General features: G+C 61.2%; 44 protein-coding genes (2 of these 44 running past the window's edge). 32 read left to right on the top strand and 12 right to left on the bottom strand.

The window, feature by feature from the left end:
• Positions 1 to 411, bottom strand: partial view of a FecR domain-containing protein gene (locus EJ070_RS04310; RefSeq protein WP_126090207.1) — the beginning only. 468 nt of this gene lie to the left of the window's left edge; 411 of the gene's 879 nt are visible here — the first part of the coding sequence; the start codon lies at positions 409 to 411; its stop codon lies beyond the left edge, outside the window.
• A gap of 328 nt (positions 412 to 739) precedes the next feature.
• Here EJ070_RS04310 and EJ070_RS04305 point away from each other — a divergent pair, with 328 nt between their 5' ends.
• From EJ070_RS04305 to EJ070_RS04295, 3 genes are read left to right on the top strand one after another with little or no spacing between them, the layout of a single operon-like run.
• On the top strand, positions 740 to 1954 hold the full coding sequence (locus EJ070_RS04305) for a glycosyltransferase family protein (RefSeq protein WP_126090206.1): 1215 nt from the start codon (positions 740 to 742) through the stop codon (positions 1952 to 1954).
• A 1-nt stretch (position 1955) separates the two neighbouring features.
• Complete coding sequence (locus EJ070_RS04300; protein WP_126090205.1) at positions 1956 to 3200, top strand: glycosyltransferase; 1245 nt, start codon at positions 1956 to 1958, stop codon at positions 3198 to 3200.
• A complete protein-coding gene (locus tag EJ070_RS04295) occupies positions 3197 to 4372 on the top strand; it encodes a glycosyltransferase family protein (protein ID WP_126090204.1) in 1176 nt (391 codons plus the stop codon). Before EJ070_RS04300 ends, EJ070_RS04295 begins: the two co-directional genes overlap by 4 nt.
• Positions 4373 to 4491: 119 nt before the next feature.
• Here EJ070_RS04295 and EJ070_RS04290 read toward each other — a convergent pair whose 3' ends face one another.
• Positions 4492 to 5163, bottom strand: coding sequence for a class I SAM-dependent methyltransferase (locus EJ070_RS04290; RefSeq protein ID WP_126090203.1), 672 nt, complete (start codon positions 5161 to 5163; stop codon positions 4492 to 4494).
• 162 nt (positions 5164 to 5325) lie between these two features.
• On the opposite strand from EJ070_RS04290, the gene EJ070_RS04285 reads away from it, so the two are divergent.
• The 3 genes from EJ070_RS04285 to EJ070_RS04275 all read left to right on the top strand — a co-directional run bounded on the left by EJ070_RS04285 (position 5326) and on the right by EJ070_RS04275 (position 9611).
• The gene (locus tag EJ070_RS04285) at positions 5326 to 8040 is read left to right on the top strand and encodes an ABC transporter ATP-binding protein (RefSeq protein WP_126090202.1); all 2715 of its coding nucleotides are present in this window, start codon (positions 5326 to 5328) and stop codon (positions 8038 to 8040) included.
• A 191-nt stretch (positions 8041 to 8231) separates the two neighbouring features.
• A complete protein-coding gene (locus EJ070_RS04280) occupies positions 8232 to 8681 on the top strand; it encodes a cyclic nucleotide-binding domain-containing protein (RefSeq protein WP_126090201.1) in 450 nt (149 codons plus the stop codon).
• 75 nt (positions 8682 to 8756) lie between these two features.
• A complete protein-coding gene (locus tag EJ070_RS04275) occupies positions 8757 to 9611 on the top strand; it encodes an MBL fold metallo-hydrolase (RefSeq protein WP_126090200.1) in 855 nt (284 codons plus the stop codon).
• A gap of 51 nt (positions 9612 to 9662) precedes the next feature.
• Here EJ070_RS04275 and EJ070_RS04270 read toward each other — a convergent pair whose 3' ends face one another.
• On the bottom strand, positions 9663 to 10439 hold the full coding sequence (locus EJ070_RS04270) for a polysaccharide deacetylase family protein (RefSeq protein ID WP_126090199.1): 777 nt from the start codon (positions 10437 to 10439) through the stop codon (positions 9663 to 9665).
• Positions 10436 to 11524 carry a glycosyltransferase family 4 protein gene (locus EJ070_RS04265; RefSeq protein ID WP_126090198.1) on the bottom strand — a complete coding sequence of 363 codons (1089 nt, stop codon included), beginning with the start codon at positions 11522 to 11524 and terminating at the stop codon, positions 10436 to 10438. Before EJ070_RS04265 ends, EJ070_RS04270 begins: the two co-directional genes overlap by 4 nt.
• 93 nt (positions 11525 to 11617) lie before the next feature.
• On the opposite strand from EJ070_RS04265, the gene EJ070_RS04260 reads away from it, so the two are divergent.
• From EJ070_RS04260 to EJ070_RS04225, 8 genes are all read left to right on the top strand, one after another.
• Positions 11618 to 12778 (top strand): DUF3095 domain-containing protein, encoded by a 1161-nt coding sequence (locus tag EJ070_RS04260; RefSeq protein ID WP_126095634.1) that lies wholly within the window; start codon positions 11618 to 11620, stop codon positions 12776 to 12778.
• A gap of 106 nt (positions 12779 to 12884) precedes the next feature.
• Positions 12885 to 14228, top strand: a complete 1344-nt coding sequence (locus EJ070_RS04255) for a nucleotide sugar dehydrogenase (RefSeq protein WP_126090197.1) — start codon at positions 12885 to 12887, stop codon at positions 14226 to 14228.
• Between the two features lie 265 nt (positions 14229 to 14493).
• Complete coding sequence (locus EJ070_RS04250; protein ID WP_126090196.1) at positions 14494 to 15834, top strand: adenylate/guanylate cyclase domain-containing protein; 1341 nt, start codon at positions 14494 to 14496, stop codon at positions 15832 to 15834.
• A gap of 150 nt (positions 15835 to 15984) precedes the next feature.
• Positions 15985 to 17880, top strand: coding sequence for an ABC transporter ATP-binding protein (locus EJ070_RS04245; protein WP_126090195.1), 1896 nt, complete (start codon positions 15985 to 15987; stop codon positions 17878 to 17880).
• Positions 17877 to 19775 carry an ABC transporter substrate-binding protein gene (locus EJ070_RS04240; protein ID WP_126090194.1) on the top strand — a complete coding sequence of 633 codons (1899 nt, stop codon included), beginning with the start codon at positions 17877 to 17879 and terminating at the stop codon, positions 19773 to 19775. Before EJ070_RS04245 ends, EJ070_RS04240 begins: the two co-directional genes overlap by 4 nt.
• A gap of 2 nt (positions 19776 to 19777) precedes the next feature.
• Positions 19778 to 20776 carry an ABC transporter permease gene (locus tag EJ070_RS04235; protein ID WP_126090193.1) on the top strand — a complete coding sequence of 333 codons (999 nt, stop codon included), beginning with the start codon at positions 19778 to 19780 and terminating at the stop codon, positions 20774 to 20776.
• A complete protein-coding gene (locus tag EJ070_RS04230) occupies positions 20773 to 21954 on the top strand; it encodes an ABC transporter permease (RefSeq protein ID WP_126090192.1) in 1182 nt (393 codons plus the stop codon). The genes EJ070_RS04235 and EJ070_RS04230 overlap by 4 nt, the downstream gene beginning before the upstream one ends.
• Positions 21955 to 22170: 216 nt before the next feature.
• Positions 22171 to 22650 (top strand): class I SAM-dependent methyltransferase, encoded by a 480-nt coding sequence (locus EJ070_RS04225; RefSeq protein WP_126090191.1) that lies wholly within the window; start codon positions 22171 to 22173, stop codon positions 22648 to 22650.
• Between the two features lie 15 nt (positions 22651 to 22665).
• Here EJ070_RS04225 and EJ070_RS04220 read toward each other — a convergent pair whose 3' ends face one another.
• Positions 22666 to 24081, bottom strand: a complete 1416-nt coding sequence (locus EJ070_RS04220; RefSeq protein WP_126090190.1) for an adenylate/guanylate cyclase domain-containing protein — start codon at positions 24079 to 24081, stop codon at positions 22666 to 22668.
• A gap of 202 nt (positions 24082 to 24283) precedes the next feature.
• Here EJ070_RS04220 and EJ070_RS04215 point away from each other — a divergent pair, with 202 nt between their 5' ends.
• The 5 genes from EJ070_RS04215 to EJ070_RS04195 all read left to right on the top strand — a co-directional run bounded on the left by EJ070_RS04215 (position 24284) and on the right by EJ070_RS04195 (position 31437).
• Positions 24284 to 25108, top strand: coding sequence for a hypothetical protein (locus EJ070_RS04215; RefSeq protein WP_126090189.1), 825 nt, complete (start codon positions 24284 to 24286; stop codon positions 25106 to 25108).
• Between the two features lie 74 nt (positions 25109 to 25182).
• Positions 25183 to 25707, top strand: coding sequence for a GNAT family N-acetyltransferase (locus EJ070_RS04210; RefSeq protein ID WP_126090188.1), 525 nt, complete (start codon positions 25183 to 25185; stop codon positions 25705 to 25707).
• Positions 25708 to 25903: 196 nt separating this feature from the next.
• A complete protein-coding gene (locus EJ070_RS04205) occupies positions 25904 to 27316 on the top strand; it encodes a hypothetical protein (protein ID WP_126090187.1) in 1413 nt (470 codons plus the stop codon).
• Between the two features lie 125 nt (positions 27317 to 27441).
• Complete coding sequence (locus EJ070_RS04200; protein ID WP_126090186.1) at positions 27442 to 30738, top strand: adenylate/guanylate cyclase domain-containing protein; 3297 nt, start codon at positions 27442 to 27444, stop codon at positions 30736 to 30738.
• 18 nt (positions 30739 to 30756) lie between these two features.
• The gene (locus EJ070_RS04195; RefSeq protein WP_126090185.1) at positions 30757 to 31437 is read left to right on the top strand and encodes a redoxin family protein; all 681 of its coding nucleotides are present in this window, start codon (positions 30757 to 30759) and stop codon (positions 31435 to 31437) included.
• A 129-nt stretch (positions 31438 to 31566) separates the two neighbouring features.
• Here EJ070_RS04195 and EJ070_RS04190 read toward each other — a convergent pair whose 3' ends face one another.
• Complete coding sequence (locus EJ070_RS04190) at positions 31567 to 34464, bottom strand: trifunctional glycosyltransferase/class I SAM-dependent methyltransferase/polysaccharide deacetylase (protein ID WP_126090184.1); 2898 nt, start codon at positions 34462 to 34464, stop codon at positions 31567 to 31569.
• A gap of 365 nt (positions 34465 to 34829) precedes the next feature.
• Here EJ070_RS04190 and EJ070_RS04180 point away from each other — a divergent pair, with 365 nt between their 5' ends.
• From EJ070_RS04180 to EJ070_RS04140, 9 genes are all read left to right on the top strand, one after another.
• Complete coding sequence (locus EJ070_RS04180) at positions 34830 to 36275, top strand: adenylate/guanylate cyclase domain-containing protein (RefSeq protein ID WP_126090182.1); 1446 nt, start codon at positions 34830 to 34832, stop codon at positions 36273 to 36275.
• Positions 36276 to 36957: 682 nt separating this feature from the next.
• Complete coding sequence (locus tag EJ070_RS04175; RefSeq protein WP_189350365.1) at positions 36958 to 38274, top strand: adenylate/guanylate cyclase domain-containing protein; 1317 nt, start codon at positions 36958 to 36960, stop codon at positions 38272 to 38274.
• Between the two features lie 462 nt (positions 38275 to 38736).
• Positions 38737 to 39594, top strand: coding sequence for a MurR/RpiR family transcriptional regulator (locus EJ070_RS04170; protein ID WP_126090180.1), 858 nt, complete (start codon positions 38737 to 38739; stop codon positions 39592 to 39594).
• Between the two features lie 44 nt (positions 39595 to 39638).
• A complete protein-coding gene (locus EJ070_RS04165) occupies positions 39639 to 40619 on the top strand; it encodes an amino acid ABC transporter substrate-binding protein (RefSeq protein ID WP_245464811.1) in 981 nt (326 codons plus the stop codon).
• 4 nt (positions 40620 to 40623) lie between these two features.
• Complete coding sequence (locus EJ070_RS04160) at positions 40624 to 41784, top strand: ABC transporter permease subunit (protein WP_126090178.1); 1161 nt, start codon at positions 40624 to 40626, stop codon at positions 41782 to 41784.
• A gap of 5 nt (positions 41785 to 41789) precedes the next feature.
• Positions 41790 to 42854, top strand: coding sequence for an amino acid ABC transporter permease (locus EJ070_RS04155; RefSeq protein ID WP_126090177.1), 1065 nt, complete (start codon positions 41790 to 41792; stop codon positions 42852 to 42854).
• Positions 42841 to 43596, top strand: a complete 756-nt coding sequence (locus EJ070_RS04150; protein ID WP_281059640.1) for an amino acid ABC transporter ATP-binding protein — start codon at positions 42841 to 42843, stop codon at positions 43594 to 43596. The genes EJ070_RS04155 and EJ070_RS04150 overlap by 14 nt, the downstream gene beginning before the upstream one ends.
• A 6-nt stretch (positions 43597 to 43602) precedes the next feature.
• Positions 43603 to 44532 (top strand): isoaspartyl peptidase/L-asparaginase, encoded by a 930-nt coding sequence (locus EJ070_RS04145; RefSeq protein WP_126090175.1) that lies wholly within the window; start codon positions 43603 to 43605, stop codon positions 44530 to 44532.
• Between the two features lie 15 nt (positions 44533 to 44547).
• Complete coding sequence (locus EJ070_RS04140) at positions 44548 to 46200, top strand: amidase (RefSeq protein ID WP_126090174.1); 1653 nt, start codon at positions 44548 to 44550, stop codon at positions 46198 to 46200.
• A 310-nt stretch (positions 46201 to 46510) separates the two neighbouring features.
• On the opposite strand, the gene EJ070_RS04135 is transcribed toward EJ070_RS04140, so the two are convergent.
• Positions 46511 to 47707 carry an IS256 family transposase gene (locus tag EJ070_RS04135; RefSeq protein ID WP_126090173.1) on the bottom strand — a complete coding sequence of 399 codons (1197 nt, stop codon included), beginning with the start codon at positions 47705 to 47707 and terminating at the stop codon, positions 46511 to 46513.
• A gap of 535 nt (positions 47708 to 48242) precedes the next feature.
• Positions 48243 to 49214 (bottom strand): LysR substrate-binding domain-containing protein, encoded by a 972-nt coding sequence (locus EJ070_RS04130; RefSeq protein ID WP_126090172.1) that lies wholly within the window; start codon positions 49212 to 49214, stop codon positions 48243 to 48245.
• Between the two features lie 138 nt (positions 49215 to 49352).
• On the opposite strand from EJ070_RS04130, the gene EJ070_RS04125 reads away from it, so the two are divergent.
• The 4 genes from EJ070_RS04125 (at position 49353) to EJ070_RS04110 (ending at position 53989) form a co-directional block, all read left to right on the top strand.
• On the top strand, positions 49353 to 50324 hold the full coding sequence (locus EJ070_RS04125) for an ABC transporter substrate-binding protein (protein WP_126090171.1): 972 nt from the start codon (positions 49353 to 49355) through the stop codon (positions 50322 to 50324).
• 115 nt (positions 50325 to 50439) lie between these two features.
• Positions 50440 to 51489, top strand: a complete 1050-nt coding sequence (locus EJ070_RS04120) for an ABC transporter permease subunit (RefSeq protein WP_126090170.1) — start codon at positions 50440 to 50442, stop codon at positions 51487 to 51489.
• The gene (locus EJ070_RS04115; protein WP_126090169.1) at positions 51486 to 52562 is read left to right on the top strand and encodes an ATP-binding cassette domain-containing protein; all 1077 of its coding nucleotides are present in this window, start codon (positions 51486 to 51488) and stop codon (positions 52560 to 52562) included. Before EJ070_RS04120 ends, EJ070_RS04115 begins: the two co-directional genes overlap by 4 nt.
• Positions 52559 to 53989 (top strand): aldehyde dehydrogenase family protein, encoded by a 1431-nt coding sequence (locus EJ070_RS04110; protein ID WP_126090168.1) that lies wholly within the window; start codon positions 52559 to 52561, stop codon positions 53987 to 53989. The genes EJ070_RS04115 and EJ070_RS04110 overlap by 4 nt, the downstream gene beginning before the upstream one ends.
• Positions 53990 to 54013: 24 nt before the next feature.
• Here the strand turns inward: EJ070_RS04110 and EJ070_RS04105 are convergent, their stop codons facing one another.
• The 4 genes from EJ070_RS04105 to EJ070_RS04090 form a co-directional block, all read right to left on the bottom strand.
• The gene (locus EJ070_RS04105) at positions 54014 to 54538 is read right to left on the bottom strand and encodes an NAD(P)H-dependent oxidoreductase (RefSeq protein ID WP_189350363.1); all 525 of its coding nucleotides are present in this window, start codon (positions 54536 to 54538) and stop codon (positions 54014 to 54016) included.
• Between the two features lie 159 nt (positions 54539 to 54697).
• Positions 54698 to 55735: a GlxA family transcriptional regulator gene (locus tag EJ070_RS04100; RefSeq protein ID WP_126090166.1), complete on the bottom strand. Its 1038-nt coding sequence runs from the start codon at positions 55733 to 55735 to the stop codon at positions 54698 to 54700.
• Positions 55736 to 55796: 61 nt separating this feature from the next.
• Positions 55797 to 57401, bottom strand: a complete 1605-nt coding sequence (locus EJ070_RS04095) for a GMC family oxidoreductase N-terminal domain-containing protein (protein WP_126090165.1) — start codon at positions 57399 to 57401, stop codon at positions 55797 to 55799.
• A protein-coding gene (locus tag EJ070_RS04090; RefSeq protein ID WP_126090164.1) for a flavin reductase crosses the window boundary here: on the bottom strand, positions 57401 to 57671 show its 3' end. The gene runs 731 nt beyond the window's last position; 271 of the gene's 1002 nt are visible here — the last part of the coding sequence; its start codon lies off the right edge, out of view — the gene reads right to left on this strand; it ends in the stop codon at positions 57401 to 57403. The genes EJ070_RS04095 and EJ070_RS04090 overlap by 1 nt, the downstream gene beginning before the upstream one ends.

Genomic DNA, 57671 nt, shown 5'->3' with positions numbered 1-57671 from the left:
ATCGAATGCTGTTCCCCGCACGCCTATCGTGCCCGCAGGCGTCACGATCTGGTAGGCGGATGAAGGCGAGCTTCCGCTTATCCAGCGAAACGTTCCCTTGGCAGCGCGGATGGTAAGCTTCTTCACCGAATTATCATCGTTGAAGACATACTTGTCGATGACGACTGAAGAACCCCATCCCACCGCCAGCTTGGTGCCATCCAGGAACACGAACTGGCCAAGCCCGGAATTGGATGTACTGATCCGTTCGTCCCGATGAACGGGTGACTTGACTTCCAGCGGTCCGCTTGCGCCGGTAACGGCAGTTTTGATCACGACTGCCTGGCCCACTGCTTCGGCGGCTATGGTCGGTGTCGCATTGTTGAGCGTCGCGGCAAGAGCGACAATAGCAGCCCACCTCAAGGACGGCATAGCATCCTCCTGCAAATGCCTTTATTAGCATATGCTTGAAGAGGAGGCATACATCAATTGAAGTAGGACATAGCTCTTTCGCTCAGGCAAAGCTCGAAAGCACAATCGTCGACGCCAGGCTCTGTGCCGCGCACGGCGCAACAAGACCGACGAGGCTGATGCGCTGGGGATTGCATCTGATGCGCATGGCAGCTGGGCAGACGTTGAGTAATACAATTGAAAAAATTGCGTCCTCATGTTCAAAGCAGGTCGGTAGACCCGCGAGGATGGTTTCGAATTCCGGGTCGCCCACGGTCCTCAAAACGAGAATTCTAAAAGACGTTCAACAATGACCCAGCACGCACAAGACGCTCGAATTCTCATGTACAGCCACGACACGTTCGGGCTCGGCCACCTGCAGCGCTGTCGGACGATCGCGCATTCGCTGGTCGAGGATTTCCGCGGACTTCAGGTGCTGATCATTTCAGGCGCGCCTATCGCCGGTGCCTTCGACTATCGCGCCCGCGTCGACTTCGTGAAGATCCCCAGCGTCATCAAATTGCGCAACGGCGAGTACACCTCGCTGGAAAAGGATATCGATCTGCATGAGACGCTGAGGATGCGGCAGTCGATCATCCGCCACACGGCCGAGACCTTCCGGCCGGATATCTTCATCGTCGACAAGGAACCGCTCGGCCTGCGCGGTGAGATCGAGGATACTTTGTCCTACCTCAAGACGCGGGGTACCACGCTCGTGCTTGGTCTGCGCGAGGTCATGGATGCGCCGCATCTGCTCGAAGCAGAGTGGGCACGCAGGGATGTGATGCGCAAGATAGGCCTGTTCTACGACAAGGTCTGGGCCTATGGCCCGCCGGATTTCTACGATCCGTTGACCGGCCTGGATGTGCCGCCGGCTGTCAGGGCAAAGATGAGGTTCGTCGGTTTCCTGCAACGGAGCCTGCAGCGGATCGAGTTGCCCGGCCACCGGCCCGAGGGCGAGTATATCCTCGTTACCACCGGGGGCGGCGGTGACGGCGCGGAACTGATCCACGACGTCATCGATGCCTATCAGCAGGACCCGCAATTGCAGCATAGGGCGCTGATCGTGCTTGGGCCTTACATGCCGGCACGCAAGCGCAACAAGCTGCTCAAGAAGGGGGCCAAGATCCCCTATATCAAGATCATCGAGTTCGACAACCGCATGGAAGACCTGATTGCAGGGGCCAAGGCGGTAGTGGCGATGGGCGGTTACAACACCTATTGCGAGATACTGTCTTTCGACAAGCCGGCGCTGATCGTGCCGCGCACCGAGCCTCGGGAGGAGCAATTGATCCGCGCTCGGCGCGCAGCCGAACTCGGCCTCATCGAGATGCTTTTGCCGGAAGAAGCCAAGGATTCCCAGCGGTTTGCCGATGCGCTGGTGATGCTGCCGGACCGGCCCCGCCCATCCCAGAGCAATCCGCATCTGAGGCTGGAAGGGCTGCCCCATATTTCCGAAATCGTCGCGGAACTGCTCGACCGGCGGGCCAGTCCTCACCTTTCGGTCATTGAAGGAATGAACTGAGTTGCGACGCCGCAAGATCGTCGTGGTTCTAAAGGGCTATCCACGGCTGTCGGAAACCTTCATCGCGCAGGAACTGCTCGGTCTGGAGCGCGCGGGGTTCGACCTGATACTCGTCGCGCTCAGGCGGCCGACCGACGCAAAACGCCACCCCGTGCATGACGAGATCAAAGCGCCCGTCCATTATCTGCCGGAATATCTGCATGAAGAGCCGCTGCGCGTGGTTCGCTCGCTGTTCGCCTATCTGCTGCGGCCGGGCCTCTGGCGCGCGCTCGGATCGCTGGCTGCCGATCTCCCCCGCGACTTTACGCGCAATCGCGTGCGCCGCTTCGGGCAAGCGCTCGTGCTGGCGGCCGAATGGCCGGAAGACGCGGGATGGTTGCATGCACATTTCGCGCACACGCCGGCATCGGTGACGCGCTATGCCAGCCAGCTTCGCAGCCTGCCGTGGAGCTGCTCGGCCCATGCCAAGGACATCTGGACTTCGGCGGACTGGGATCTGGCCGGCAAGCTCTCCTCCGCGCGCTGGACGGTCACCTGCACGAAAACCGGTTTCGACCGTCTGAAAGAACTCGCCAACGGCAAGTCGTCCGTGCATCTGAGCTATCATGGGCTCGACCTTGATCGCTTCGGCAGTTTCGGCGAGGCGCGAAAGCAGCATGACGGCTCGGCGCCGGACGAACCGGTCATCATTCTCAGCGTCGGGCGCGCCGTTGAAAAGAAAGGTTACGATACCTTGCTGCAGGCCCTTGCCCTCTTGCCTGGCGATTTGGCGTGGCGTTTCGAGCATATCGGCGGCGGCGAGCACCTGGAACGGCTCAAGGCGCTGGCGCAAAAGCTCGGACTGGATGGCCGCGTCTCCTGGAAGGGCGCGCTTGCTCAGGAGGAGGTGCTTGAGCACTACCGCCGCGCCGACATCTTCGCCCTGGCCTGCAGGATCACCGCGAATGGCGACCGGGACGGTCTGCCGAATGTTCTGGTGGAGGCGGCCAGCCAGCGGCTTGCCTGCGTGTCGACCGATATTTCCGGCGTGCCGGAGCTTTTATCGCCGGATGAAACCGGGCTGCTGGTTCCGACGGAAAACCCAATTGCCCTGGCACAGGCGCTGGAGCGCCTGATCCGTGATCCCATGCTGCGCGCCCGTCTCGGCGACGCCGCGGAGCGGCGCGTGCGCGGCAATTTCGATCATATGGCAAGCATTGGACAGCTCAAGGAACTGTTCGAGCGCGAGTGGCGGGCCGCCGATTGAAGCAGCTGCGCGCTTTCCTCTATGTCCAGCACCTGCTCGGCATCGGCCATCTCGCGCGCTCCAGCCGCATCGCAGCGGCCCTGGTCGATGACGGGTTTGACGTAACCGTCGTGACCGGCGGCGCGCCGATCGCGGGGTTTCCGGGACCAGGGGTAAAAACTGTAACCCTGCCACCTGTCACCTCCGGCGATGAAGGATTTTCCGGACTTGTCGACCTGCAGGGCAAACCCATCGACGACGATTTCAAGAAGCGGCGTTCAGAGATGCTGCTGCAGGCATTCCGGGATTGCAGGCCCGATATCGTGATCGTCGAGGCGTTTCCATTTGGACGCCGGCAGATGCGTTTCGAACTCTTGCCGCTGATCGAGGCCATCGACGCGACGTCGCCCAGACCGCTGCTGGCGACCTCCGTCCGTGATATCCTTCAGGAACGCGTCAAGCCGGGCCGAAACGAGGAAACGGTCGATCTCATCAACAGGCATTTCGACCTTGTCATGGTCCACGGCGATCCGGCTTTCGCAACCATCGACAAGACATTTCCACTGGCTGGGGCGATCAGGGCCGAGGTTGCCTATACAGGCCTCGTTGCTGCGCCGCCACCGCCCGCGGCCTCCGAGCGCTTCGATGTGCTGGTGTCGGTTGGCGGCGGAGCTGCCGGAAAGAGCCTTGTCAGCTCCACCGTCGCAGCGGCGCGGAATGCCAACAACGGCTGGAAATGGTGTTTGATCACCGGCCCAAACCTGCCGAAAGACGAGTTTGACGCGATCGCACGCGATGCCACGCCGGGTCTGTCCATCTTCCGGTTCCGCGAGGATTTCGCCAGCCTGCTGACGGGCGCCCGCCTGTCGGTCTCGCAGGCGGGTTACAACACGGTCTGCGATGTCCTGCGCGCGGGTTGTCGCTCCCTGCTTGTTCCATTTGCAGCCGGCGGGGAAACCGAACAGACGGTTCGCGCCCTGATGCTCGAACAACTCGGTCTTGCAACGGTGCTGATGGAAAAGGACCTGACGCCCGAAGGTTTGGCGCAGGCGATCGAACAGGCGCTTGTGGCACCGACGCCATCCGCGCATCGTCTCGATCTGGAAGGGGCGCGTCACTCGGCGCAAATCCTGCGCGAGCGGCATCGAACATGGTCCCTAAAAATGGGGTCCGGTCTCGGAAAAAGGACATGATCAAGCAGACGGCGGAGCCTAAAGCGCGTCGCGCTGAAACGGATTCAGTCGACGCGCTTTAAGTCTTTGTTTTGATGCATGTCGTTGTCCAAACCGCTACGCGCTTTTGGGCGAAATGCTTAAACAGTTCCAATCAGCATGAAGCGCGTATAATTTTTTGTCGGCAGTTCGCCGGAGAACCGCATCTCCCGTAGCGCCGCCATTGCTTCGAAGGCTGCGAGTGAAGCCACGCAGTTGATGTGTGTCGGCTCGCTGAAATAATCGTTGGATTGCAGCAGTACATTCGTACCCCGCGGAAGCAGGGTAAGCCAGGCGCGCAGATCTGCGATGTGTTCGCAGCTCGTATTGACTATCAGGTCGGACGGCCCGGCCGCATAGTCGACTGCGTACATATCTGCCGTCAGCGCCCGGAACCGGTCGCCGGCTTCCCGGTTGAGGGTCCGGGCGACCGGCGCGACTTCGGGGTCGATGTCGATGCTGTCAACCGCCGCGACGTCGAAGCGGGCGTCGTTGAAAAGCATTGCCGGCAATATACCGTACCATCCACCCACAACCCATATGCGCCCGAACCGGCCGCCGCAGCTTTCGAACAGTTTGTTGAGCGCCCACATCTTGCAGGCGACCTGCTTGTGGTTAAAGGCGTTGGCGATGTCGGCCTTCGGATGCTTGGCGATGACACGCGCCAGCCCTGCCACGAGAGGGTGTTTGACATAGGCAGCAATCCCCCGCGTGAGGTCCAAGGCCTGCTCGTGCCCGTCCATGCCGGCATTGCGCGGTTGCGTAACATCCATCATATTCGCCTTGTACGTTGGGATTTCGGGCGACACAACGCAATCTTGCCCCGCCAAGCCGCCTCGCAGGCTTCGAACGTGTCGCCGGCGATGATTGCCGATGCGCCGTTCACCGGCTGGTACTTTTACTTTGTTCCTTAAACTGAAGGTCCGCAGTCGCATATGGAAGCCAGCCTAGCCCGCTATATCTGGACGCACACCAAGAAGCAGCAGCTCTGGATATTGATTATCGTCTTGCTTTCGATGATCCCGTATTTCATGTCCTTTGATCTGCCGAAGCTGATCGTCAACGGCCCGATCCAAGGTAGAGGCTTCGAGCAACCGGGCGCGACCCAGTCATTCATGAGGCTCCACTATAACTTGCCGTTCATTGGAGAGGTCCAGTTCTTCTCCGGTTTTCAGCTCGACCGCACGGCGACGCTGTTTGCCCTGAGCCTTGTCTTCCTCTTGCTGGTCGTCATCAACGGCCTGTTCAAACTCTACATCAACACCTACAAGGGCCGGCTCGGCGAACGCATGCTGCGGCGTATCCGCTTCGATCTGGTCGATCGTGTGCTGCGATTTCCGCCCCGTTACTTCACGCGTGTGAAATCCGCCGAAGTGGCAACCATGGTGAAGGACGAGGTCGAGCCGCTGGGCGGCTTCATCGGCGATGCCTTCCTGCAGCCGGTGCTGCTCGGTGGCCAGGCGCTGACGGCCATGCTGTTCATCCTGGTCCAGAACTTCTGGCTCGGAATGATAGCGGCCGTGATCGTGGCGATCCAGATCGTGCTCATCCCGCGAATGCGGCGGCGGCTGATCGTGCTCGGGCGCAAACGGCAGTTGACGGCGCGCGCGCTTTCGGGCCGCGTTGGCGAAATCGTCGACGGCATCGGCGCGGTTCACGTCCACGATACATCAAACTACGAGCGCGCCGACATAGCTGCCCGGCTCGGGCTCATCTTCAAGATCCGCTTCGATCTTTACCAATGGAAATTCATGGTGAAGTTCCTGAACAATTTCCTCGCGCAGGTCACGCCGTTTCTGTTCTACATGGTCGGCGGGTATCTGGTTATCCAGGGGCGGCTGGATGTCGGCCAGCTCGTGGCCGTGATCGGCGCCTACAAGGACCTGCCTGGACCGATGAAGGAACTGATCGACTGGGATCAGGACCGGCAGGATGTCCAGGTCAAATATCAGCAGGTCGTTGAACAGTTCACGGTCGAGGGTCTCATTGCGCCGAGAATCGGGGCATTGACGATCGACGATCCCGGTCCGATGACCAACCCGCTGTCGGCGATCAGCCTGTCCATGGCAGACGATGGCGGTGCAATGCTCCTCGACCGTGTCTCCCTCCAGGTCAAGCCGGGCGAGACGGTGGCGCTGGTCAGCACCGCAACAGGTGGCGCGGAGGCGCTTGCGGAGGCCTTCGCGCGACTGAACTGGCCGAACAGCGGAAGGGTCGCTTCGGGCGCCGACGACCTGCTTGAACTCCCCGAGGCAGTGACCGGCCGGCGCATGTCCTATGCCTCGTCGGATGTTTTCCTGTTCCAGGCAAGCCTCCGCGACAACCTGCTCTACGGGTTGAAGCATGCGCCGCTGACATCGGTGACTTATGACGGTGTCGCCGCAGACCAGCGCCGCTGGAACATCAGCGAGGCGAGCCGGTCGGGCAATCCGGATCTCGATATCCACAGCGACTGGATCAACTATGCTTCCGCCGGCGCTACCGGCCCGCACGACCTCTTTGAAGCCGTGCGCCGCGTGCTCGACGCGGTTGTTCTGTCACGCGACATTCTGGATCTTGGCTTGCGCTCTTCGGCCGACCTCACGCGTCACACGGAGCTTGCCAGGCGTATCGTCGAACTGCGCGCGGCGCTGCGAGCCCGGCTGGAACACGAAGGGCTGAGCGGACTGGTGGTTCCTTTCGAACCGGGCGCCTACAACAAGGAAGCAACGATCGGCCAGAACCTGCTCTTCGGCGCTGCCGCCGGCCCGGATCTGGCCGACAGGGCTCTGGCGGCAAATCCCTATTTTGCTTCCGTGCTGAGGCAAGCCGGCCTCGATCGCACGCTCTACGAAATGGGCATGGAGATCGCCGAACAGGCGATCGAGCTGTTTGCCGACCTGCCGCCCGATCACCCGTTCTTCCAGCAACTCACCTTCATGAGCGCCGAGGAGATACCCGCCTACGAAACCTTGCTGCAACGGCTCAAGAACCGTCCCTACGAGACGGTTTCGGAGAGCGACCGCGCCATGATCGTCACCTTGAGCTTTGCCTATATCGAGCCCCGGCATCGCTTCGGCCTGCTGAGCGACGAATTGATGAACAACATCGTCGCCGCACGCAACCGGTTCTATGAAGACCTGCCGCCCGAGCTGCAAAACGCGGTCGAACGGTACGATCCTGCCAAATACATTGCCGCGGCTACCGTCATGGACAATGTCCTGTTCGGGCGTCTGGGCAGCAACCACCCCGACGCACCGGACCGAATACGCTCCATCGTCTATGACATTCTTGATGAACTGGGGCTTTATGCCGAACTGCTGGATGTCGGTTTGGACTTCAACGTCGGCGCCGGCGGCAGGCGGCTGACCGGTGGACAGCGACAGAAGCTCGATGTTGCCCGGGCCCTGCTCAAGCGTCCCGATTTTCTCATCCTCAACCGGCCGCTGTCTGCGCTCGACCAGCGCGTACAGGACAAGGTGCTGCAAAACGTGCTCGAGGAAGCCAGACGCGACGGGCATTCGCCGGCAATTGTGTGGGTCGTGACGAATCCGGCAATGGCAATGATGTTCGATCGCGTTGTCGTCTTCGACTCGGGTCGTTTGGTGGAAGACGGAACACACGAGGGACTTTTGGCAGGGAACGGTATTTTCAAGGAACTGCTGTCATAGAGCATTGGACATTCAGAGAGGATCATTCTGCCGGTGGGAACTTACCGCAAGGTCAAGGGATTATGGTTTTCGGCTGATCGGGCTCGCCACGTTTCGCGTGGTTCGTCCCGCTATCCGCAAGCAGAATTGATTCCATCTGGGCGTCGGTTGTTCTAGTCTCGCAGACGTGAATGTTGGGAAGGTTTGCGACAATGCTGCTCAAGGATGAGGTTGGAATGCTGCAACGCGTTCCCTTGTTCTCCGGCATAGAGCCGGCAAAGCTCAAGCTGCTTGCGTTCACATCCGATCGCGTAAGCTACAGCGCCGGCCAGATTCTTTTCCGGCAGGGCGATGAGGGAGACGCCGCCTATGTCATCCTTTCAGGTAAGGCGGATATTTTGGTCGATTCCGACAGCGGACCGATAAAAGTTGCCGAACTGGTGCCAAATTCGATCGTTGGCGAGATCGCCATATTGTGCAACAGCAATCGCACTGCCACCGTCAAAGCCGCAAGTCCGCTGGAAGCCTTGAGAATCCGCAAGGATCATTTCCTGAGGCTTATGAGGGAGTTCCCTGACATGACCATCGAGATGGTGCGGGTCCTCGCCGATCGACTGAGCCATACGACCGCGGATCTAATCGACGCACGGAGCGCCAAGTAACGAGTGACGCGCGCTTGATCCTTGCCGTCGTGACGACACCGGCTACCATGGGCGACTGGACTGTGAAGGGCTAGCATGGACGACGACGTTTTCCTGGTCAGGTTTTGGGGCGTCCGCGGCAGCATTTCGGTATCGGGGCCAGAATTCTCCCGCTATGGCGGCAACACGATCTGCATCGAGATGCGATGCGGCAGGCATACGCTTCTGTTCGACGCGGGCTCTGGCCTGCGGCCTGCCGGCAGGGCGCTTCAGGCCTCGGGCGTGACCGATTTCGACCTGTTTTTCACCCATTGCCATTACGATCACATCATTGGGCTGCCGGCTTTCAAGCCGATCTATGACCGGAGCGTCAAGGTCAGGCTCTGGTCCGGCCACCTAGCAGGACGCACGACGACCCGGCAGATGGTCGATGAATTCATGCGGCCGCCGTGGTTTCCGGTGAGGCTCGATATCTGCAAGGCAACTATCGACTGCCGCGATTTTGTATCCGGAGACGTGCTTCGGCCGCGCGAAGGGGTGGTGGTCCGAACGGGCAGTCTCAACCATCCGGGCGGCTGCATAGGCTACCGGGTCGAATGGGGCGGCCGCGTCGTGGCGGTGATCACAGACACCGAGCATGAGCCGGGCAAGCTCGATCAGGCGGTGCTCGGCCTGATCGAAGATGCCGACCTCGTCATTTACGATTGCACCTACACCGAGGAGGAAATGGAACACCGCCGTGGAAACGGGCACTCGACGTGGCAACAGGGCGTCAAGCTCTGCGAGGCGGCCGGTGCGCGGGAGCTTGCGCTGTTCCACCACGATCCGGCACGCACCGACAATGAACTGGACGAGATCGAGAAATTGGCCAAGGTGAGGTTTGCCGGCGCTTTTGCCGCGCGGGATGGCCAGACGCTCGAATTTCCGGCCTCATCGCGCAAAGCGCGCTGAGCTATTTTCCTCTATCTTCTTGTTTTGACGCAATTCCGGACGGAAAACCGCTCACACTTTTCCTGGAATTGCTCTACCGGCGCTGCGCCCGATCAATGTTTTGATCGGAAGCCATGCGCAGGCTTCAGTCCGTGCGGTGACTGAGAACAGCTGTTCGAGGAAAAGCCAGGCCGATTCATCATGGACCAAATGGTGGGTGAGCAGGCCGACCGGTTCGCCGCCGCCGGCCGCATGCCGCAATTGCGCGATGATAGCCTGAACCAACAGGCCATGATCGCGGCAACCGCGCGTGCCATGCCAATCCATGATGTCGACATTGCTGTTGATGACCGCCAGTGAAGCCGGTTTCGGCGGTCCGAAGACCGACAATGCCGCAAATCCTACCGACCCAAGGTCGGATACCAAGCCGGCGTCGATCCTGTTCCAGGGTGGCACCAGCATCGGAACGGCACGTGCGCCGTGCAGGCCCGTTACGTGCGACAGCCCGCGAGCCAGATCATCGAGCACCGCCTCGCGTGGCCGATGTGCGCCGAGTTCCTGCTTTTTCTGGTCCTCTGGCGCATGATTTCGGTGCGCCCAGCCATGGATTGCGACCGTGGCATGCGACGCTTCGTCAAGCCGGACGACAAGCTTCTCGTCGGTTAGGGCCGGAATGACGGCGAGAGTGACCGGAACCGCGAATTGACCGGTGAGGTCGAGCAGCCGATCAAGCGCAGGCGTCGGATCCACGGCGTCATCGTCGCGCAGCCAGAACTCTGTCTTGCGGTCCGTCCGTTGCAGGCACGCCAGTTCTTCCACCAAGGGTTGCCAAATCTGATCGGACGTCATGACACCGGGATCTTCGCCAGGAGTGCGGCCAGACGCGCCGCCGCAGCATCGAGGGAACGTTCCTCGAGGACGAAGCGTCTGGCTTCCGCAGCCATGATGGTTCTTTCGGCGTCACGGACCAGAAGCCTTTCAATGGCGGAGGTGAACGCCGCCACATTGCCCGGCGGGGTGAGAATCCCGGTCTGGCCATCCCGCACGACCTCCGGAACGCCGGCGATGTTTTGAGCCACCACCGGAAGGCCGGCCGCCTGTGCTTCAAGATAGGCAACGCCATAGGCCTCGCCGCAACCCGGCCAGACGTAAATCCCGCCACCGTAGAGGACATCCGGCACGGCGGCAGGCTCAATCGAGCCGAGCCATTGGATACGATCGGCGGGCAAGCCGGCGAATTGCGCTTTGACCTCGTCACGGGCAGGCCCGTCGCCGACAACCGACATGGTCCAGGGCAGGTGGCCGATCGGACCGAGCGCTTGCGCCAGCATGCGATAGCTTTCGACTTTGTCGCCCGGGCGCATCATGGCGACGGTAACGAGACGGGTCGGACAACCCCGTGCCGGCATTTCCCGGTATGCCGCCGTGTCAATGAATGGCGAAAGCATACCGAAAGCGGCGCCGGGAATCGCGTCTGCAAGTCCCTGACGATCTCTCTGTGTGAAGCAGATGTTTAGCGCTGCCTGTCCGACGGCTCGCGCCACCAACGCTTGCGTATCGGCCCATAGACCGGCGTTGCGCCGCCTCGAATAGGAGGCTTCCGCTGTTGCATAGGGGACAGCAAAGGTCGACCCCAGCTCGGGTCCGATCAGGTCGGGTGCCTTGTAATAGGGATGGTAGGTAAACCAGAGATCGGGCTTGCCGTCACGATCCCAAAGCCTTGTCAGCCGCGCGGTTTCCTCTCGGGCCGCGATTTTGAGCGCATCGAAACTTCTCGGCTCCGGTTCGCGTAGATAAAAGCGCAATTCGGATGCAAGTTCGACGCTATGCCCTCCATGCTCCAACGCCTTGACCAGCGTCCGCGCCATCTGGCGGTCGCCGGAGGCAACGGGATCATTGGGTGACTTCAGCGGCGCGTAAAAGGCAATTCGCATCGCCGGACCCTATCATCGGAATGCCGGCGCAAGTCAATTTCGAAGCATGATCGACTTCACTCTTCAAGCAGTGGAATGTGCTATCTGATGTCCATGGAAACAGCTGTCGCGTCCGACCCGTTCGTTGCTTCTCTGCCGGTGTTGGCAAAGTTCGAAAGCGTTGCCGACATCGACAACTATCGGCCTCTCCCCGATGGCTGGGCGCTGGCGACCGCAGACATTGTCGGCTCGACCAAGGCGATCGAGGCCGGACGCTATAAAACCGTCAATATGGCCGGCGCCAGCGTTATTTCGGCTGTACTCAATGCGCTGGGTCGGCAAGATCTTCCTTTTGTCTTCGGCGGCGACGGCGCGCTCGTGGCGTTTCCCGGCTCCGCGCTGGAGATAACCCGCAACGCGCTTGCCGCTGTCCAGAGATGGGTGGCGGAAGAACTGGACCTGATCTTGCGCGCCGCAATCGTCCCGATAGAGGACATAAGAGCGCAAGGCCTCGATGTTCGCGTGGTGAGGTTCCAGGCCTCCGAAGCAGTTCTCTATGCCATGTTCGCCGGCGGCGGCGGCAGTTGGGCGGAAGCCGAGATGAAGGCAGGGCGCTATCGCATCGATCCGGCGCCGGCCGGCGCACGTCCGGATCTGACCGGCCTCTCCTGCCGCTGGAACCCGATCGAAGCCCGGCATGGCGAAATCGTCTCGATCATAGCCGTGCCGGGGGCATCGCGCGATTCGCGCGGTTTTCAGTTTCTGGCTTCCGACATCATCGCCCTTGCCGGCAGGCAGGAACGCGATGGCCACCCGGTGCCGGCGGACGGGCCGAACTATAGTCTACTGCCCGCCGGCCTCGATATCGAGGCGCGGGCCACGGCGCCGGCGGGACGGCGGTGGCTGGCGAAGCTGTGGGTTGTGTTCCTGATGACGCTCACGGCTGTCACCGATAGGTTTGGCTGGACCATCGGTAGGTTCGATCCGAAGATCTACAAACGCGACGTGGCCAGCAATTCGGATTTCCGGAAGTTCGACGATGGCTTGAAGATGACCATCGACGTTGACGAGGACGTCTTGCGACGGATCGAGAACCGGCTGAGACAGGCGGAAGAGGCGGGCATCTGCAACTATGGCCTGCACCGCCAGAAATCGGCCTTGATGACATGCCTCGTCGCCTCGCCGCTGCAGCGCGATCACCTTCATTTCATCGATGGTGCGGCCGGCGGCTATGCGATGGCTGCCGCGAGCCTGAAGGCGAAGGTGCCGGTCTGACGACGGCTTGCGGAAATCGCTTTTCCACAATATGCCTCGGCGTACTTGGGACGGGTGGCCTCGTCATGGAAGCGGACAGCCTGTCCGAATTGGCGGAAAGCAGATTTTGGACGCCTCGCGATCGACATATGACAGTCTACTGAACCGGATTTCGACGCGCGCTGCGCAAGTCGGCGTGATCGGACTGGGCTATGTCGGGTTGCCGCTGGCGGTTGCGATCGCACGCGCCGGCTTCCCGGTTTCCGGCTTCGACATCGAAGCCCAGAAGGTCGAGAGCCTGAACAATGGCCACTCCTACATCGAGGCGGTGACGTCGACGGCCCTTGCCGGCCAGGTGGCGAGCGGACGGTTCCGCGCCACCGCGGATTTTGCCGAACTGGCCGACTGCGATGTCATCATCATCTGCGTTCCGACACCGCTGACGAAAAACCGCGAGCCGGATCTGTCCTTTGTCAAGAACACGGCTGGCACCATCGCCAAGCATCTGCGCCTCGGCCAGCTGATCGTGCTGGAATCGACCACTTATCCCGGCACCACCGACGACGTGATCAAGCCCATACTGGAACAAACCGGCCTGCGGTCGAAGATAGACTTCTTCCTCGGCTTCTCGCCCGAACGCGAGGATCCCGGCAACCGCAGCTTTGAGGTCGCGACGATCCCCAAGGTCGTGGCGGGTGACGGCATTGAAGCGGCGGCGCTCGTGCAGGCCTTCTACCAGCGCGTGGTCAAGACCGTCGTCCCGGTTTCCACCACGGCGACAGCCGAGGCGGTCAAGCTGACGGAAAACATTTTCCGCTCGGTCAACATAGCCCTGGTCAACGAGTTGAAGGTCGTGCTCGGCGCAATGGGCATCGACATCTGGGAGGTGATCGAGGCGGCAAAGAGCAAGCCCTTCGGCTACATGCCTTTCTATCCTGGTCCCGGACTTGGCGGGCACTGCGTTCCGATCGATCCATTCTACCTGACGTGGAAGGCGCGCGAATACGAACTGCCGACCCGCTTCATCGAGCTGGCGGCAGAGATCAACACGGCCATGCCGCGTCATGTGGTCGATGAGCTGGCGAAGGCGCTGGATCGGCGCTGCGGCAAGGCGCTCAGCCGCTCGCGCATTCTCATCATTGGGCTCGCCTATAAGAAGAATGTGCCCGACATCCGCGAAAGCCCTTCATTGCGACTCATTGAACTCATTGAGGAGTGGGGCGGCAAGGCGGAATTCCACGATCCGCACGTTAGAGAAATTCCGAACACACGGGAGCATATGGCGATCAAGGGGCGTCGGTCAGTCGAATTGAGCGAGGCGGCCTTGAAGGATTTCGATGCTGTCGTCGTTGCAACCGACCACGACGCGATCGACTATCAGACGATCGCTGATCACGCCCTTCTGATCGTCGACACACGCAATGTTTTTGGCCGCCTCGGGCTGGTCCGAGAGACGGTGGTGAAGGCCTGACGGCGTCTGAGCCGGCGAATTTTTTGCCCAGTGTCAGGATCGTGGTTGCACTACGCCGGCTGCCTCGCCACATAACGCCATAAAACACAGATGCATTTACGCCTTCTCCTTGGCAGCAAGGATAGTCATCCGGGAAATTCTTCGCCGCTTTTGCCGCCGAAGCCGGCCTCGTTGACTTCGGGTGTCTTATCGCTGGGTCGTTGGCGGACTGTGTTATGACAGATCAGAGGATAATGGCTCCGTCTTCGACGGGTTTCGAGATAGCATGAGCACATCGCAAGCAGAAATTTCCACCATTCTCATGGATAAGGTTGCCGATTGGCTGACCCACTCGGCACTGGCGGGCAACGACCTGGAAACATTGGTAAATGGCTTTTGCGAACGGCTGGCTGCTGCCGGCCTGCCGCTGAAGCGGGTGCATTTGAGCTTCTCGATGCTTCATCCGCTTTATGACGCGCTTGGCTTCACCTGGGTTCGCGGCCAAGGCATCGAAGTAGAAAGCTTCCGCAAGCAGGCCGGCGCGCCGTCTGACAGATTCCTGACCAGCCCATACTACCATCTGCTCAGCAATAAGCTCGACCATCTGCGACGTCGGCTCGACCCGTCGGTGCTGCCGGAGTTTCCTGTTTTCGATGACCTCCGGCTTATGGGCGTCACCGATTACATGGCTTTCGTCCATCCCTTCAGCGGCAACACCAGTCAGGGCATGATGGGGTCTTGGTCCACCGACAGCGCCGCAGGCTTCAGCGAAAGTATGATTTCGGCGCTGCTGCGCATCCAGAGCCATCTCGCTATCGCCACCAAGATGGCGGTGCTCACCAAGCTCGCCGACAACATGATGACCACCTATCTCGGCGGCGACGCCGGCAGGCGCGTGCTGGACGGCCAGATCAAGCGCGGCGAGGGCGATACAATCCGGGCCGCGTTGGTTATGGCCGATATGCGTGGGTCGTCAAAGCTTGCCGAAACCTCCGGTCGCGAAATCTATATCGATACGCTGAACCAGTTTTTCGACGCCGTTGCTGCACCTTTCAATCGCAACGGCGGGCAGATCATGAGTTTCATCGGGGATGGCTTCATTGCCGTCTACCCTTGCGAAAGGCACCGCTCACAGTCCGAGATCGCCTGCCAGGCTGCCCTCGCGGCAGCCCATAAGGCCACCGCGCGGATGATGGATCTCAATCTGCGCAGAAAGGAAAAGGCGTTGTCCGACATTAAATTTGGTATCGGTCTGCATGTCGGCAATGTGATGTTCGGCAATGTTGGGCTTACCGACCGGCTTACATTTTCTGTCTTCGGCGCGGCTGTAAACGAGGTTCAGCGCCTCCAGACCCTGACCAAGAAATATCCCCACAGCGTTCTCGCCAGCGAACACTTCGCCAGCTATTGCGGCGCCAACGGCTGGTTGACGCTCGGCAAGGAAGAACTGGTTGGCATCAAGCAGAAGCTGACGGTGCTTTCACCCGATTTGTCGGGTGCTCTCGCAGTCGATGAAGACGGTACGCTGGAGCCGATTTACGACCGAAGATCGGACGCCGAGCAGGTCATGCTGCTTCATCGCGATGCCGGGCGGCTGTCGGCGGGCGACCCGACGAAGCTTCAGTAACCGCCACGGTCCGATCCGAACGCCTTTGGCATGCATCCGTGTCACCCGTTCCGCCAGGGGACCGGCGACAGTTTCGAATCCAAGTTGCTCTAGGCTGGCAATGCGCTAGTCTCGCTTTCTGGGACCCGCCAGGGTGGGGCTGGTGTGAGAATGAATTTGGGTGTTGATCTACTGCGGATCGAAGATGTTGGCATCTCCTTTGCCATTATCGGGGGACCGTTGCATGCCGTCAGGCGCGCAAATCTTCGCGTCCTGCCCGGCAAGGTTACCGCGCTTGTGGGCGAGTCAGGTTCCGGAAAATCGGTTCTGAGCCAGGCCGTGATGGGCATTTTGCCGAACACAGCCCATGTTCGCGGCCGTATCCTGTTTTCCGATCCCGAAAAACCCGGTACGACGCAGGATATCCTCAAGATGCCGCATGATGGACCCGAAATCCGGGCGTTGAGAGGCAGCCGCATCGGCAAGATCTTTCAGGAGCCGATGACATCGCTGTCGCCGCTGCACACGATCGGCAACCAAGTCAGCGAATCCCTGCAGATTCATACGCCCATGGCTCGCGCGGAGCGCAAGGCGCGGACCGAGGAAATGCTCAGCCTTGTCGGCTTTCCCAATCCCAAGCGCGCCTACGACATGTATCCCTTCGAACTTTCGGGAGGGTTGCGTCAGCGCGCCATGATCGCCATGGCGCTTATCTGCCGGCCCGCACTGTTGATCGCCGACGAGCCGACGACGGCGTTGGACGTCACCATCCAGGCGCAGATCCTACACTTGCTGCGCGGGCTTCAGACCAAGCTGAACATGGCGATGCTGCTGATCACGCACGACCTCGGCGTCGTCGCCAATGTCGCCGACGAGGTGGTGGTCATGTACCATGGCGAGATCATGGAAGCGGGACCTGTCGAGGCGATATTCCGCCGGCCAGGCCACCCTTACCTGAAGGGCCTGATGGCAGCCGTACCGCATTTCGACCTGAAGCCTGGCGAAAGGCTAAAGGCGCTCCGCGAGGTGCCGGTGAATGTCGGGAACCTGCTCGGCAAGCAGACGGCGCCGCCATCGAAGGGGCCAGACGATATCCTGCTGTCGGTCAGGGATCTGAAAAAGACCTTCACCATCCGCAAGTCCGGATGGTTCGGCGGGGATCATCAAACCACTGTTCGCGCCGTGGACGGCGTGAGCTTCGATATCAAGCGAGGTGAATGCCTGGGCCTGGTCGGCGAAAGCGGCTCCGGCAAAACCACCGTCAGCAAGATCCTCATGCGGGCTGTCACTCCCAGCGGCGGTTCTGTGATCTTCAACGGCCGCGACGGACCGATCGACGTCTTGCAAGGCGAGGCAGACGCCCTGCGCATGCTGCGCGCGAAAATCCAGATGGTTTTCCAGGATCCGGTTTCGTCGCTTTCACCGCGCATGACGGTGGAGAACATCTTGAGCGAGCCGCTGGAAATACATCAACGCGGCAATGCCGCGTCCCGACTCGCCATGGTCAAGAACCTGATGCAGGCAATCGGGCTCGATCCGCGCTTCATCAAGCGTTACCCGCACAGTTTCTCCGGCGGGCAGCGTCAGCGTATCGGCATCGCGCGCGCGTTGGCGCTGGGGCCTGAACTGCTGATCTGCGACGAGCCGGTTTCGGCGCTCGATGTCTCTGTCCAGGCGCAGATCCTGAACCTTCTGAAGGACCTGCAGAAGGAACTGGGCCTGACCTACCTGTTCATATCCCACAACCTGGCGGTGGTGGACTACATGGCAGACCGCATCGCGGTGATGTGCGGCGGGCGTATCGTCGAGCTCGCGCCGCGCGAAATCCTGCTCAGGAAACCGATCCACCCCTACACGCGCTCACTGGTCGCCGCAGTGCCTTTCCCCGATCTCGACAGGCCGATGGATTTCAGGACGCTGAAGCTCAGCGGCGCTTCCGACACCAGCGCATGGGGGGCGCAATTCCGCGACGATGGCGACGGGGGCATACTGTCGCCGCTCGATCTTGGCGGCGGCCACCTCGTGCTGGCCCGGCGTTCGGCCGATTTCAGCGAGTTGCGCCATTGATCAGCCGGCGCACCGTCCTTGGACTCATGGCTTCGGCATTTGTGCCGAGCACGTTGCGCGCCGGCGATCTGGAGCCGGAATTTCTTCAGCCGCTGCTGAAGGCCCTGGCGCTGCCGGCACTCGCCAAACGCTTGCCCAAGAGCCCGCGCGTGGTGAATCTCGCTGCGATAGGCCGACAGCCCGGCCAGTATGGCGGCACGCTGCGCACGATTATCGGCACCCAGAAAGATATCCGGCTGATGACGATCTATGGCTATGCTCGCCTGGTCGGCTATGACGAAAAGCTCAACCTGCAGCCCGACATTCTCGAGAGTTTCGACGTAGCGGATGATCGGGTCTTCACTTTCAAGATACGGGAAGGACATAAATGGTCTGACGGCAGCCTGCTGACGCCGGAGGATTTTCGCTATTGCTGGGAAGATGTCTGGCTGAACGATGAGCTTTCGCAAGGCGGGCTCGCCCCGGCCCTGCTGGCGGACGGCAAGCCGCCGCGCTTCGAGATCGTCGATCCGTTGACGGTGCGCTATAGTTGGGATGCGCCCAATCCCGACTTCCTGCCCAAGCTCGCTGCTGCTTCGCCGCTATCGCTTGTCCTGCCGGCCGCCTATCTCAAGCAGTTCCACAAGAAATACCAGGATCCGTTCCGGCTCGCCGGCCTGATGGAGGAGAACAGGGCCAAGAAATGGACGCTCCTGCATATCCGCATGTCGCGGCAGTATCGCCCGGAGAACCCGGAACTGCCGACGCTCGATCCCTGGCGGAACCGGACCAAGCCGCCGGCTGAGCAGTTCGTCTTCGAGCGGAACCCGTTCTTTCATCGAATAGACGAGAATGGCCGTCAACTGCCGTACATTGACCGGGTTGTCATGAATGTCAGCTCGTCGGCGATCATTTCCGCCAAGACCGGTGCGGGCGAGAGCGACCTGCAATGCATGGGAATTGACTTCAGCGACTACGCCTTCCTGAAGGACGCGGAGAAGCGCTACCCGGTGAAGATGCATCTGTGGAAACGCACACAGGGTTCGCGGCTGGCGCTGCTGCCCAATCTGAATTGTGCCGACCCGGTGTGGCGTGGCCTTCTTCGCGACGTACGCGTGCGCCGCGCGCTTTCGCTCGCAGTGGACAGGCGCGAGATCAATTTGGCCGTCTTCTACGGATTGGCTCAGGAAAGTGCCGATACTGTCCTGCCGGAGAGCCCGCTCTACCGGCCGGAATTCGCGAAAGCCTGGGTCGCCCACGATCCCGACCGGGCCAACGCCCTGCTCGACGAGGTCGGGCTTAAGACGCGCGACGATGACGGTCTGCGGATCCTTCCCGATGGACGCCCGGCGCAGGTCATCGTGGAAACGGCCGGCGAGAGCACGCTGGAAACCGACGCGCTCGAACTCATCACCGATCACTGGCGGCAGGTCGGCATCGCCCTGTTCGTCCGGACTTCGCAGCGAGACATCTTCCGCAGCCGCGCGCTTGGTGGCGAGATCATGATGTCGATTTGGTCGGGCATCGACAATGGCGTGCCGACCGCCGACATGAACCCGTACCAGTTGGCCCCCACCATCGACGACCAGTTGCAATGGCCTCTCTGGGGTGCTCACTACTTGTCTCACGGCACGGTCGGCGAGGCGCCCGACCTTCCGCCTGTGGTCGAGTTGATGGCTTTGCTCAAGCGCTGGAACGAATCGACCGAAGCCACGGAGCGCGCTGAAATCTGGAATTCAATGCTGTCGATCTACACCGATCAGGTGTTTTCGATCGGCACGGTGAACGGAACGCATCAGCCGGTTCTAGCGTCCTCGCGGCTGCGCAATCTGCCTGACAAGGCGCTCTACGGCTACGACCCGACCGCCTATTTCGGTGTCTATATGCCGGACACATTCTGGCTTGGAGAGTCCTGAGCGTGCTTCGATATATTGTCTGGCGCATCGCCGTGATGGTTCCAACGCTGCTGGTCATATCGGCGCTGGTGTTCACGATCATCGAACTTCCCCCGGGCGACTATTTCGACAGCTATGTTTCCGAGCTTCGGGCTCAGGGCGAAGCGGTGGATTCCGATCGCATCCAGATGATGCGGAAGGAGTATGGTTTCGACAAGCCGCCGGTCATTCGCTACTTCTACTGGGTCGGCGGAATGCTGCACGGCGATTTCGGCTATTCCTTCGAATATGAGCTGCCGGTTCGCGATGTCATCGGTGACCGAATGTGGCTGACCGTGCTGGTTTCCTTCGTCACGATCATCTTCACCTGGCTCATAGCCTTTCCGATCGGCATGTACTCCGCCACGCATCAATACAGCTGGGGTGACTACGGCCTGACGTTGTTCGGCCTTCTAGGCCTTGCCATTCCAAACTTCATGCTGGCGCTGATCCTGATGTATTTCGCAAACATCTGGTTCGGCACGTCCATCGGCCATCTCATGGACCAGCAATATCTCGGCGAGCCGATGAGCTGGGCCAAGGCGAAGTCAATCCTCGCCCATCTCTGGATCCCGGTCTTGATCATCGGCACCGGGGGCACGGCAAGCATGATCCGGCGGCTGCGCGCCAATCTGCTCGACGAGCTTCACAAGCAATATGTCGTGACCGCGCGCGCCAAAGGCCTTCACCCCTTCAAGGCGCTGGTCAAATATCCGCTGCGCATGGCGCTCAATTTCTTCATTTCAGACATCGGCTCCATCCTGCCGGCCATCATTTCCGGCGCCGAAATCACGGCGATCGTGCTGTCATTGGAAACGACCGGGCCGATGCTCATCAGGGCGCTGCAGAGCCAGGACATGTATCTGGCAGGGTCGTTCCTGATGTTCCTCGCCTTCCTGACGGTCATCGGCGTGCTGATTTCCGACCTGGCGCTGGCGCTGCTTGATCCACGAATTCGTTTGCAGGGCGGCAGCACCAAATGAACACGCAATCGCCGCTGCCCGCTCCGGGTGCCCCATTGCAACACTACGTTTCCATCGCGCCCTTCGACTTACAGTCGGTAGAGGCGATGACGGCGGAGCAGTCGAAGGTCTTTCAGGCGTCGCAATTGCGGCTGATGTGGTGGAAATTCCGACGGCACCGGCTTGCCCTTATATCCGGCATATTCCTGGCAGCGCTTTATCTCGGGATACTGATCTGCGAGTTCCTGGCGCCCTACAATCTGCACACGCGCAACATGGACTACATCTATTCGCCACCGCAGCGGGTGCATCTTTTCCACAACGCCCAGTTCGTCGGGCCGTTCGTCTATGGCCGCCGGATGACGCTGGATATGGACACGCTCAAGCGGAACTACATCGACAAAAAGGACGATGTTCAGCGCATCCGTTTCTTCTGCAAGGGCGACAGTTACCGGTTCTGGGGCCTGATCGAAGGTGACAGGCATCTTGTCTGCCCGGCCGAAAACGGCCAGCTCTTTCTGGCCGGCACCGACAGGCTGGGGCGCGATGTGCTCTCGCGCATCATCTATGGCGCACGCATTTCACTGACGATCGGCCTTGTCGGCATCGGTTTCAGCTTCCTCCTCGGCATCGTCATCGGCGGACTGGCCGGCTATCACGGCGGTATTTTCGACCTGATCGTTCAACGCATAATCGAAGTTCTGCAATCGATTCCCAGCATTCCGCTATGGCTGGCTCTGGCGGCGATCATGCCGATAACCTGGAGTCCGATCCTGATCTATTTCGGCATCACCGTCATTCTCGGGCTGCTCCACTGGACCGGACTGGCGCGGGCCGTGCGTTCAAAGCTTCTGGCGTTGCGCGAGGAGGATTATGTTCTGGCCGCGCAATTGATGGGCGCCAGCAGCGGCCGCATCATCCGGCGTCACCTCATTCCCGGCTTCATGTCGCATCTGATCGCCACGGCGACGATCTCCATACCCGGCATGATCCTGGGCGAGACGGCGCTGAGCTTCCTCGGGCTCGGCCTGAGGGCGCCGATAACCAGCTGGGGCATCCTGCTCACCGAGGCGCGCAGCGTCAGCGTGATCGCGTTCTATCCATGGCTGCTTTTGCCGATCCTGCCCGTCATCCTCGTCATCCTGGCGTTCAACTTCCTCGGCGACGGCTTGCGGGACGCCGCAGACCCCTACAAGTGACGACATCGCTATGCTGCCGAGCGCCGGGCCGCCGACTCCACCCGGTATGATCCTTGTCGGGCAGCCCGTTCGGTTGTTGCAGTGTTCATCGTTGGCCTCTATATGCGGCGATGCTCGATCGGGGTGTAATAAGTCGCCCTCGGATTTCACCCGCGAACCGTCCCGGTCGCCGGGCGTTGCTGATTTCATCGACTGGTTCAGGACATACAATCGCATATGAGTCGCCTCGATAGTTTCATCCGCAGGATGACGGCACAGCGCGATATCCTCGATCAGGTCTGCGCCGAGGTGGCGAAGATGGAGGGGCCGGTGATCGAGCTCGGCCTCGGCAATGGCCGGACATTCCACCATCTGCGCGAGCGCTTGCCCGGACGCCGGATCGTGGCGTTCGACCGCGCACTTGCCGCACACGCCAGCTCAATTCCCGAAGCTGAAAACCTCGTGCTCGGCGAAATACGCGAGACGGCGAGCAGGTTCTTTGGCATCGACGCCGCTCTTGTTCACGCCGATATCGGCACCGGCTATGAAGATCTCGATGCAGTGACCGCTACCTGGCTTCCCGATCTGACCGTGCGCCTGCTTCGCGTCGGCGGCATCGCGGTCAGCGGCACGCCGCTCGATCACCCGCAGTTGCAACGCCTCCCGCCGCCGCCCTCGGTGCCCACAGATCGTTATTTTATCTGCAGGCGCGTGTGAAAGGGCGAGAAGTCTTCAGGGGATCGTATAGACCGCTATCTCCCGCTCGATGCCGCGCAGCGAGACCTCATGGGGCACTGGCGTCAGCGCGTTCCTGTGCAACAGATCGGCGGTGAGATTGTCGTCGACCACCGCACGAGTGGCGAAGATCGCCTGTGCGTTGGCTAGGTTCTGGACCCGCGAAGCAATGTTGACCGTCTGGCCGAAATAGTCCTGTCGCTCGTTCATAGATACGGCGATGCAAGGGCCGGCATGGACTCCGATCTTGAGCAGCAGATCCTCGCGCCCGCTCTTCTCATTGAGCGCGCGCATTGCATCGCGCATCCTGAGGGCCGCGGCAATCCCACGATCAGGCGTCGCGAAGGTCGCCATCACAGCATCACCGATCGTCTTCACCACCGCGCCGGCCTCCGCCGCGACGATCTCGTGCAGAACCTGGAAATGCTCGCGCACGAGATCGAAGGCTGAAAGGTCGCCCACCCGCTCGTAAAGCTCGGTCGATCCGCGCAGGTCGGTGAACAGGAAGGTCAGGCTGGTGATCTTCAGGCGCTGGTTGATGTCGAGCGTATCCGTGCGGTAGAGATCGCGGAACGTCTGGTTGGTGAGCAGGCGCTTGGCGGTCAGGAAGGGCCGGCGTTTGCCCAGGAGATCATGCAATTCCTTTCCGGCGATGAAGACCGTCGGCAGCACGCGGGTGTCGGTCCTGTTTTCCAGCGAAATGCGCAACGGGCCGGGTTGCATCTCCAGCGTCTGGCTCTGGATATGCTCGCGGTCGAAGACCAAGGACAGGCTTCGGCGCTCCTTTGTCGGTTCGCCCTTGACGTCGATGAACTGCACTGAATGGGTGACCGGCTCGAAGACGATGATGAATTCGGACGGAAGCTGCACGGGCAGAACAGCTCTTTCACCGGGCGCAAGCTCGATATCCTCCAGCGAGAACGCTTCCATCGTCTTGGCGAAATCCTCTTCCGGCAGATCGACGCCGGACGCCCAGTAGATCTGGCGGAAATATTCCACCAACGGCAGTTCGTGTGGATTGTGGGCGGCAATCTTGCGCACGCGGGGACTGACGGTGAATGTCACCTCGACCATCTCGTCGAGGGTCGGCGAATAGCCCTCGGCGCACAGCGAGCAGGTGTATTCGTCCTTCTGCAGGGTTTTCAGCGTGGCGTTGGTGTCGAGCACGCCGCCACAGCCGGGGCATAGAACATTCCAGGAAATGTCGAAGATGCCCACCCGCGCCGCATGGAGAAAGGCGCCTATGGCGCGTTCCTCTCCGAGGCCATGCTTGCTGGCGAAGGCTAGCGCATTGATGCGGCAAAGTTCGCGGTCCTTGCCTTCCGCGATGGTTCGCTCGATCGCGTCGATTGCCTGTGGATCGACATCGGTCGATTGCCGCAGAAGCGAGAACAGATCCTGACCTTCGTTCATCGTACAGGCTCCGGAAAATGCGCCCCAGGCGTGTTAGCCGGACCGCTCTTTGGTCCGACTGCTCCATTTTACTTCGAAACGGACCGCGCGGCCATTTGAATAGATAGGCTTGGTGACAGTCCAATTTCCACTCGGTCGATTTTCACCGGCCGCAAGCGGCACTATGATGGTCCATGGGCATTCATCTTTGGGGCTCCCTCCCATGCCGACATCCGACAACCCGCCATTTCCCGCGGCCTTGCGCCTTTTCTCTGTGGTGGTCATCATCGTCCTGATCGTAGGCGCGGGCCTGTTTTTCGCGCCCGTGCTGGTCAAGCCGCGCTGGCCTTGGGCCGTCACCCCGTTCAACGCCCGCTTCCTCGGTGGCTTCTACACCGCCGAAATGGTCGTGATGGCGGCTTTGCTGTTCTGGAATCGCTGGTCGCCCGGCAGGCTCGTGCTCGTCATGGCCTTCATCTTCACCGTCATCGTGTCGGCGGCTTCGTTCATCAATCTCGGCTATTTCAACTTCGCGCGCAAAGCGCCCTGGCTCTGGTTTTTGGTCTATCTTGCCTCGGTCGCGGTATCCGGGCTGTTCCTGTGGCGGGCCAGGGCCCGTCCTTCTGCAAAAGGCGTGACCTTGAAGCCCGCATGGCGCGGCTACCTGTCGGTGGAATCGACGATCCTTGGGATCTATGGCCTCGGCCTGCTGCTGTTTCCCCTGACATTCAGCAACTTCTGGCCATGGCCGGTCGATGTCTTCCACGCTCAGGTCTACAGCGCCATCTTCCTCGCCGGCGCGGGCGGGATATATCTCGTCTTGAGAAGCGCGCCGCGCGAGGAGCTGCTGGTGCTCGGCTTGGCGCAGTTTCTGGTTGGCCTGCTTGCCATCCTTGGCCTCGTCATCACCGATGCTGCGGTGCACCGGATCGACTGGAGGGCGACCGGGACATTGTGCTGGCTCGCCCTTTTCGGCTGGATCGGCATCAGCGGTGTCTTCAAACTCTACGCCGCCTCCCGGTATTTCAGCTCGCAATCGGGATCATAGATTACGGAGACGACTGGATTTTCGGGTGACGTCCGGTGCATCGTGCCGGGCCGATTGCCTTCGCCGGGAACGCCATGACCAGCAAGACCTCGCCACCCTCCGAGAAAATCCAGCCGCGGCTCCGACCTGTCCGGCCAAGCGATGCGGAGGCGCTTTGCGCCATCTTCAACATGCCGGGCTTCCGCTCGGGCACGCTCAGGATGCCCTTCGAGAGGGTGGAGCAGGTGGAACGGCGCATCGCCAAGTCCGGCCAGGAAACCACCTGGATCGTTGCGGAGTGGGAGGGCAAGGTCGTCGGCCACGGCAGCTTGGTCGTGCAGGGTTCGCCGCGCCGTTCGCATATCGGCGAGATCAATATCGGCCTTCACGATGCTTTTGTCGGCAAGGGCATCGGCTCTGCCATACTTGAGGCGCTGCTTGACGTGGCCGACAACTGGCGCGCTCTGAAGCGGGTCGAATTGACCGTCTATGCCGACAACGAACCGGCCATCCGTCTCTACACGAGCCACGGCTTCGAGGTCGAAGGTCGGCATGTGAAGGCCGGCTTTACCGACGGGCAGTACCACGACCTCCTGAGCATGGCCCGGCTGCGGTTCTGAGATCCGCTGTTTGGCCTTGGCTGTTCAGCCAATCTGACAATTCGTGCCGAGTCGGCGAACAGGTGATTGCTGATGGAGGACTCCGTAGGATACGGTCAATTTCGTCTCACACCATTTGATCGAGTTGCGTGGGCCAAGCGCTTCAGGAAGTCTGGTCCCCGTTGGCGTTTGCACCGCAAGCCGCTAGACGGGACCAATGACCGCCGTAGTTGACCCAACCCCTACGCCTCCGATGGAAATTCTGGCCGTGCTGTCGCTGCTCTGCCCGGAAGTCGCGCGCGACATCGAGCAGAACTGGAATGCACCGGTTTCCGATTACGCCCGCCATCTGTGGCGGCCGGTGGCAAGGCCTGCATCGGGCCCGGCAATCGCTGCCCGCTCGATCCTGCGAGACGTCCTGCGTCAGCGCCTCGGCGTGATTATGCAGCCTGCGGAGATCGGCAAGGCCCTCGAAGAGTTCGAGCAGAGACCGGTGATTCAGTCCGGCCTGCACTGCCTGCTTCTGATGGACCGGATCACCTTCGATGCCCTCCTGCTTGCCTGGCTCGGCGCGGTCGAAAACGGGCTGTCGGCCTTCGTCAACTTCATGGGAACGACGATGACCATGGAGACAATCGGCCGGGAGGGGCCAGGATGGCTCGATATCGGCGACGACAAGGTCAACCTGTTTGGCATGGGACGCCACAAACTGTGCCGCAAAAGCGCCTGCGTGGCCGGTCCTGTCTCCCTCAACAAGCGCGCGCTCGAAGCTGTGGGCGATGAAAAGGATGCCAGCCGCTGGCTTGGCACACTGCTTGCCAGCCAGGACAAGGTGTTTGGAACCGCCGCCGATGCGCTGACAGCCCTCAATGAGGATCTGGTCGCCGATTGGGATCGTTCCGGCATGGCCCTGCCGGTTTTCATCGATGATCGGCTCGCCGCGGCTGCCATGGCGCGGCATCTGGAATATGACGGCAGCCTTCTTTCCAGGCTGCTCATTGAGCCCGCAAGGCGCCTGCGTCTCGAACGTGCCTTGCAAGAGGCCGCATCGGGCCCATTTGGCAGATTCCTGCCCAATGCCACGGACTATTTCTGGGGCATCCGCGAGGAACGCGTGCGCAAGCTCGTCCTCGAGGACGGGCAGCTGATCGAGCCTGACAGGCCACATGGTCTTTCCATCCCGTTCGAGCGGCCGCATCTCAGGCAGGCGCTGCTGGACGGCGTGCTGCTGCCGAACTTGTTCCTGATGTTCCTCGTCCTTGCCATATTGCCACGCGTGCGGGTTGTGGGTGGCCTGAGACAGATTGGCTACGTAGCGCTTTTCCACTCGATCCTGCTGGCTGCGCTGGACGAAAACGCGCCGGAAGAGCGCGATCTGGCTGCGGAGCTGCAGGTTCGCGAAAATGCCTGGGGCATGCGGGTCATCGATGAAAGGATCTCGGTCCGCGAGCAGCTTGCCGGCCTGCCGGAAGGGGCGCTCTTCCCGGAACTGCTCCGGCAATATCGTTTGCGGACACTTGCCGAGACGACCGACGACCTGAACCTGGTCCGCGAAGACTCCCGATGGCGCAAGATCGGCCGGGCGAGCCCGCCCGCAATCGGCAGCGTTCTGCCACCGGACCCACGCTGATCGCTCGATGCCCATTTGCGCTGCCGCTTGCTGGTCGACGGCTATAGGTTCATCCTTGTGTGAATACCCGGCCGTGAGGTGCGTAGCGGGATTACGCCGTCACGGCCCCTAGCGAGGTCTGTTCGATGGACTGCTCGGGCTGCGGTTTCGAGGTTGAGGGCGGTTTCGCTTTCTGTCCGAAGTGCGGAAGGCGCCAGCCCGTGCCATGCGCCAATTGCGGCTATCTCTGCGCACCTGATTTCGAGTTCTGTCCGAAATGCGGGACAAGCGTCGGTGCGCCCGCGAAAGCCGTCGAAAGGCCTGCTTCGGCACCAAGCCGGACCGTTGTGCCGCCTTCGCGAACTCCGTCGCTGCTTGCGAACATCGAAGGCGATGGGCGCCATCCCGCCTCAGACGCCGATCGCCGGACCGTAACGGTCCTGTTCGCCGATCTTTGCGGCTTCACGACACTCAGCGAGCAGCTCGACCCCGAAGTGATGCAGGCACTGCAGAACGAACTGTTCAAGGAATTGACGGCAGCCGTGCGAAACTTTGGGGGTTTCGTCGACAAATTCATCGGCGATGCACTGCTCGCTTTGTTCGGTGCTCCGGTCGCGCATGAGGACGATCCGGAACGTGCGCTTCGCGCCGCGCTCGACATGATGGCCCGGACGGCGCGGCTCGGCGAAAGGGCCCCCAGCTCCGGCTCGCCACTGTTACTCCACATAGGCATAAACACCGGTCCGGTCGTCACTGGCGGATTGGGCATCGGCACCGCCAAATCCTATTCGGTGACCGGCGACACAGTGAATACGGCGCAACGCCTGCAATCGCTGGCCGCACCGGGTGAGGTGCTGGTAGGCGAACTCACTCACAGGCTGACCCGGCATGCCTTCTCTTACGAGTCGCTGGGGGATGTCATGCTTCGCGGCAAGGCCGGCAGTGTGCTCGTCCATCGACTGGATGCACCGCTGGCGGCGCCGCGTGCCGCGCGCGGGCTCGAGGCGCTCGGCCTTAGCGCGCCGATAATAGGTCGTGGTGCGGAGCTCAATAGAATGCTGGCGTGCCTTGACCAGGCGTGCGGCGGCGCGGCCCAACTTGTCCGCCTCGTCGGAGAAGCCGGTATCGGGAAATCGCGACTGGTGAAGGAGTTCGTCGCCCGCGTCGGCGACGAGGATCGTTTTCGCAACGTCGCGGTGCGGCAGGCCACGTGCTCACCGCTGGGCGAACAATCATTTGGCGCCTTGGGCGCGGTGGTGCGCAGCGCTGCGGGGATGATGCAAAACGACAATGGGGACGAAATGCGGGGGAAGCTCGCAGGCTTGCTTGCCGAGCTCGGCCTGCAGGGCGAGGAGGCGAGGCGGCTGATGCCTTTGCTCTACCATGTGCTCGGCCTTGGCGACCCCGATGCCACCTTGCAGCATGTCGAGCCCGAGCAACTGCGGCGACAAATTCTCTACGCAGTCCGTACAATCGTCGAACGGCGGCTTGCGTTGTCGCCGCTGTTGATTGTCGTCGAAGACCTGCACTGGGCCGACGCTGTGTCGCTCGAGGCACTGCGTTTCGTGATGGACAGGTTGGAACGCACGCGGTTGATGTTACTGGTCACCCATCGTCCGGCGCCGGACAACGACCAGCTCGACTCAAGTCGGGTCAGTCACACAGCGCTCAGGCTTTCGCCGCTCAACAGTGACGACGGACGCAGACTGCTGGCGGCGCTTTTCGGCGAGAGCTGGGTAAAGTCCGCAGGAGGGCTTCTCGACCAGATCCTCGAGCGCGCAGGCGGCAATCCCCTTTTTGTAGAGGAGACCGTTCGCGGCCTTATCGATCGCGGTGTGCTGATACGCGAGGGCCAGCGATGGCGGACTGTGACAGGCGAAGTTGCAACCGGCATTCCCGCCACTATTCAGGCAATGCTTCTTGCCCGGGTCGACCGGCTGCCCCAAGAGGTCCGCCGGTTGGCCCAGGAGGCCGCGGTGATCGGCCCGCGCTTCGACGCGACCCTTCTGAAAGCCGTGACGGCCGACCCCGGCCGCCTGGAAGCCGGCTGCGAATTGCTTTGCGATGCGGAAATCATCGAGGAGGTTGCCGGATCAGGTTCGGTCTCGTCGCAAAGCTACCGCTTTACGCAAACATTGCTGCAGGACGTGATCTACCAGAATCTGCTCCTGCAACGCCGGACCGACATTCACGGGCGGGTCGGTGCTGCCTTGGAGCAACTGTGCGGCGACAAGCCGGAACGGCTCGAGGATTTGACCGTGCTCGGTCATCATTTCGCACAGAGCACCGAGCGGGAGAAGGGCGCGCACTACCTGCAGGAGGCGGGCGATCGCGCTCGCATGATATACGCCAATGACGACGCCCTTCGTTTCTACGAGCGAGCACTGACTGCGTTGGACGCGACCGGGCAAACGCCGCTCAAACTGGCAATTGCAGAGCGCATTGCCGATTTGAGCGGCCCGGCAGGCCGCCGCGAGATCGCGCACCATCACTACGAGACGGTGTTGCAGGCGTACCGCGAGTCAGCCGATCGTGTCGCCTCGGCGCGAGTTTTGCGCAAGATCGGTCGGCTGCTCTGGGATATCGGCAAGCGGGACAAGGCAGAATCCCGCTATGCTGAGGCCGCAGCGCTCCTCGATGGAGCGGATGCGCCGATCGAGCAGGCGCATCTCTGGCAAGAACGTGGCCGACACGCGTTCCGAAGCGGAGATCACGCTCTTGCGGCGACATTGGCAGACGCGGCGCTGGATAGCGTACGCACTCTGACAACGGAGCATGTCTCCGAGGTAGGGCGTGAAGCCACTCTTGTGACCGCCGAGGCGCTCAACACCAAGGCTGTTGCGCTGGCTCGCCTTGGGCGAAACCTTGAAGCGGTGCGTCAGGTTGAGCGAAGCATTGAATTGGCCGAAGCCGCCGGTCTACTGGGCGCAGCCTGCCGCGGCTACACCAATCTCGGCGTGCTTTACACGACCATCAATCCTGCACAGGCGATAGAGGTCTGTCGGCGCGGTCTTGAAGTGGCGCGTCGTGTTGGTGATCTGGGGTTCCAGGCGCGCCTCCTCGCCAATCTGGCGGTCGCTTGTTGTACTTTCACCGATCGCTGTCCAACGGAGGGCGTGCCTGCTGCCGAGAAGGCCATCGAGATCGACCGGGCGCTCGACCAGCGCGAGCACCTGCCGGTGCCGTTGATCGTGCTCGGGCAGATCCACCAGTGCAGCGGCCATCCGGAACTGGCGGTTGGCTTGTTCCAAGAAGCACTGGACGTAGCCCGCGAAACGGGCGAACCCCAACTGCTGTTTCCGTGCTATGATGGTCTCGCAACGCTTAATCTCGACCTCGACAATCTGGCCGAGGCCGAACGCTACTTTTCCCTGGCGCAGGGCATATGCGCCCAGCACGGGCTCGACCCGGAAGCGCTTGTGGTGCTGCCTTTTCTCGACTAGCCGGGCGGGAGGTTGGAAATGTCGGTGCATAGTGACTTGATACCGCTTCAACCGGGCGACCGTGCGCCTAACGTAGTGCTCGACGCCATTACCCAGGAAGGCAAGATCGCGCTTGACGACTTTCGCGGACAAAGACCGGTGCTGGTCGGCCTGTTTCGAGGTCTGCATTGTGCGTTTTGCCGGCGCCATATCGCTGCCCAGGCGCGACTTGATCCGGAGCTGCGCGAAAAGGGCGTGGGGAGCCTGACGGTGGTCAACACGCCGATCGAGCGGGCGCGTCTCTATTTCCGCTACCACCCGATGCCGAATCTGCTTGCGGCCTCCGACCCTGAACGCGCTTCACATCGTGCTTTTGGACTGCCCAATCTCGAATTCACCGAAGACGAGACGAACTGGCCGTACAAGGTCTCGATGGCAGCGGCAAAGGATATGCGGGTCGACTTACCAGGCGAGTTGCCCGGTCCAATGGATCCTTTTGCGGCCAGCGAATTCCTCGACAAGAAGGACCATTACGAACTGACGGAAGCCGACGAGCAGATGATGGCAACCGGACACGGACAACTGATCGGTCAGTTCCTACTCGACCGGCAGGGGGTGGTCCGCTGGAGCTTCACGGAGGTTCCAGAGGGTGGGCGATACATGTTTACGGCGCCGAACCCGCAGGAGCTGATGTCGGCCGTGTCGCAAGTCGCCCAATAGGCTTGCAAACGAGGTGACGGGCAGGACGCTGAACAAAAAGCGGAACCAAGGCCTCGGTGAGCCAGAATGTACGGTCTGGCGATGCCCGCGCACTCGTGGCAGCACGCACCCGACTGAAAAGTTCACCGCTCATTCGAGCACGGCCTCGAGACGGACAACAAATTCGTCGAGCGAGCGATCCCCGCGAATTTCGATGCGCGGAAGGTCGATGGGATCGGACTCGAGGTCCGCCGGCCCGTGTCTGCCGCCGAAGCCGATCCGATAACCGCACTCCCTGGCCAGCCGTCCAAGCCGTCGGTCGGTGACAGAGAAGGGCGCCGCGAACGACGCGATTGGCCGACCGGTCCACCGTTCGATGAACATGCGAGAGCGCAAGAGCTCGGCGGCCAGGTCGGCGCTCGACAGACCATCGATTGCGCGATGCGTCGCCAGATGGCTTCCGAAGAACGCACCTTCGCCCGCTAGGCGTCGCACCGTCCCGGCGTCCATAAGCTGCGTCGGCGGACCGCTGCCGGCGTCCCATCGTGCAGTTTCACCCACCAAGTCCGTCACCAGGAACACTTCCGCAGTCAGGTCGTTGGCGCGCAAGATCGGCCAGGCGTGGTCGGCAAAATTCTGGAAGCCGTCGTCGAAGGTGATCAGCACCGGGCGGCCAGCGAAGGGTTGACGGTTGGCGATGGACCATTCCAGCTGCTCGGACATGATCGCGTGAAAGCCATTGGCGCGCAGCCATGCCATCTGGCTGGCGAATGCCGCGGGCGTGAGCCGAAAACGGGCGAGCGCTGCCGGACCATCATCGGCGACGCCGTGATACATGAGGACAGGGATACGCTGCCGCCGTTCGGTACGCGCGACGTCGCGGCGCAAGGCCCGTGCTCCGCCCCAGACGATATTTCGCGCGACCCCGATACCGATGGGCGCACGGATTGGCACGTGATCAATCATCGGTTCCGTCGCCACGTCGTCTGGCGACAGGCGGCGGAAGCGGTCTATGCGATAGAGCTCGGTCTGGATCGATTGCTCGAGGACAAGGCCTTCGGTCGCTGCCAGCGTTTCCGAGATCGCTTGTGCGCCGAATGTGTTCCAGTCGAAGCCCGTCCTTTCAACATTGTCTCGGAGCACGAATGCGTGTGCGCTGATGAGACTGCCGCCAGGCGCCAACGGCTCAACAAGTTTTCTGGCGACGCGGCGCAACTCGGCGAGATCATCCAGGTAGTAGAGCACTTCCGAACAGACGATCAGATCCATCTCACGCGGAAGCGTGTCCGCGGAGAAATCCAGTACGCCGAACTCGACATTCGGCTGATCGCTGCATCGCGCGCGCGCCCGCTCGACGGCTACGTTGGAGATGTCAGTTGCGGTCAAATGGCCTACTCGCGGCGCCAGTTGCCGCGTGAAGTGGCCCTCCGCGCAGGCCAGCTCAAGCGCCCGTCCGATGGGACCGGCAGGCAGAATCTCGAGCTGGCGCTCATATTTTTCCTGCTCATAGGGCGAACCGTAGTTCCAGGGGTCCTCGGTCGCGAAATGGCGATTCCAGAACGACGTGCGATCATTATCGTGGTCATCCGCGGCGTGTTTACGGCGCGGTGCTGCAAGTGGCTCCGCAGGTTCGGCGCTCGACCGAACCAGCCCCTGCGCTTCCGCGGCCAATAGCGCGAGTTTGCCGAAGTGGCTGTCTGGATCAGACCGGTGTCCAGCCATGGACAACGATGCCTCGGCTGCAGACATGTTTGACTTGTCGGCACCGCCGCCCTGTGAGGCCAATTCAATCCAATGGCGCCTTGTCACTTTCCCGAGTGCGCCGAACTGCACGCGAGCCTCGATACGGCCATCGACCATCAGATAGGCATAAATTTGATCGATTCCTTCCGGCAATTCGATCGCGGTCGGATTTCGAGCTTTGACGCGAATTCCGAGCGTCCGCGCCAATCTGCGCGGCGCAGCAAGGTCGTCTAAGTCAAGAAGCATTTGCTCAAGGTGATACTGGACACGGCGACCCGCTGCGGGGTCGTCCCAGACCTTGCCGAGTTCGATGACCAATTCGGTGAGGGCGCCGCCGAACCTGTCCCACCTGGCAGCCAATTGCGCTGGCACCGAAAGGCTTCCTACCATAAGGCCATCTAAGACCACCTTGGCGATCTCACGCACCCATTTACGTCCTGCCGGGAGTGCGCGCAGGAACTGCGGGTTGATCGAGCGCGATCCGCGGCCACAATCCGACGCGGCGTTCCACAGCGCGAACCACGCCAATGCTTCGGCAGCGGTGCGGCCGTTCGCGTCGATCGCTCCATTGGCGTGAGCCGATGCTGGGTGCCTGACCCTCGGATCAGGAGAAAAGCCGCGGGCGATCACGATTTCCGCATCTGCCAGCATCTGCGTCGAATTGCTGGTGAGTGCGTTGGGGTTGGTCCGATGGAAAGCGAGCGGCTCGTCGACCATCAGCCAACGTTTGCCGAGACGTGCGAGGCGCTGCCACAGATCCCAGTCCTCGCAAGTGCGCAGCGACACATCGAAACCGCCCAACTCGACAATAGTCTTCCGGTCGACCAGCAGCGCGTGAGCGCGGACGGCACACCGGCGGGCGAATGTTTCGAAGGGCTGGATCGCAACTTCCGTTGCGATGCTCGATGGGGTGAGTCCGCCGTCGGGCATCACGCGCCGAGAACCGCAATAGGCGGCCACCGCATCGGGAGCGGCTTTCAGTGCGGCCAGCATTTTCGAAAGAAAGCTGGCATCCACCCAATCGTCCGCATCCAGAAACATGAGCCATTGGCCGCGCGCCATCGAAATCCCGCTATTGCGCGCGCCGGCGGCGCTATACGCGCAAGAGCTCAACGTGCGAAATCGGGGATCGTGCTCCACATAACCCGCGATGATCGCGGGGGTGCGGTCCGTGGAGGCATCGTCGATGATGATCGCCTCCCAATCCGGTGTGTCCTGACCGACGAGGCAATCGAGTGCGCGCGCCAGCGTTGCCTCGGCGTTGTGCGCAGGAACCACTATTGAAACCAAGGGATTATGCGCCACGCTATCTTACCCGCGCCTGCTTCGAAGGGAGAACAAGAGTCCCAAAACATAGCCTGACATCGGGCGTCGAACCCGATCCGTCCCTCGAGCTGTGGTCCACTACATTCATCTCCGGTGCCAGGTAAATCTGCCGGCGGGTGCTGGCAAGCGTTGCGCCGATGGTTTGCTTGGCATTGGCCATCGGTACCACAACGCTTACGGGAGCATTGTCCTGGATCATCGAGCTTCGGAACGTCGAAAACGGATAACGGCATCGGATGGCAGCACTGCTCTGTCAAGACTGTCATACAACAAAGGAATTCAATCCCATTCGCATCGCGCTGGTTTTTTAGTAGGCTGTCGCGAGGCAAGGTTGGGTATCCGACGTGACGGTAGTCAACGATCGTCTTCTCGAAAGCAAGATGACCAAGGTGGAGCAGGCGCGAGCCTGGAGTCCACGCGTCATCTCGAAATTCGAGACGCTGATCAGGAGCGCCGACGACTACTCGCTCTATCGTGTTAATCCGCTGGCCTTTGCTCGCGACCGCGCAATTGCCGAGCCTGAAGCAATCGACCTCTTCCTTCATGCCGCCCGCTGTGGCTTGTTCGACATGAGTTGGGATGTGCTCTGTCCCCAGTCCGGGATGGTGCTCGATAGTTTCGGCGCCCTGCGGACGCTGAAGACCCACTACGTCTGTGGCCTGTGCGACGTATCGGGCGACACCGACCTCGACGACTTCATCGAGGTCACCTTCTCGATATCGCCGAAGTTGCGCCGCCTGCCGCACCATGATCCCGAGTCGCTCTCTGTCGAGGATTTTCACTGGAAGCTCCACTTCGGACCTGACGGGCGGCTACCGGGACAAGGGCTTCGCTTTCTTGACGTTCTGCGCGGCTTCGTTCGGGGCATGACGTTTCTGCCGCCCGGCACCACCACAGCGCTCCGCGCCGACCTCGGACCGGGCGCCCTTGCGGGCGTCAACGTGCAGACGCAGGCCGCATTCGCTGTGCCGATATCAGGTGATCCGGCATTGGCGCCGACGCTTCTGAAGATTGATTATGACGGCAAACGCTTCTTGCCGGCGTTGCCCGCCGTGCCACCTGGTCCGATTGTCATTGAGGTAACGAATAGGGGGCCGGTGCGAGGTTCGTTGCTTGCCATCAACTGGCCGCCCGAACTTGTCGCGCTGACTACCAAGCCGGCGCTCGATTTCGACCCTTATGTTTCCGGTGGAGCGCTGCTTGCGCGGCAAACCTTCCGCCAGCTCTTCCGGTCCGAACGTGTCGACGAGAAGGAGGGGCTCGGCATCCGGCAGATCACCTTCCTGTTCACGGACCTCAAGGGTTCGACCGCCATGTATGAGCGCCTGGGTGACCTCAACGCCTATGCGTTGGTCCGCGAGCATTTCGCTCTGGTCAACGCGGCGGTTCAGCAACATTCCGGAGCGGTGGTCAAGACGATTGGGGATGCGGTGATGGCTGCATTCTCGCAGCCGTCGGATGCAATTTCGGCTGCACTCCACATCTTTGAAGAAATCGATCGCTTCAACGGCGACCATGACGGGCCGGGGATCATCCTGAAGATCGGTGCCCACTGTGGACCGTCGATTGCCGTGACGCTCAACGACAACCTCGACTATTTCGGCCAGACCGTGAATGTCGCCGCGCGCGTGCAGTCCTTGGCGGAAGCCGGACAGGTCTGCATTTCCGAGGCGCTCCATTCCGCGCCCGGGGTTAGCGAAATGCTTGCCGGCCTTCGTGTCGTGCCTTTTGACGCGCCTCTTCGAGGTGTGGAGGGTGATGCAACTGTCTATCGCATCATGCGGGGATAGACACGGATTGCGTGCCAACTCCCTTTCGCACTGCCTAGAACCGGAGCTTCCGGGCTGGACAAAAAAGGAATGGTGCCAGAGGCGGAATCCAAGTACAGGAAATTTGGTTTTGTTTCCAGATAGTTGACTATCGTCTCGTGGCAGCTCGAACCACAAAAATACCAACAAAATATTTCTGTGGATTGGTTCGTTTCCCGAACACTATTCGCCAATGACGGTTCCCTGAATGGAAGAGCGGGGGTGTTTGCCGTGGATTTGAGCCGAATCCGATAAGTTTAATTTCTAATCGTCTAACCACTGGACTGCAATTTGCCTGTCTCCACGCAGCGTGGTCGACGCGGAGCGGGGACCCTCAACGCAAGAGCGCAATTAACCGAAGCCGCTTTGAGCATTGCGGATACTGAACGACCGCTTTGCGCCCGCAAGTCGGCCATTTAAGTAGGCTCTGACACCGCCTGAAAGCAGACGTTGCCATCGATTACGTTGGAGGAAACCCCCGATGTAGTGGGAACCTAAGGTAACTTATGCCACACTACAGCAGGTCGAACGCACTCCGGAAGACGAAAGGAGCGGGCCAACATTTGCAGATCGCCGGGGCCGCGACTCAGCGTGAGTAAGTGTCCCCTTTCCACGAAAAGGCAAAGAGATGACACCCCGAACGAAGTACGCGCGAAGTGGAGACGTGGCCATCGCATATCAGGTCTGGGGCAGTGGTCCAGTTGACCTTGTCTGGGCACCGGGAACGGCATCCCACCTCGATCTGGAATGGGAGATGCCACTTCGCGCTCTGTTTTTCGAGAAGCTTGGGGCGTTCTGCCGGGTCATCAAGTTCGACAAGCGTGGAACGGGGCTGTCCGATCGCCCAATCCGAATGGCGACACTTGAGGAACGGGCCGACGACATCCGGGCGGTGATAGATGCGGAGAAGGTGGAGCGCGCCAGCCTTTTCGGTGTTTCGGAGGGGGGCTCGATGACGAGCTTGTTCGCTGCCTTGAACCCGGACCGCGTGAGATCGCTGATCGTCTGGGGCACGCAAGCTCGTTGGTGTACTTCGGATGATCACCCATGGGGCATGTCGTCCGAGGCGTACGATCAGCTTATCAAGGATATGGCCGAGAACGGCCCCTCAGACGAATACATCCGTGGAGCAGGAGTCGGGCTCGGGCGTACTGTCGATCAAACGGTGGTCGATGCCTTCGCTCGTCATATGAGGGCCGCTGCAAGCCCGTCCGCGCATGCAGCCTACGAAGCGATGAACCGGGACATCGATATCCGGAACATCCTTCCCACGATTTCAGTCCCAACGCTGGTCATGAACCGGACTCAGGATCCGGTTGCATCGGTTGAAGCCGCGCGCGACATGGCGCGGCGCATACCTCAAGCAGAGATGAAGGAGTATCCCGGGGACACACACACCTTTGTCGCCAAGGATATGGATACGATTTTGGCTGACATTCAGTCGTTTCTGACCGGTGTGACGCCGGAGGTTGCGTCTGACCGAAAACTAGCCGCCATACTGTTCCTCGACGTCGTGTCATCGACGGACCAATTGGCGAGGGACGGGGATCAGTCATGGAGCAATACGCTGACCTCTTATTACAACATCGTGCGCAAGGAAATCGCACGCTACCGCGGCGAGGAGTTCACGGTTGCCGGTGATGGCTTCTTGGCACTGTTCGACGGACCCGCGCGGGCGGTACGATGCGCCCTCACCATTGCCGCCGCGGTGAAGCAGCTTGAGATCGACGTTCGAGCGGGTGTCCACGTCGGGGAATGTGCGATTGTTGGGGCCAACGTAACAGGCCTCGCTATCCACACGGGAGCAAGAATCATGAGTTCAGCGGAGGGGGGAATGGTTTTGACCTCTCAGACCGTGAGGGACTTGGTAGCGGGCTCAGGCCTCCGTTTCTCAGATCAGGGCGAGCGCGTGCTCAAAGGTGTGCCTGACAAACACCGGTTATTCCTCGCGATGTTGGAAGACGCTGGGGCGACTTCGTAGAGATTCCCCGCCTTGGTTCTAAGCCGTTCTAAGCTCGTAGCGGCAGCGAGCGGGCGGCCCCGCTTTCGGCCCCTGCTGCCCGTCAGCAATGCGCCTAAAGCAGACTTTGTCGAACGGCCACTTCTGACCCATTCCAGTCGTTCCCGTCACACCTGCCGGACGACCGCCGTGCGGCGCAAAGCGGACCTGCCGTCGCCCCCGCCGGGCTCGCCCTGGATTTCCTCAGCCTGCTCTCCGACATCGGCTGACCTTCGTCGGCGAGCAGCCCGACAGGAATCGGATCGAGGAATAGCGGCTGGCGCCCCCTAGCGCCGGCGTCAGGGCAACCGTGTTCCAAGTCGACCGATGGAGCGCGTGCTGTCTTGGCGTCGTCTCGGCGGTGCCAATAGTCAAGCCAGCGGTCCAATCGCCTTGATGAACGAGATCATTTACAACCGCAGAAGTGAATGATATCATTCATCCATGAAGTCCGCGCTTGAACGCATTCAGCTTGCTGCATCCAGCACCACACCGTCCTTGGTTCCGGTGGGTCTGTGGATGACGGCACATCCGATTCAGACGTTGTCGCAAAGTGCTGAGGAGATTGCGGCGCTGACCGTCACCTCGGTCTCGGCAGTCAACCGGTTTTCCAAAGCCGCGGGGTTCAAGGGCTTTGGCGAGCTGAAGGCCCATCTGGGTGTCGAGATGCAATCGGTGATGGAGCCGGTTCTCAAGTTGGGCCACGCGCGCGAAGAACCGGAATTGACGGAAATTGCGGAGGCCGTGCGGGGCGCTGGCGAGGCGCCACAGATCGCCACGGTCGCAACCTGGATCATGAAGGCGCGGCGCGTCTGGTTTCTTGGTCTCGGGGCGTCAAGCCATTTGGCCGGCTATGCAGTGCACACGCTGATGCCATTTGTCGAAGCGATCGAAGCCGTCGCGGGCGAGGGCGGCACCGAAGAGGTGGCCCGCCGGCTCATGCGGTGCGGCAAGGGTGATGTTTTGATCGCGCTCTCGCTGCCGCGCTATTCTAGGGACACCGTTCATCTCGTCCGCTTCGCCCGCGATCGCGGCGCCTCCATCGTGGTGATCACTGACGACCAGGCCTCACCCTTGAGCGCGATCGCCCACATTCGGCTCCTGGCGCCGGCGGCACATGGCGTGCTGCCAAGTTCCGCCATCGCCATGATGGCGGTGATCGAGGCCTTGGCCTCGGGAGTGATGACGCAGAATCCGGACGCTGTGCGATTGGCCCGCGATCTGGCCGAGACAGTATTAGCCTATCTGGCGCCGCGCTCCGTGTCGCCGGAAAATCAAAACCTTGAGGAGGAAGAACCATGAAGACGAAAATCGCAGCCCTCGGCTGCGGCGCCATAGCGGCGTTGATGCTGGCCGGCACGGCACATGCTGGGGCGGTGCTCGATGCCATAAAGAAGAACGATGTCGTGACCTGCGGAGTTCACACCGGCAATCCTGGTTTTGCACTGGCCGACAGTTCCGGCAAGTGGGCCGGGTTCGACGTCGATTATTGCCGCGCGCTGGCGGCTGCGGTGCTCGGCGACGCCAACAAGGTCAAATATGTGCCCACCAGCGGCCAGACCCGTCTGACCGCCCTGCAAAGCGGCGAGATCGACGTCCTCGCGCGCAACACGACCTGGACTTACACCCGTGACACTTCGCTGAACCTGGTTTGGGTCGGCATCAATTTCTACGACGGCCAGGCCTTCCTGGCGCCGAAGAAAGACGAGCTGACCTCGGTCAAGCAGCTCACCGGCGCAACCATCTGCGTCGACTCGGGCTCGACCACCGAAAAGAACCTTGCCGATTACTTCGCCGCCAATGGGCTGACCTACAAGGCCGTCGTTTTCGACCAGCAGGAGGCTTCGCATCAGGCTTTCATCAACGGACGCTGTGACGTCTACACAAATGACTTCACCAGCTTGGCGTCGTTTCTGACGACCGAAGTGCCGAACAAGGAAAATTATCAAATCCTGCCGGAATTGATCTCGAAAGAGCCGCTGGGGCCGGCGGTGCGCCGTGGCGACGACGATTGGTTCGCAATCGCCAAGTGGGTCCTCAATGCGATGGTCCAGGCCGAGGAACTTGGTGTCACATCGCACAACATCGACGACCTCAAGGCCAACAGCAAGGACCCCGCGGTGCTATCGATTGCCGGGGCTGGCGACGATCTCGGCCGCTTTCTAGGGCTGAGCAAGGACTGGAGCTACAACATCGTCAAGCAGGTCGGTAACTATGGGGAGGTCTTTGACCGCAATCTCGGATCCGGGTCGGTGCTGAAGCTGCCGCGCGGACACAATGAATTGTGGATGAAGGGCGGCCTGCTCTATTCCCCGCCGCTGCGCTGAGCCGATGTCGGGGGTCGATCTCTCCCACAAGGAAGGCGGGGCGCGGGCCATCGCTCCCCCCATCCCCGCCCCGCGTCGACGCGCAGCGGGGATGATCGCCGTACAGGTGCTGGTTCTGGCCGTCGCCGCCGGGGCATTCCTCTGGCTCGCCCATAACGCGGCGGTCAACCTCGCTGCCCGCCACATCGCATCAGGCTTTGGCTTCCTCGGTGATACGGCCGGCTTTTCGATCTCGGAAGGGCTGGTTCCCTACACCAGCCGCAGCAGCTATGCCGTTGCCTTCGCGGCCGGTATTGCAAATACCCTGCGCGCTGCTCTTCCGGCGATCGTTTTTGCGACCCTGATTGGGCTCGTCCTCGGCATCGGACAGATCAGCCGCCATCCGCTGGTGCGCTTGATCACACGTGGCATCGTCGACCTGATCCGGAACATCCCGCTGCTGGTCCAGTTGCTGGTCTGGTATGTCGCCATGCTCGAACTGCTGCCACGAGCCGCCGATGCGCTCAACCTCGGAAATATATTGCTGCTGAGCAATGGCGGACTTGCCTTTGCCAAACCATTGATGACGGCGCCCGAGGCGGGTGTCCTGATCGTCTCGATGCTTGTGCTCTTTGCAGCGGCGCTGCTAGTCAGAGGCCATCGAGCCGGCGCACTTGCCGCCGCCGCTGTGGTTTCGGCAGCGCTCTGGCTCTATGTCCCGGATCGCTGGGATGTGCCGGTGGTCGGCCTGTTTGGAATTAACGGCGGTGGCACGGTCAGCGTCGAATGGGCTTCGCTGGTGGGTGCGCTGACGCTCTACTCAGGCGTCTATTGCGCCGAGATCGTCCGCTCGGGCCTCCTCGCCGTGCACCGCGGGCAATGGGAAGCCTCTCATGCGCTGAGCCTGACACGCGGCCAGACCCTGCGACGGATTGTGATCCCGCAAAGCCTGCGGGTGATCGTGCCGCCCTATACAAGCCTGGTCATGAACACGCTGAAGAACTCGTCGCTGGCGGTGGCGGTGGGCTATCCCGATATCGTCTCGATCGGCACCACGTCCCTTAACCAGACCGGACAGGCGATCGAATGCATTGCCATCATCGCGGCGGTCTACCTGTCGCTTAACATTCTCACCGCCGCGGTGATGGGGAACGTCAACCGGCTCGTTCAGTTGCAGGAGCGTTGAGGTAGATGGCAACCATGCTTCTTCCGCCAAAACCTGTGGCGACGGCGGCCCGGCTGCGCGCCTTGCTCTTCGCCGACACGAAAACCGGACTGGTCTCGTCCGCTCTACTGGCGCTCTTGGCTTGGGCGCTGTGGCGGGCCCTCTACTGGGGCATCTTCGCCGCCGAGGTCGCACCGAACCCCGAGGTCTGCCGCGCCGTCGCTGGAGCCTGCTGGGGTGTGCTGGTCGAGAAGGCGCGGCTGATCCTGCTGGGTCGCTACCCCCAGGGCGAACAATGGCGCCCGGTGCTGGGGTGCGCCCTCCTGCTCGGATGCCTCGGCGCGGCGGCTCTACCGCGCTTCTTCGGTCGATCGGGCCTTGCACTGGTGAGCCTGGCGCTGGTTGCTTTCGCCATCCTGCTCGGTGGCGGTATCTTCGGGCTTACGCCGGTTGGCACCGACCTCTGGGGCGGCCTGCCGCTGACCATTCTGCTGGGAGTCATCGCCTGCCTGCTCGGCTTGCCGCTGGGCATTGTGCTGGCGCTCGGGCGGCAGTCGCATCTGCCGGTGCTGTCCTGGCTTGCAACATCCTATATCGAGCTGGTGCGTGGGCTGCCGCTGATCACCCTGCTGTTCTTCGGGGCCTTCGTGCTGCCAATCCTGCTGCCGCCGGCGTGGCGGCTGGACCCGATGCTGCGCGTGGCGATCTGCGTCGTACTCTTTGCCGCCGCCTACCAGGCCGAGATCTTCCGCGGCGGCCTGCAGGCGATCGGTAGAGGCCAGCGCGAGGCGGCCCACGCGCTCAACCTAAACCGCTGGCAGACCCTCACGCACGTCGTCATGCCCCAGGCACTTCGAATTACAATCCCGCCCTTGGCGAGCCTTTTCATCGGCACCATCAAGGACACCTCGCTGGTAGCCATCGTCAATATCTACGACCTCACGGGAACGCTTCGGCTGGCCCAGGGCGATGCGCAATGGCGGCCCTATTTCGTCGAGATGTACATGATGGTCAGCGCCATCTACCTCGTCATGGGCCTTTCCATAGCTACCTATGGCCGATATCTGGAGCGCCGCTATGCCCTTAAATGACCCCGCCGCAGGCATATTGCTCTCCATTGAAGGGGTGCACAAATGGTTCGGCTCCTTCCATGCCCTCGACGACTGCTCGCTGAGCGTAAATCGCGGCGAGAAGATCGTGATCTGCGGGCCCTCCGGCTCAGGCAAGTCAACGCTCATCCGTTGTATCAACCGCATCGAGGAACATGACGCGGGCTGCATCGTTTTCAACGGCACGCCGATCGATGATTCCCGCCTCGCTGTGCAGGCCCGCAAGGGCATCGGAATGGTATTCCAGCAGTTCAACTTGTTTCCGCACCTCAGCGTCCTCGACAACGTCATGCTGGCACCGACGCTGGTCAAGAAGCAAAGCCCCGCGGCAGCGCGCGAACAGGCGATGGCGCTTCTCGACCGGGTGCATATCGCCGAGCAGGCGCTCAAGATGCCGGGGCAGCTCTCGGGCGGCCAGCAACAGCGCGTGGCGATCGCGCGGGCGCTGGCCATGCAGCCGCAGCTGATGCTTTTTGATGAGCCCACTTCGGCGCTCGACCCGGAGATGGTGGGTGAGGTGCTTGACACGATGCAAGACTTGGCGAGCGACGGCATGACCATGATAGTGGTGACTCACGAGATGGGATTCGCCCGCAAGGTCGCCGACCGCGTTGTCTTCATGGAGGCCGGGCGGATTCTCGAGATCCAGCCGCCTGAAAAATTCTTCGTGCAGCCGCAATCCGAACGCAGCCGCGCCTTCCTCGGCAAGATCCTGACTCATTGAGGCTTCATGAAAGTACCCTATTCCTTGGCCCTTCACGGCGGCACCGGAACGATCTTGCCTGGCAATCCTGCCGCTGAAGCGGGCTACCGGCAGGAGATGATCGCGTCGTTGAACGCCGGGACGGCGGTGCTGGAGGCGGGCGGGTCGGCCATCGACGCGGTTGTCGAGACGGTGCGCATGCTGGAGGATTGCCCGCTTTTCAATGCTGGACGCGGCGCCGTCTTTACCGAGGATCAGGTTCATGAGCTCGATGCCGCAGTCATGGCGGGCACCGGGCTCCAGGCAGGTGCAGTCGCCGGAGTGCGTCGCATCCGTAATCCGGTCGTGGCGGCAGCGGAAGTCATGCGCGCCGCGCGCAGCGTGCTATTGGGCTCGGATGGGGCCGAGAAATTTGCCCGCTCCCGCGGTCTTGCCCTGGTCGAGCCCGACTATTTCTCGACCCCACACCGCCTGCGGCAATTGCAAGATTTGCGCGCCCATGACACCAACGCCCAAGCGCTCGACCATGATGCTCCGGCAGAGGGTCGTTTCGGCACCGTTGGCGCGGTGGCGCGCGACCGCGAAGGGCGTCTCGCGGCCGCAACCTCAACCGGCGGAGTGACCAACAAGCAGGCCGGACGGATCGGGGACACGCCTGTCATCGGCGCGGGGACCTACGCGAACGACCGCTCCTGCGCGATCTCGGCGACCGGCACCGGCGAGCATTTCATCCGTGCCTGCATCGGCCATGATATCCACGCCCGCATGGTGTACGCGGGCCTGACGCTGGACGAAGCGATGGCGGCCGCCATCGCCGAGGAGCTAGCCCCGATCGGCGGGCGGGGCGGATTGATCGGCATCGATTTTGGGGGCAACATCGTCATGCAATTCAACTCGATCGGCATGTATCGCGCCTGGGTACGCGAGGGCGACGGCCCCGAAACCGCGATATTCTGAGCCGGGCGGGTCGAAATGGTGGAGAAGTCCCTGACCAAAGCGAGAGTCGCCGAAGAGACGATCGCGGCGGCGGAAAAACTGCTGGGGCTTAGCTATACGGCCGCGGAACGGGCGCAGATGGCAGATAACCTCGGCGGCCAGATCGACGCGGCGCAGGACTGCCGCGCCATGGTCTTGCCAAATGATGCCCCGACGGCCAGCCGCTTCGACCCCAGACCGCCGGGGTTTCGTATGCCCCCGGGACCGGACGCCCTGAGCTTGTCCTCGGACCTGCCCGCGCTACCCGCCAATGCCGAGGATATCGCTTTCGCGCCGCTCACGCATCTGGCGGGCTGGATGGCCAAGGGCGCGCTCACCAGCCGTGCGTTGACCGAAATCTACCTTGACCGGATTTCGGCCCTTGCCCCCCGGCTCGAATGCTTCGTCACGGTCACTCGCGAACTCGCGCTGGCCCAAGCGGAGGCAGCCGATGCTCTGACCCGCGCCGGGGTCCACCTTGGCCCGTTGCACGGCATCCCTTACGCGCTGAAGGACCTTTTCGACACGAAAGGCATTGTCACCGGCTGGGGTGCAGAGCCGTACCGCGACCGTGCTCCCGACAGCGATGCCTTCGTGGTGCGCGTCTTACGCGCGGCTGGGGCAGTCTTGCTCGGTAAGACCGCGGTCGGTGCACTGGCTGATGGCGACACCTGGTATGGGGGCATTGTTCGCAATCCGTGGAATCTTGGCGAGGGCGCGCGCGGATCGAGCGCCGGATCGGCCTCGGCTGTCGCGACAGGCCTCTGTGGTTTTTCCATTGGCACCGAGACCCTGGGCTCGATTGTTGCACCGAGCGATCGCTGCGGGGCGACCGGGCTGCGGCCGACCTTCGGGCGGGTATCTCGGGCGGGGGTAATGGTGCTTTGCCCCTCGCTCGACAAGGTCGGGCCGATCTGCCGGGGCGTCGAAGATTGTGCAATTGTCCTGTCAGTCCTGAATGGTGCTGATCCGGAGGACACCAGCTCGATCGCAGCACCTTTCCGCTTTGACGCGACGGCGGGTATCTCGGGCCTGCGGCTGGGCTATCTGCCCAAAGCCTTTGGCGCGGAGGCGACAGCGGTTGATCATGCCGCACTGGCGGCGGCACGGCGTCTCGGAAACGAGGTGGTCGAAGTCTCGTTGCCCGAACTTCCCTATGGCTCCTTGAAGAACCTAATGCTTGCCGAGGCAGCGGCCACCTTTCAGGCGCTGACGTTGAGCGATCAGGATGACCTTCTGCGCTGGCAGGGCGACGAAGCCTGGCCCAATACATTCCGCAAGGCGTGGTTCCTTTCGGCCGTCGATCATGTCCAGCTCGACCGGCTGCGCTACCAGGTCATGCTCGCGCTCGACGGGCTTTTTGCCGAAGTTGATGCCCTGATCGGGCCGCTCGATACCGGACCGATGCCGCTGGCCAGCAATTTCACCGGCCACCCGTGCCTACACATGCGCGCCGGGTTCCTGGAGCTTGCCACACGCCCGCCGGCCTCGGTTACGGCGGTCAAATCGGAGGCTGAGACGGGGCTGAAATCCCGGGTGCCGCAGGGCATTTCGCTCTGGGGCCGGCTTTTCGATGAAGGCAAATTGCTGGCTTTGGGTCTCGCGCTTGAAGCTGCACTTGGTGTGGCAGCAGAGCTGCCACAATTGTAAATCTGCGCGCCCGTGGCCGTCCGGCTCCTTGCTCGATCCGATGCTGAAATTCGAACCGACGACTTGGAACGAGACAAGCGTTCCTGGAATATTGAGCGCCGCAGATGACATGGGCCAGGCAGAAATGATGCTGGCGTGCCGCAAGCGCCCGATCGGCTAGTCAGTTTCTCACCACCTTGAACGCCCGCCTAGGTAATCCCGCGCAGGCCGGAAGGTCCGATTCTGAATATCCGAGCCCCGAAGCCGCCTGTCCGCTCTCGGCCCGGTTGTGTGCGTCAAGTTCTGCAAAAAGGGGCGGCCCTGTTGCTGGTCATGCGGCTTGGCGTAGAGCGAGCTTCTTGTGCTCGCGCAGGTCGTCCATGTTGATGTAGCGGTTGGCCTCCATCCAGTTCTCGTTGGTCTCGACGGCCAGCGCCCTGACGAGGCGCAGGCAGCTTTCGGCGTTGGGGAAGATGCATACGATATAGGTGCGCCGGCGGATTTCCTCATTGAGGCGTTCGAGCATGTTGGTGGACTTGAGATGCTTGTGGTGCTGGCGTGGCAGGCAAAAGAAGGTCAGCGTGCGCTCGATGGTCTCCTCCACCCACGTCGTCAGCCTTGGATAGCGGCCCGACCATTTGGACAGCCATGCGGCGAGATCGGCTTTGGCCTCGGCGAGATCGCGCCGGTCGTAGAGCCAGCGCAGCTCCTGCAGGCAATCGTCGCCGTGCTTCCTCGGCAGGTGATCGAGCGCGTTCCTGAGGAAGTGCACGTAGCAGCGCTGCCAGGCGGCTTCGGGGATCACCTCGCCGATTGCCGCGACGAGACCGGCATGGTCGTCGGACACGACCAGCTCGACGCCCTTGAGGCCGCGCGCCTTCAGCGAGACGAGAAAGTCTTTCCAGGCCGAACGGCTCTCGCGATTGGCCATCTCCACAGCCAGGATCTGGCGCCGCCCGTCCCAGTCGATGCCGACCGCAATCAGCACCGCCTGGCTCGTGACGATGCCGGCTTCACGCACCTTCTCGTAGCGAGCGTCGAGGATGAGATAGGCAAAGGGCTCTTGAAGCGGCCGCTCGGCAAAGGCCTTCAGGCTCTCGTCCAGCCGCTTGTTGATGGCCGAGATCGACGAGGCGGAGAAGGCATGACCGCACAGCTCCTCGGTGATCGCCTTCACCTTGCGGGTCGACACGCCCTGCACGTACATCTCCGCAAGGGTGGCCACCAAGGCGCGCTCGGAACGCTGGTAGCGCTCGAACAATTCGGTGGAGAAGCGGCCCGCCCGGTCCTGCGGAACCCGCAGCTCAAGCTTGCCGACACGGGTGACAAGGGTGCGGCCGTAATAGCCAGAGCGATAGCCAAGACGCTCCGGCGTGCGCTCACTCTTCGAAGCACCCAGCGCCTCGTCCATCTCGGCCTCGAGCACCTCCTGCATCACCGCACGGATCACCTCGTGCAATCCATCCGGGTTCGAAAGCAGAATGTCTTTGACGGCGGCTATGGCGGATTTATCTTCAGTCTTGGTCATGGTGGCGTTCCTTCGCGGGAATCGGTGACGTGAACAATCACCAGCCTGCCATGACCGCCCTCTCGCAGCGAATTTGCAGAACTCTCAGCACACTACCCGGCCCATTGCGGTCATTTTAGATTATGGCTTCAAAGGCCGCGTATGTTTGCAAAGGACGGGGTTAGCTAAAGTCGACTGTATTGCGTCACGGGACCATACGGGACGATACGGGAGGATTTCTGATTTTCGTCCGCGAGAAACTCAATAAAATCAAAGATTTTTATACATCCTCCGGGCCCACCATGACCGTTATTTATCAATGACTTAGTGCATATTTCTTGCTTCCGTTAGCCAGATCCAGGGTGGCGAACTCCGCGCATTGCTTTGATTTTGTTGACTTATGGCGGGCTCCTGAGGCCCACCAGACGAAGTGGAAGGGGATCGCGGCGACCGGCGGCCGAGCGCGTCCTCCTGCGATACGCCGTCCACTTTGATTGTCGTTTCTAGATCTGCCGATACAAATTTCAGCAATTCAGTCTGCGACGGGCCCTTGGGCTCACTCCAATTCAATCGTCCCCTCAATGCCTGCCTTCCTCGCTGGGAAGGAACCTTTGATCCAATCCGCGAAGGCCTGGGCGGCAGCGGACGGGATTGATAGCCGGGGAAGCAAGAGGTGAAAAGCATGACGGATCACGGGCCTGGCATTGACGGGTTGAATGAGCGTCCCGTTCGAGAGGAATCTCTGAACCAGCGGCGGGCCGATCAAGGCAAATCCCTGACCTTCGAGCGCGGCCTGAACCAGGTTCGTATAGGAATTCACGGTTATTCCGGCCTTCGCTCTTGCCAAATCGAGTCCGTGAACACGTAGCCAAGTCGACCACCTGGTATGTTCGTCATATGGACCTTCCAGGTGAATGAGGGGATAGGTCAGGAGTTCGGACGGCTCGAGCATCGTGCCCGCGGGAAGAAATGTATTGGCGCAGGTAGGACTTATCTCTTGCCGAACAAGGAATGTCGTCTCGGCGTCATCAAACGGTGGGGAGCCGTATCGGATCGCGAGGTCCATGTTGTCCTCGAACTGCAAGTTGCTGTCTGAGACGATAAACCTCAGTTCGATGTCGGGGTGGATCGCCCTGAACTCACCGAGTCTCGGTGATAGCCAATAGGTCATGAAACCCGGCGTGGCGCCAACATTGACGACGTTGGTGTCGGAGCGCCGGCTGATTTCGAGCGTCGCGCGCAGCGCTCGTTCAAGGACCTCGGAGATGGCGCGGTGATACCTCTCTCCTGTCCTTGTCAACCGAACCGAACGTTGCAGCCGTTCGAACAGCGGCACACCGAGAAATCTCTCCAGGGCATGAATCTGCTGGCTGACCGCGACACGCGAAACGTTCAGCTCCGACGCCGCTTTGGTAAAGCTAAGCTGACGTCCGGCGGCCTCGAAGGTGATTAGAAGATTGGGCGGCGGCAGCTTGTGGCGAAGTTTTTGCATAAAGCCCAGCTTACCCATTGCGTAGGAATTAAGCAACTTGCCAACTGTCCGCCGGGACGTAATCTGCCTCCTGCTTAATAAGCCGAAAAAAGACCTGATCGCGCGCCGCGGGGAGGCAGCAGCAATGCCGCTCGCCGCGAATGGTCAGGCATAACTTCGCCAAAGGGGAATGAAATGAAATCTCTTCTTGCAGCAGTCGGCATGATCGGCGCGAGCTTTCTGGCAGGCGCATCGCCCGCCAGCGCCGCGTGTGGCACGGTGACGATCACCGAAATGAACTGGGCCTCGGCCGCCGTGGTGACCGCCGTTTCGAGCTTCCTGATGGAGCAGGGCTACGGCTGCACGGTGAAGAAGGTGCCGACCTCCACGGTTCCGGCGCTCACTTCGCTCGCCGAAACGGGACAGCCCGACATCCTGACCGAAGTCTGGCCCGGCGTCGCGGATATCTATTACAAGCTCGAGAAGGAGGGCAAAATCGTCAAGGTGGGCGACGTTCTCTCCGACGGTGGCGTCGATGCGTGGCTGATACCCGATTATCTCGCCGAAGCCCATCCCGAGTTAAAGACGCTCGACGGCATCCTGGCCAACCCGAAGCTCGTGGGCGCCCGGTTCAACAATTGCCCGGTCGGTTGGGGTTGCCGCACCTCGAATGACAACCTGATCAAAGCCTTCGAACTTGAGAAGCATGGGATCGAGGTTTTCAACCATGGTTCAGGCGAGACGCTTGCTGCTTCGATCGCCGCGGCCTACACCGCGAAGGAGCCTTGGTTCGGCTACTATTGGGCTCCCACGGGGGTCCTCGGAAAGTACAAGATGGTAGAGGTCGACATGGGGCCCGTCGACAAGGACAAGGCGAAGTGCAACGCCACGGCCAATTGCCCGACCCCAGGCAAGACCGGTTGGCCGAAGGCCACGGTTTTGACCACGATGTCGAAGCCTTTCTATGACAAGAACCCTGAACTGGTCGCGCTCATGAGCAAGGTGAGCTTCACCAACCAGATCATGAACGAGCTTCTTGCCTGGCAGGAAGACAAGAAAGCAACCGCCGACGAGACAGCCGTGTATTTTCTGACAAAATACAAGGACGTTTGGCCGAATTGGCTGTCCGAGGACGCCAAGGCGAAGGTTACCGCCATCGTGAAGTAACGTTCCGGGTTCGCGGGCAGATACTGTCTGCGAACCCATCGCCGTTGTTGTGGATCCTGGGTTTCGAGATGGCATCGCGCTGCGCGCCAATCCGACACCAGACTGAAGGCGCCCCATGGCTTTTTACGACGGACTTTTCAATCAGCTCGGACTTCGTGGGTGGTGCGATGCCTCGGACACCACAGGTCCGATGAGCATGGCCGAATTGCTCAAGAAGAGCAAAGAAGCCAATGCGGGCGGGCAGGCTCCGGCGGACGCTCCGTTCCCTTCGCTCGACGCACTGCATGACGCCTGTCGCGCCGTGCCGCGCACCAGGGACCTCACTGCCGGCATCGAGAGCAGCTTCCTCCAGGTGCGGGTGGCGTTGAAGACGGTGCTCGATCCGCTGACGCAGCCACTGTCATGGCTTCTGGATTTCTCACTCAGGGTGGTCGAAGTCGTCCCGTGGTGGGCGCTGGTGATCGCGCTTCTGCTGCTTGTTTATTTCGTATCCCGGTCATGGTCCATCCTGGTCCTGGTCGCCACGACTTTGTTGCTCTTTGGCTTCATCGACCACCTTCATTACGCGCTGCAGACGATGGCAATCGTCTTCACCTGCACGTTCATCTGCATCCTGATTGGCATACCAATCGGCATACTGATGGCGAAGAGCAACCGGTTTGAGCGGCTTTCGCTGCCTGTCCTCGATATGCTGCAGACGCTTCCGTCCTTCGTTTACCTCATTCCACTGATCTTCCTCTTCTCGGTCACCGAGTCGAAGCTCTACGGGATTGCCATCATTCTTTATGCCGTCGTTCCGGTAATTCGGCTCACGAACCTCGGCATCCGTATGGTTGACGGCAATGTCGGCGAAGCCGCAGATGCCTTTGGCATGGACCGCTGGCAGAAGCTGGCGAAGGTGGAGATGCCGCTGGCGCTTCCGAGCATAATGGCGGGCGTCAATCAAACAATCATGATGGCGCTTTCGATGGTCGTGATCGCATCTCTGGTGTCGGCTCCGGGGCTGGGCGTCCTCGTCCTGCGCGGCATCAACAACCTCGAACTAGGCGTCGGACTGGTCGCGGGCCTCGGCATCGTGCTCTTGGCCATCAATTTCGACAGGGTGAGCAAGGCCTCGATGGCACGCGTCAATGGAACGCTCCAGCCCCGGGGAGAAAGCCGTTGACCGAGCAACCGAAGATTTCCATCCGGAACCTGTACAAGATCTTTGGTACCGATCCGCAGTCCATGGTGTCCAAGGTCCAGGGCGGTATGAGCAAGGCCGAGCTTCTGGAGAAACACAACCATGTCATTGGGCTTCAGGACATAAACGTTGACATACGCCGCGGCGACATCACCGTGATCATGGGTCTTTCGGGTTCGGGAAAGTCTACGTTGATCCGCCATCTGAACGGCCTCATCAAGCCTACCGCCGGCGAAATCCTCCTCGACGGCATCAATGTGGCGGGCCTCGCTGGGGCAGCGCTCCGGGAGCTGCGCAGGTTTCGGATGTCGATGGTGTTCCAGAACTTCGCTCTGATGCCGCATATGCGGGTTCTCCAGAACGTCGAGATGGCGCAACGCGTCAGAGGCGACAGCGCGTTGGATGCCCATCACAACGCGATCAAATGGCTGGAGCGGCTCGGCCTCAAGGGGTTCGAGAACCACTATCCGCACCAGCTCTCCGGTGGCATGCAGCAGCGCGTGGGAATCGCGAGAGCGCTGGCTTCCAATTCCGATGTCATGCTTATGGACGAGGCGTTTTCAGCGCTTGATCCTCTCATGCGAACGGACATGCAGAACCTTTTGCTCGAACTTCAGGAAGAGCTTTCCAAGACGATCGTCTTCATCACCCACGACCTGGATGAAGCGCTCAAGATCGCCGATTACCTGGTGATCCTGAAAGACGGCGTGGTGGTCCAGCAAGGTGAGCCGCAGAGCATCATCCTCAATCCAGCCGACGCTTACATCGAGAAGTTCGTGAACGACATAAATCGGGCACGCGTGCTCCGTGCGGAATCTGTGATGGTGCCGGGTATCATCGTCAAGTCCGGCACATCGGGGCAGGTCGATGTGGACGACAATCTCGAAACGGTGATGGCGCGTTCGCAAGGCGATCTCAGCAAGACCTTCGCCGTCGTCAGGGACGGCATTCCGGCCGGGTTGATAAAAATGCAGGACGTCTTCACGGCATTGGTCCCCCGGCATGCCCTTCCGCCGGCGGCCGCAGGAGCAATCAAAGAGGCACAGAGATCTTGAAGTATCTCGACCATTTCTACGTCGACGGCCGCTTCGTTCCTGCAAGAGACAGGCCGCAGAGGGTCGTCATCAACCCGGCGACGGAAGAACCCGCCGGAAGCATCGCGATGGGCACAACGGAGGACGTCAACGCGGCAGTCGTAGCTGCCCGGAAAGCCTTCGGCACCTATGGTCACTCTTCGCGCGAGGAACGCCTGGAGATGCTTCGGCGCGTGCTTGCGCTGTTCGATGAGCGCGCCGAGGAGTTTGCGCAACTGACGACACTCGAGATGGGCGCGCCGATCACATTCGCGCGGCAGGCCCAGATCGCCGGGTCGAGGGCGCACATAGCCGATACCATCCGCATTCTCGAGCACTACGAATTCGAGCGGCTGGCCGGCCGGACGCTGTTGGCGTTCGAACCGGTCGGCGTCTGCGCTCTCATCACACCATGGAACTTCCCGGTTCTCCAGATCGTCACGAAAGTAATGCCGGCGCTGGCGACCGGCTGCACGATCGTGCTGAAGCCGAGCGAATACGCGCCGATCAGCCCGATGCTGTTTGCCGAAGTGCTCCACGATGCCGGCGTGCCGCCCGGCGTCTTCAACCTGATCAACGGTGACGGGCCCACGGTCGGCGAAGCGATGTCGAGCCATCCGGATGTCGACATGGTGTCATTCACGGGATCCACCCGTGCAGGCGTTCAAGTCGCAAGGAACGCCGCCGACACCGTCAAGCGTGTCCATCAGGAACTCGGCGGAAACTCCGCCAACATCCTGATGCCGGATGTCGATCTGGAGCCGGCCGTGACCAAGGGAGTTCTCGGCGCTTACCGCAACGCGGGCCAGTCATGCACCGCGCCGACGCGCATGCTCGTGCCTCGGCAACTGCACGACGAGGCAATCGGGATCGCGAAGCGGGCGGCCGAATCCGTGATTATCGGCGACGTGAACGACGAGGCTACCATGCTCGGCCCGGTGATGAACGAACGACAGTTCGAGCGCGTCAATTCTCTGATCGAATCCGCGGATCGGGAAGGCGCAACCCTCGTGACCGGCGGGTCCGGCAGGCCGTCGTCGCTGAACCGAGGATATTTCGTGAGGCCGACGGTGTTCGGCCATGTGACGGAGGAGATGACCGTGGCTCGAGAGGAGATGTTCGGCCCGGTTGTCAGCCTCATCCCCTATGACAGCGTCGATGAGGCGATCGAGATCACCAACGACACTCCCTATGGCCTCGCCGCTTATCTGCAATCGAAGGATCTCGGCGCGGCCAAACGCGTCGCCTCGAAACTTCGCGCCGGACAGGTGATGATCAACCACCCGGCCTGGGATGCGTCCGCGCCGTTCGGAGGCTTCAAGCAGTCGGGCAACGGTCGCGAATGCGGGGAATTCGGTTTCGAGGCATTCCTCGAGGTCAAAGCGATTGGCGGACTTCATGAAGGCTGAGCCAAGCCGTTCCAGCATTCGAGCTCAGCGCACCGCGGCGACAAGCGTTCCCACGGCCGCCGCGATCCGCTGACGCAGTCCCTCGGTCGGTTCGTTCTCCGGCCCGAAATCGTGGTCCAGCGCATAGACAGACCCGGGTACGACGACCGCTCGAAAAAAAGCAAACAAGGGTCGAAACTGGTGGTCGATCATCAATTCGTGGCTCGGTGCCTTGGCGGTCGCGGCGACCAGAACCGGACGCTCGCGAAGAGCGTTCATGTCCAGCACATCGAACAGATGCTTCAGCAGGCCTGTGTAGGATGCCTTGTACACCGGTGACCCGACCACGAGTGCATCACATGTTTCGATCGCCATCCAAATTCTGTCGATTTCAGGCGGCGCGTTCTTCCTTCCAAAAGTGGCGCCAAGGGACGGTCCGGCATCCACCAGGTCGAAGACCTGGGAGCCCCAATTCAATTCTCTCGCCGCTGCGTCGACAATCGTCTCCACCATTCTCCGGGTCTTCGAAGGGCGGCTGAAATTACCGCTGATTCCGACTATGGTTCCCATTGAGCCAGCCTCCTTTCCGCTGTGTTTCGCGTCCGTCACAGCCCGGCCGCGGTTGACGACGCGATCGACGTTAGCCGAGCAGAAAACGACCATCGCGGATCTATTGCCGCCAGGTAGACCAGTGCGCTCCGCGGCAATGGACCGGTCGAGCGCGTTCAGTCATACCATGCGTCCCAAAGATGCGCGCGATCCAGCCCGTCCGAGAGAAGGAACGTAGGCACTTCGTGGGCGCTGCGTTCGCATCCGCTGCGGGGAGACGCCATGGAATGCCTTGTAGCACTTGGCGAAATGGGACCCTGAGACAAAGCCGCACGCTACGGCCACGTCGATGATGGCCATGTTTGATTGCAGGAGCATCAGCCGTGCTCGATCCAGGCGAAGCTCGAGAAAGTAGCGGGAGGGAGATGTCGCGAGCTCTCTGGCGAAAAGACGCTCCATCTGCCTACGGGAAAGGTTGATGTGCCTCGCCACCGCCGTGATACCCGTCTGATCCGCGATACTGTCTTCCATGAACTGAACGGCCGACAGCACAAGCGGGTTAACGCTGCCCAATGTCCTCAACGGACTGGGCTGCCGTTCAAACGGCTCCCTTATACGGTCGACAATTGCCTGTTCGCATATCGCCAGCGCCACTCGTCGGCCGCAGTCCTTTTCAATAAAGTGGAGCATCATATCGAAGGAGGCCGTCCCGCCAACGCAGGTATGGATGTCGTCGTCGCTTTCGACGAGGCCGCTGCCGACAATGACAGACGGAAACGTCTCTCTGAAGATTGGAAGGTTCTCCCAGTGGATGGTGCAGCGCCTCCCAGCCAACATTCCAGCATTCGCGAGGATGTGCGCACCTGTACAGATTCCCGCCACGGGAATGCCGAAATTCCGGCTTTGGCGCAGCCACCCCGCGACAGATTTGTCCACCGCATGCTCGACGTGCCAGCCCGTGCAGACCACGATCATATTCGACCGCTCCGCTCGTGTGCTCGAACGCTCTGCAGCAACAGAGCGATCAGGTGAAACCGACAATCCGCAGCTGGATCGCACGGGGTTACCGTCCACGGTGACGATCCGCCATCGATAGACTTCTTCCCCCATGACCGCATTCGCCAAACGCAACGCTTCGATCGCGGACGCAAACGCAAGCATGGTGAATTCGGGCACGATGTAGAAAACGAAGGTCTTTGACACGGGCTCTTTGGTCATTTGTCAGATCACTCGAAACTGGAGCGGCGGTCATGCTTCCGTGCCCCAATCACCTGTCAAATCATGCCGTCGCGTAGGCGGCTTGTTTCTGAAGGATCAGATCGGCGCCTTTCTCTCCGATCGCCATGCTGATGGCATTGAGATTGCAGCTCGGTATCTGCGGGATGATGGAGGAATCGACGACGCGCAGGCCCTCCACGCCGATGACCTTGAGGTCCGGTGTCACGACGGCCATCGGGTCGATGCCCATCTTGCATGTGCCGCACGGATGGTAGCTGCCGCTCGCGTTCTCGCGCATATAGGCGATCCACTCATCGTCCGTTTGCACATCCTTGCCAGGCTTGAACTCGCCGGTGACGTATGGCGCGAACGCTCTCGAGTTCAGCGCGGCGCGGGCTATCCTGCCGCCAGCCATCAACGTCTCGATGTCGTAGCGGTCGCTCAAAAGGTTCAGCTGAATCTTGGGCTGTTCGTATGGGTCGGCCGATCGCAATTCGAGATAGCCCCGGCTTCGCGAATTGTTGACGTTGGGCTGGAGATTGATCGCGGCCTCCTTCTGCATCTCAATGCCATCATGGGTGTAGTTCGCCGAAAAGGCCCCGAAATGGTACTGGATGTCGGGATATTCGAGTTCTGGTCTGGTCCTGATGAGACCTACGCCCGTGTAGGTGTAGGTGGCGTAACCTGAGCGGTCGAGGAGGAACTGAGCGCCGTATTTCAGTTTTCCCAGGAGGTTGAACTCCTGGTTCGCGGTCTTGACGTTGACGTAGGCCTTCACTTGCGTGCTGGCATGCTCCTGGAGGTTCCGGCCCACGCCGGGGCTGTCGTGCAGCACTTCGATGCCGTGCTCCCGAAGCTGCTCCTGCGGACCGATGCCGGAGAGCATCAGGAGCTTCGGCGAATTGACCGCGCTCGCTGACAGGAGGACCTCGCCGACGCACTGCTCAATCCGCGTCTTGCCACCGGCATCGAACTCGACGCCCGCCGCGCGGCGTCCGTTGAACACGATCCTGCGCACCACCGCGCCTGTTACGATCCTCAGGTTAGGCCGCTTCTTGATCGGGTCAAGGTAGCCTCTGGCCGCGCTGAAACGAGTCCCCATGTGCTGCGTGACATGGATGATGGCCGCGCCGTCGGTGGGTTCGGCGTTGTAGGCGGGATTGTGCGGATAGCCTAGTTCCTTCATGGCTTCGACGAAGACGTAGGCAAGCTTGGGAGGCTTACGGACAGCGCTGATGACAACCGGGCCGTCCTTACCGTAGATATCGGTCACGCCGTCCCTGTTGCCCTCGACCTTTTTGAAATAAGGCAAGATTTCGTCATAGGACCAGCCCCGGTTCCCCAGTTGCGCCCAATGGTCGTAGTCGCCTCGGTTTCCGCGGACATAGAACATCGCGTTGATCGAACTGGAGCCGCCGAGTCCCTTGCCACGGGGCATCATGTCCCGGCGGTTATTCCGGGTCGGATCCGGTTCGGTCATGAACTTCCAGTTGGTGCGCTCGTCGGCCATCGCCTTGAACGCCAACGCGGGCATGATGATGTTCAACCTCTTGTCGCTGCCGCCGGCCTCCAGCAGCAGTACTTTTGTCGACGGGTCAGCGCTCAGCCTGTTGGCGAGCACGCAGCCCGCCGAACCCGCACCTATGACAATGTAGTCCCAGTTCATCATCTCGCCGGTCGGTTCTGGGAAATCAGCTTCGAGAGAGTTCGGAGGGTGGCGCGAATGTCCGCCTCCGGTATGCCCTCCAGCTGATCTTTCTGGAAATTCTGCCAACGCGTCCGGATCGCCTCGCGCCTATGCCGCCCGGCTTCGGTGAGGATCAACTGGCCGTCGGCCGAGCTGACGAGCATCCCGCGCTCAACAAGCGTGGCCAAGGCGTCCTCCGTGTCCCGCTGACCGAGATATGTGACCCGCGCCACCTGGTCCGTCTTCAGG

This window comes from Mesorhizobium sp. M1E.F.Ca.ET.045.02.1.1 (assembly GCF_003952485.1).
Lineage (GTDB): Bacteria > Pseudomonadota > Alphaproteobacteria > Rhizobiales > Rhizobiaceae > Mesorhizobium.
This window is presented reverse-complemented; position numbering and strand designations above follow the sequence as displayed.

Coding starts and splice junctions, on each gene's coding strand:
- EJ070_RS04160 (WP_126090178.1), top strand. CDS start 40,624: ATGTCGGGGGTCGATCTCTCCCACAAGGAAGGCGGGGCGCGGGCCATC.
- EJ070_RS04155 (WP_126090177.1), top strand. CDS start 41,790: ATGGCAACCATGCTTCTTCCGCCAAAACCTGTGGCGACGGCGGCCCGG.
- EJ070_RS04170 (WP_126090180.1), top strand. CDS start 38,737: ATGAAGTCCGCGCTTGAACGCATTCAGCTTGCTGCATCCAGCACCACA.
- EJ070_RS04105 (WP_189350363.1), bottom strand. CDS start 54,538: ATGGGAACCATAGTCGGAATCAGCGGTAATTTCAGCCGCCCTTCGAAG.
- EJ070_RS04150 (WP_281059640.1), top strand. CDS start 42,841: ATGCCCTTAAATGACCCCGCCGCAGGCATATTGCTCTCCATTGAAGGG.
- EJ070_RS04165 (WP_245464811.1), top strand. CDS start 39,639: ATGCTGGCCGGCACGGCACATGCTGGGGCGGTGCTCGATGCCATAAAG.
- EJ070_RS04215 (WP_126090189.1), top strand. CDS start 24,284: ATGCCGACATCCGACAACCCGCCATTTCCCGCGGCCTTGCGCCTTTTC.
- EJ070_RS04250 (WP_126090196.1), top strand. CDS start 14,494: ATGAGCACATCGCAAGCAGAAATTTCCACCATTCTCATGGATAAGGTT.
- EJ070_RS04265 (WP_126090198.1), bottom strand. CDS start 11,524: ATGCGAATTGCCTTTTACGCGCCGCTGAAGTCACCCAATGATCCCGTT.
- EJ070_RS04305 (WP_126090206.1), top strand. CDS start 740: ATGACCCAGCACGCACAAGACGCTCGAATTCTCATGTACAGCCACGAC.
- EJ070_RS04290 (WP_126090203.1), bottom strand. CDS start 5,163: ATGGATGTTACGCAACCGCGCAATGCCGGCATGGACGGGCACGAGCAG.
- EJ070_RS04225 (WP_126090191.1), top strand. CDS start 22,171: ATGAGTCGCCTCGATAGTTTCATCCGCAGGATGACGGCACAGCGCGAT.
- EJ070_RS04125 (WP_126090171.1), top strand. CDS start 49,353: ATGAAATCTCTTCTTGCAGCAGTCGGCATGATCGGCGCGAGCTTTCTG.
- EJ070_RS04140 (WP_126090174.1), top strand. CDS start 44,548: ATGGTGGAGAAGTCCCTGACCAAAGCGAGAGTCGCCGAAGAGACGATC.
- EJ070_RS04245 (WP_126090195.1), top strand. CDS start 15,985: ATGAATTTGGGTGTTGATCTACTGCGGATCGAAGATGTTGGCATCTCC.
- EJ070_RS04120 (WP_126090170.1), top strand. CDS start 50,440: ATGGCTTTTTACGACGGACTTTTCAATCAGCTCGGACTTCGTGGGTGG.
- EJ070_RS04280 (WP_126090201.1), top strand. CDS start 8,232: ATGCTGCTCAAGGATGAGGTTGGAATGCTGCAACGCGTTCCCTTGTTC.
- EJ070_RS04260 (WP_126095634.1), top strand. CDS start 11,618: ATGGAAACAGCTGTCGCGTCCGACCCGTTCGTTGCTTCTCTGCCGGTG.
- EJ070_RS04195 (WP_126090185.1), top strand. CDS start 30,757: ATGTCGGTGCATAGTGACTTGATACCGCTTCAACCGGGCGACCGTGCG.
- EJ070_RS04205 (WP_126090187.1), top strand. CDS start 25,904: ATGACCGCCGTAGTTGACCCAACCCCTACGCCTCCGATGGAAATTCTG.
- EJ070_RS04095 (WP_126090165.1), bottom strand. CDS start 57,401: ATGAACTGGGACTACATTGTCATAGGTGCGGGTTCGGCGGGCTGCGTG.
- EJ070_RS04200 (WP_126090186.1), top strand. CDS start 27,442: ATGGACTGCTCGGGCTGCGGTTTCGAGGTTGAGGGCGGTTTCGCTTTC.
- EJ070_RS04135 (WP_126090173.1), bottom strand. CDS start 47,707: ATGACCAAGACTGAAGATAAATCCGCCATAGCCGCCGTCAAAGACATT.
- EJ070_RS04145 (WP_126090175.1), top strand. CDS start 43,603: ATGAAAGTACCCTATTCCTTGGCCCTTCACGGCGGCACCGGAACGATC.
- EJ070_RS04270 (WP_126090199.1), bottom strand. CDS start 10,439: ATGACGTCCGATCAGATTTGGCAACCCTTGGTGGAAGAACTGGCGTGC.
- EJ070_RS04275 (WP_126090200.1), top strand. CDS start 8,757: ATGGACGACGACGTTTTCCTGGTCAGGTTTTGGGGCGTCCGCGGCAGC.
- EJ070_RS04220 (WP_126090190.1), bottom strand. CDS start 24,081: ATGAACGAAGGTCAGGATCTGTTCTCGCTTCTGCGGCAATCGACCGAT.
- EJ070_RS04230 (WP_126090192.1), top strand. CDS start 20,773: ATGAACACGCAATCGCCGCTGCCCGCTCCGGGTGCCCCATTGCAACAC.
- EJ070_RS04210 (WP_126090188.1), top strand. CDS start 25,183: ATGACCAGCAAGACCTCGCCACCCTCCGAGAAAATCCAGCCGCGGCTC.
- EJ070_RS04100 (WP_126090166.1), bottom strand. CDS start 55,735: ATGACCAAAGAGCCCGTGTCAAAGACCTTCGTTTTCTACATCGTGCCC.
- EJ070_RS04285 (WP_126090202.1), top strand. CDS start 5,326: ATGGAAGCCAGCCTAGCCCGCTATATCTGGACGCACACCAAGAAGCAG.